Source organism: Rhabdothermincola salaria (genome assembly GCF_021246445.1).
Lineage (GTDB): Bacteria > Actinomycetota > Acidimicrobiia > Acidimicrobiales > Acidimicrobilacustridaceae > Rhabdothermincola_A > Rhabdothermincola_A salaria.
This window is the reverse complement of the sequence record NZ_JAJQXW010000002.1, coordinates 114081-171066: the sequence shown is the minus strand read 5'-3', so window position 1 is coordinate 171066 and position 56986 is coordinate 114081. Positions and strand designations below refer to the sequence as shown.

Genomic DNA, 56986 nt, shown 5'->3' with positions numbered 1-56986 from the left:
TTCTCCACGTGGGTGCCGGTGTCGCCGTCGCTCGGGATGTCGTCGACGTCGAGCTCGCCGCCGCTCGGCGACGACGGGGAGCCGAAGTAGATCTCGAACCCGGTGGGGTCGACCACGTGCAGGTCGACGTCGGCGTCGCCGGTCCAGGTGAGCGTCACCCTCACGTCCCCGGTGCCCAGCGACTCGCCGCCGGGAGCGGTGGCCGGGGGGGTGGTGCCCGGAGGCTGGGTCCCCGGAGGCTGGGTGGCCGGAGGGGTCGTGGGCGGCGGGCTGCTCGGGGTGTCGACCCCGTCGGCGCCCGCGGTGCGCTCGATCGTGCCCTCACCGGTGATGTTCACCAGCACGAACACGTTGATCTCCACGTTGGTCTGGTTGACCACGACGATGTTGGTGGGGTCGAAGCCCGGCCACGGCGGGCCCACCCAGGTCGGGGTGGAGCGCACAGCGATGGGCTGGGTCAGCGGGTTCCCGCAGTTGCACTTGATCCTGGGGACGCCGTAGCGGTCCACCATCACCGCGGTACCTTGCTGCAACACGGCCTGGCGCGGTGTGGCTCGGCCGTCGCGGTAGCCGTAGTTGGTCACCCGGGTGTCGCTGACCAGCGTGACCGGGGTCAGCTCACGGATGTAGGAGCTGATCTGGGCGGTGCTGACCTGGGTGCCACCGCTCCATCGCAACGTCGGGTCGCGGTTGAGCGCCGACACGAACGCCTCGGCGATGGCCGGGTTGGCCGACAGGAAGGTGATCTGCTCCTCGGCGTCGCAGCGGCCGCCGTCGAGCGAGCCGCCGTAGAGGCCGCGCTCGTCGCCCGCCACCGTGCGGGTGGCGATCGTCCCGGCGGCGGTGGTCGGGGTGGTGGCCTGCGTGGTTGCCGTGGTCGAGGTGGCGGCCGTCACGACCGGGCCGCTCAGGGCACCGAAGGGATCCTGGCCGGGGCTCCCGGCGGTCTCGAGGAAGATCTCCCCCGCGGCGGCCTCGTCGTCGCGGGTGAGCACGATCGCGCCCACCACCGCGCCGGTGATGAGCACCATCACACCGAAGATGGCCACGATCAACAGCACCGGCGAGCGGCGCTTGGGTGGAGGCTGCCACCCGGGTGGGGGCTGGTTGGGCTGCCATCCGCCGGGTGGGCCGCCCGGCGGTTGGGGCGGATAGCCGCCGCCGGGAGGGGGATACCCGCCCGGAGGTTGGCCACCCGCCGGTGGGGGCGGTGCCGCGCCCGGTGGGGGAGAGCCCCCCGGGGGCGGAGGTGAACCGGCCGGTGGTGGGGGCGGTGTCGAGCCCGGGGGCACCCAGCCCTCGGGGGGTGGTGGTGGGATCTGGCTCACGATCCCTCCCTTCGTCAGACGACACGCACGTGTCTCTGACGTGATCGTCCGCCTCTTCCCGCCCCCCAGCCAGGGGCTTCGGTCCCCACCGTGACCGCCGGGCCACTCCTCGGCAGGATCGCCGACGAGGGCCGGACGAGAGCCCGGACGCGAGGCCTGGACGCGACGATGCCGCCGAGCGGACTCGACGGCATCGTGCGGGGGGTCGTGTCAGGCGGGCGGTGCCGCCGGGGGGTGGGTCAGACGCGGTAGCCGCACACGGGCCACGAGCGGGGACCGGTCATGGACCACAGGGCGCGGGTCATGGCGTCTTGCACCTTGGGCTCGGCCCGGGCGGGGTCGACGCCGACGTACTTGGGGTAGTGCTGGCGGGCGACGTTGTTCCAGGTGTTCTGGTGGAACTGGTAGGCCCCGCGATAGAGACCGGTGGAGCTCACGGCGCCGTAGTTGTCGGTGGACTCGCACCGACGCAGGTTGTAGAGCTGGCCGTCGGTGAGGACGTGGTTGAACTTGGACAGCTCCGCGTTCTCGGCGAACACGGCCGCCCAGTAGATGGTGGCCACGTAGGCGGCCTCGGCCACCTGCTGCTCGCTCATCTCGGAGTGGTCGATGCCCTGGTTGGTGTACCAGGTGCGCATCTGGTTCGGGGTGCACGAGGCCAGCACCACCAGAGCGGCGATGGCGAGGAGGGAACGGGCGGCCAGCCGCCGGGTGCGCGTGCGGCGCATCGGGGGGGCCGGGGTGGTGGGCGTCGGGGTGGTGGACGGCATGGGGGAGAGTCTGGTGGCTTCGCAACACAAATGCAACACAAGCGCAGTCGCGTCGTCATCCTCGCAATCCGGCGGCAACGAACGTCACCAGGCCGAGAACGACCGTGGGCCCCGCCGGAGCGGGGCCCACGATGTTGCGGAGAGGGTGGGATTTGAACCCACGGACAGGTTTCCCCGTCACCTCCTTAGCAGGGAGGCCCGATCGACCGGACTCCGGCACCTCTCCAGTGGTGAAAACACTACACAGCAGCGGAGGGAGGGGGATTCGAACCCCCGGAGGGTTGCCCCTCAACGGTTTTCAAGACCGTCGCAATCGTCCGCTCTGCCATCCCTCCGCCGGCGACGATACCCGGCCCCGGGTGGCCGAGCGCTCCCGGCGGCCGGCGGCTCGAGGGTCAGAAGGAGGGGAGGTAGTTGCGTTCGCTGGGGTGGTAGGCGACCTGCGTGGACGCGAACGTCTCCGGGTCGAGCGCCTCGAGCGTCTGGTCGGTGAGCAGGATCGGTCGGCCGTCGACGACCAGCACCCGGGAGACCGCCGGTTGCGGCGCCGGGTTGCAGATGACGTACTCGCCGTCCTGGGCGTCGGGCACGAAGCGGGCGACGGTGCCCGGGTCGACGCGGTGGCACTGGTGGCGTGGCCAGTCGACCCGGCCGGTACCCCCGTCGTCACAGCGCAGCACCCGGCTGTCCGGCCCGATCATGGCCCGCATCTCGGGTTCGGTGACCGCCACCTCGGGACAGGGCGGCGGCGTCTCGTTCGGCTCGTTCGCCACCGGAACGGCCACCTCGCTCACCTCGCCGTGGACCCGCAGCACCGCCGCATGGTTCGGTGGCCCGGTCTCGTCGAAGGTGATCTGCGTGTCGCGGAGGCCCCACAGCGCCAGGTCCCGTTCGGGCCAGAAGGTGAAGGCGTGGTGGTCGGCGCCGATCTGGTCGACGGACCAGGGGCGCTCCCAGGTGCTGACGATCTGCGGTGCGTCCGCATCGGACACGTCGAGCAGGTGGGCCTGGACCCAGGACCGCCACTGGATGTCGTCGCCGGCGCCGACCTCGTCGGTGCGAGACCCGACCAGCAGGGCCCGATCCTCGGGCAGCGGGTGGAAGTAGCCGATCGGTCCGGGCACGGTGATCTCGCCGGCCTTGCGTGGGGCCGACGGGTCGGACACGTCGACGACGCGCACTTCCTGGCCGAAGACCCCGGTCGACACCAGCACCCGGCCCTCCACGAAGCGCACGGCGCTGACGGCCCCCTCGCCGTCGGCGAGGTCCTCGACGTCGCCGGAGCGGTCGAGCGCCCCGTGGCCGTCGGGCGCGAGGACCACGAGGTCGACGGCGTTCCGCGAGGTGTCCTGCGCCCACGGGGTCCCGACGGTGGTGACCACCGCGAGCGACTCGCCGATCTCGCCGAACGCGAACTGGCCCACCGTCGACCCGTCGACGATCCCCGAGCCCTCGTAGCCGGGAGCCGCGCCCTCGGCGAAGGAGAACTCGTGCACGGCGGTCTGCCAGTCGTCGAAGCGGAGACGGTCCCGGTCGATCGGATCGACCCAGACACCGGAGCTGATCGCCACCTTCTCGAGCCCGGCGTAGAGCGTGTCGCCCGGCGCCAGGATCGACGTGGCGGCCGGCTCGAACGTGCCGGACCCGATGGGGAACGTGACCATCGAGGTCATGGCCACGCCGGCGAAGGTGTCGGGCACGTGGACTCGCTCGCACGGCACAAGGGGTGTCGGGTCGGCGCCGGCCCGCTGCCAATCGGGGATCCAGTCGACCGTGCTGGAGACCGCCACGGACCGGCGGTTCTGCTCCAGCGCCTTGGCCACCGACGTCGGGGTCGTGGGCATCACGAAGCCGAGGTCGGCCATGTCGGACGTGGTGACGAGACGGATCTGGCCGTCCACCAGCCGAGCGGACACGAGCCGGCCCTCCACCCGCACCCGGTCGCTCACGACCGGCTCGGCGACATCGGCGGTGTCCACGAACGTGACGGTGAGGAAGCTGGTGGTGGCCCGGGTGGCCGACGGGTCGCCCTCCACCGGCTCGGACACCTCGGTCTCGGTGCCGAACACGACGACCCGACCCTCCTCGGCGAGGAGCTGGTGCGCGGTCGCCGTGTCGTCCTCGCCACCACCGAGCGGCTCCGGGGTCACGTCGACGCGGGAGACGACCTCGAGGCTGCCGGCGTCGGTGATGCGTAGGTGGCCCTCCCCGTCGAGGTCGTAGATCAGGTTCCCGACGGCCTTGACGTGGTCGAGCTCGTCGACGCCCTCCACCTGGACGTTGGTGCCCAGCGTGGTCCCGACCCCCGCGCCGTCGCCGCCGTCGCTCGCCTGGGACGCGGGTGCCGCCGAGGCGTGGTCCGTCGCCCGCCCGACCTCGTCGAAGGCGCCGTAGGGCGTGAAACCGATACCGAACATCGCGCCGAAGCCCCGGCTGCCGACGTGCTCGGCGCCCACCCGGCGCAGGTCGCCGGTCAGGGCGTCGCAGTCGGCGAAGGTGGACACGCTGCTCACGAGCTGCACCTCGGTGGGGTCGACGGGCCGGTCGTCGAGCCCGGCCAGCAGGGCCTCCACATCGCTGCGCCCCGCGGGGATGTCGCCGGAGCCCGCTGATCCCGCCGTCTCGTCGGCGTCGCCGGCCCACCCCACGGCCACGACACCGGCCAGAACGGCCACCACGACGAGCGCGACGGCGACGACGACCGTGAGCTGTCGATTGCGCCGTCGCAGCGCTGCCGCCTCGGCCGGTGGCTCGGAGGGCGAACCGGCGCCCTGGTCGTCGTCCATCTCGTTGCCGTCGGAATCCCGCATGTCACGTCTGACGACGGATCCTCGGCTCTGGTTCCCGCGTCCGCCAGAGGTCGGCTGGCTCTTCCCCGGGGTCGACCTGACCGCGCCCGGGGTCCGCCGGTCGTGCGCGACGCCCTTGGCAAAGGTTGCCAAGCCTTCTAGCCTCAGACCATGGCCACGATGAACGTCTCGCTGCCCGAGGAGCTTCGATCGTTCGTCGACGCTCAGGTCGACGAGGGCAACTTCGGCTCGACCAGCGAGTACGTGCGCGAGCTGATCAGACGCGATCGCGACCGCCGCGAGCTTCGCTCCGCCCTCCTCGACGGGGCTCGGGCACCGGTCGTCGCCACCGCCGACGCGGCGTACTTCGCGTCACTCCGGGACCAGGCGCAGACCGCAAGCTGAGCACCACTTCGTGCACGCCCAGCTCCGCGCGGTCGCGGCGCGCGACATCGAGGAAGCGGTGGCCTACTACCGCGACGAAGCAGGCCCCGACATCGCACTCGTGTTCGTCGGCGCCATCGAGACCGCGATCGCCGACCTCTGCGACAAGCCGTCGATGGGCTCGCTCCGCTTCGCCTTCGAGCTCGACATCCCGGATCTGAGGAAATGGCCCGTCCGAGGCTTCCCGTACCTCGTCTTCTACGTGCCGTACAGCGATCGCATCGACATCTGGCGGGTGCTCCACGCCCGGCATGACATCCTGGCGTTCCTCGACACTGACGCGCCGAGGTGAGCTCTCCGTTGCTGCATCCAAGGCACGGGCCTGCCGCCCCCAAGCGAGGGAGGGCCGATGAACCGACCCAGGTGGGCGATGACCCAGCATGGATGTCGTCGACAGGCCGATACCCGCATCGAGCGATCGGAGTCGGAATGAACGACGCCCAATCCCCACCGAAGCCAGAGAGCGCAACGATGCGCGGCTCCCGGTCGATCGTCGTCGCCCTCGTGGTGATGGCTGGCGTCAGCGCGGCCTGCAGCAGCGGTCCCGACGAGCCGTCGTCCGCCCCGGTGTCCGCGGCGGCCTCGAACACCCCGACGACGGAGGCGGTCTTCCCCACCGCGACAGCACCGCCGGAGTCGGTGTCCTTCCGGCCCGTGGTCACCGGACCGGCGTCATCCGGGTCCCAGGACGACCTGCCGACGCTCGACCAGCTCGGCCCGGTCGTCGTCGACGGGCGCGGCATCGTTCGAGCCACCGCGGCCCCTGGCCAGGGCGACGAGTGGGAGGTGCAGCCGGAGCTGGCTGCGGGAGAGGCGGGCATCGACGCCTTCAACGCCATCGCGACCGCCTGCACGACCAGCAGCGACGGCTGTCCGACGGGTCAGGTGGCCCTCGTGGTCGACGGCGAGGTCGTCACGGCGCCCACGATCATGACGCCGTCGTTCGAGGCCGACGAGATCACCATCACCGGTGGCTGGGACCAGGCCCAGGCCGAGGACATCGCCCGCACGATCTCCGCCGGCGCTCACGGCTAGGCGTGTTCGATGGACTCGTGAATCGTCAGCATGTGTTGATGATTCGGGGAACGCTCTCGCGCCTTCAGGCGCCGGCGATGTCGGCTCGCAGGCCGGACAGCCAGGCCTCGGCGCGACGGGCGGCTTCGTTGGCCTCGGCGCGCACGGTGGCGCCGTGCTCGCCGGCCGCCGGGTACGAGCCGAGGAACTTCACGTCGGCCTGCTTGGTCTTGAGCGCGCGCAGGGCATCGGCCACCACTTCGTCTCGGAGGTGCCCCTCGAGATCGATCAGGAAGCAGTAGTCACCCAGGCCGCGCCGGGTGGGGCGCGATTCGAGGCGGGTCAGGTTGATGCCGCGGGCGGCGAACTCCTGGAGGATGCCGAGCAGGCTGCCGGGCTCGTCGGCACGCTGGAACACCACGATCGATGTCTTGTCGTGCCCCGTGGAGGCGGGTACGCCGGCGCGGGCCACCAGCACGAAGCGGGTGGCGTTGTCGTCGTGGTCCTCGATGGCGTGGGCCAGCACCTCGAGGCCGTAGACCTCGGCCGCCCGGGCGGGGGCGATGGCCCCGGCGTGGGTGTCGCCCTGCTCGGCCAACGTGCGGGCCGCATCGGCGGTGGAGTTTGTGGCCTCGGCCTCGACCAGCGGAAGCTCGCGGGCCAGGAACTTGCGGCACTGGGCCAGAGCGTGGGGATAGGACCAGACGTGGGTGATCTGGTCGAGCACCACACCCGGGCGGGCCATCAGGTCGAGGTGGACGGGGAGCACGACCTCGCGCTGGATCAGCAGGTCGGCGTCGAAGGCGAGCGTGTCCTGGGTGACGTTGACCGTGCCCTCGATGGCGTTCTCGATGGCCACGAACCCGAGGTCGACCTCGCCCGCCTCCACCGCGTTGAGCACCGCCGAGAACGTGGGCAGCGGCACGGCCTTGGCCCGGGCCAGGTCCTCGTCGCTCAACAGGGCCTGCTCGGAGAACGTGCCGATCGGCCCCAGGAAGGCGATGGTGCGCGCCGACCAGTCGGGGCTGGCAGGGGGCGGAGCGGCGATGTCGGTCACGGTCGGAGGATAACGACACCGGTCGATCGGACCCGGCGAGTTCCGCCGCGCCACGGTCGGTGCGGTGTCGACCCCGACGATCGGGGAGGATGGGGGGATGGACGAGATGGCCCTGCGGGGACTGGTGGACGGCATCCGCTCGGGCACGGTCAGCGCCGACGACGCCGTGGCCCAACTGCGACGCCTGCCCTTCGCCGATCTCGGCTTCGCCCGCATCGACCACCACCGCCAACTCCGCCAGGGCATGGCCGAGGCGGTCTACGCCCCGGGCAAGAGCCCCGAGCACTGCGCCGCCATCGTCGGCGAGCTGCTGGCCCAGCCCGGGTCCACACCGGTGCTGCTGTCCCGGGCCGACGGGCCTCAGCGCGAGGCCGCTCTCGGGGCCAACCCGGGCGGCCGCAGCACCGAGGCCGGGGCCGGCGACCCTGCTGGGCGCACCTTGCACACGATCGTCTGGCGGCCGGCCGCCCCGCGCCCCGAGCGGGTGGCCGTGGTCGCCGCCGGCACCGCCGACCTGCCCGTGGCCGAGGAAGCGGCGGTCACGCTCGCCGCCCACGGCCTCGACCCGCTGCGCATCACCGACATCGGCGTGGCCGGCCTGCACCGGGTCCTCGACGCCGTCGACGAGCTGGTGGCCTGTGACGCCCTCGTCGTGGTGGCCGGCATGGAAGGCGCCCTGTCGAGCGTGGTCGCCGGCCTCACCGCCGCTCCGGTCGTGGCCGTCCCCACCAGCGTGGGCTACGGATCAGGGCTGGCGGGGGTCACCGCCCTGCTCGGGATGATGGCGTCGTGCGCCTCGGGCCTCAGCGTGGTCGGCATCGACAACGGCTTCGGCGCCGCCTGCGCCGTGTTGCGCATGCTGAACACCTCGACCTCGACCTCGACCTCGACCTCACCCTCAGGCTCGGGGCGGGCGGTTCAGGATGCCGCAGGGTCGCCCGCCGCCTGGGCCCCAGCGGGCGGAGCGTCGCCTCGTGGCTGACCACCAGCACGACCACACGCATCCCCACGACCACAGCCACGACCACAGCCACGACAGCGCCCCGTCCGCCCTGGCGTGGGACGGGGTGACGGTGCCGGCGTCGGGCGGGGCGCCCGGCACCACCGTGGCCTGGTTCCACTGCTTCTCGGGCATCGCCGGCGACATGGCCCTCGGCGCTCTGCTCGACGCCGGCGCCGACCTCGACGAGGTGCGAGCCCTGCTGGCCCGCCTCCCGGTGAGCGGCTGGTCGCTCGAGACCGAGACGGTCATGCGCTCCGGGATCGGCGGCACCAAGGTCCACGTGCGCACGGAGGCCTCGCCGCCGCACCGCCGCGCCTCCGATGTGGTGGCCATCGTGGCCGAGGCGGGCCTGCCCGATCGGGTGCACCGTCGGGCGTTGGCCACCTTCCGGGCCCTGGCCGAGGCCGAGGGCCACCTGCACCGCCAGCCGCCCGAGACGGTCCACTTCCACGAGGTCGGCGCCCTCGACGCCATCGTCGACGTGGTCGGCACCTGCGCCGCCCTCGAGGTGCTCGGCGTCGACGAGGTCGCCTCCAGCCCCGTGGCCGACGGCCTCGGCACCGTTCGGGCCGCCCACGGCGAGCTGCCGGTGCCCGTCCCGGCGGTGGTGTCGCTGCTGGCCGGCGCCCCCACCTACGGGCTGCCCATCGCCCGCGAGCTCACCACCCCCACCGGCGCCGCGCTGCTGGCCGCCAACGTCGTGCAGTGGGGGCCCATGCCGGCCATGACCATCACCGCCAGCGGCTTCGGGGCCGGCACCGCCGAGCTCGACGAGCGCCCCAACCTCACCCAGGTGGTTCTCGGCACCCGCACCGCGGCCGACGGCTCGGTGGCCGAGGGCCAGCCCGTGGTGGCGCTCGAGGCCAACGTCGACGACGTCACCGGCGAGGTGCTGGCCCACACCATCGCCCGCCTGCTCGACGCTGGCGCCCACGACGCCTGGGTCACGCCCATCGTCATGAAGAAGGGGCGGCCGGCCCACACCGTGCACGTGCTGGCCGACCCCGCCCTCGCCCCGGTGTTGCGGGACCTACTCGTTGCCGAGACCGGCACCCTCGGGGTGCGGGCCTCGACGATGCAGCGCTGGCCCCAGGCGCGCGAGGTCCACACCGTCGAGGTCGACGGCCAGACCGTGCGGGTGAAGGTCAGCGGGTCACGGGCCAAGGCCGAGCACGACGACGTGGCCGCTGCCGCCCGCGCCCTGGGCCGCCCGTTGCGCGACGTCGCCCGCCGCGCCGAGCAGGTCTGGGCGGACGACCACCGCAACTGATGCGCCGAGAGGCTCCGGTTTCAGGAGGTGTGCAGGACCATGGGGGCCTCGGTGACCCCGGCGATGATGTTGGAGCGTGAGCGACCCACCGGGCCGGCCAGCTCGAGGCGGGTGACGCCCCGGTCGAGCAGGGCGTCGAGCACGGCCGCCACCTCGAGGCGGGCCAGCGCCGCGCCGAGGCAGAAGTGGGCGCCGAACCCGAACGCCACGTGGTGGTTCGGTGCGCGGTCGATGCGGAACTCGGCGGCGTCGGGCCCGAACTGCTCGGGGTCGAGGTTGGCCGAGGCGTAGAGCATCACCACCGGGTCGCCGGCGAGGACCTGCTCTCCGCCAAGGACCACGTCGCGGGTGGCGGTGCGCATGAAGTAGATGACGGCGGTGGTCCAGCGCAGGATCTCCTCGACGGCACCGGGCACGAGCGAGCGGTCCTCGACCAGCCGCTGCCACTGGTCGGGGTTCTCGGCCAGCGCCACCAGTCCCCCCGAGATGGTGTTGCGGGTGGTCTCGTTGCCGGCCACCAGCAGCTGGTTGAGGAACATCGTCATCTCGTCGTCGGTGAGGCGGTCGCCGTCGACCTCCACCCCGACGAGCTGGGAGATGACGTCGTCGGTCGGGTTGGTGCGGGCCTGGCCGACGAGGCGCAGGAGCTCCTGGAGCATCTCGTCGTGCAACGCGGCCCGGCGCTCGGGGTCGGCGTAGGTGTCGGTGCCGGGGATCGACGCCTCGGACCACTCCCACACGTCGTCCCAGCGCTCCTCGGGAAGGCCGAGGAGCTGGGCGATCACCTGCACCGGCAGGGGCACCGCCAGCGGGGCCACCACGTCAACCGGCTCGCCGACGGGCAGGTCGGCGACCAGGGCCTCGGCCGCGGCCCGCACCGACTCGTCGAGGGTGCGCACGACCCGCCGGCCGAAGGCGGGCTGCACCAGCGACCGGTAGCGGGTGTGCTCAGGCGGGTCGGTGTGCATCATCGTGGGCGGCGTGGCGTACTCGGCGCCGATCTCGAAGGTGAGGATGCCCTGGCCCGAGCGGAAGGTGGCCGGGTCGGTGCTCACGGCCATCACCTCGGCGTGGTGCGGCGCCACCCAGAAGCCCTGGGAGGCGTTCCACAACAGCCGGCCCTTCGCCCGCAGCTCGGCGTAGTACGCCGGGGCGTCGGCGACCGACAGCTCGACGCCGAGGAACTGGTCGGTGAGCGGCTCGTGCGTGCGCTCGGCGCGAGCAGCGACGTCGGTCATGGCGGTCCCCCTGGTGGCCGGTGCGAACAGGCGAAGTCTACTTCCGATGTCCCGACGGCGATGTCGGAGCGTCGACGCCCGCCGGTCGGACGTGGCGTGGCTCAGCCCGTCGACGCAGTCTTCCAGAGCTGGGTGTAGCTGCGGTAGGTGATCTGGGGCGTGACCCAGCCCGAGTCGACCAGCTCTCGGTGCACGGCCGGCAGGTGTTGGAAGGGCACGCCCATGTCGGCGTGGTGGGCCAGGTGCCAGCCGGTGTTGAACGGCACGATCCAGAACCGGGAGGCCCAGTGCTGGTCGACCACGTGGGTGGTGCGGCGCCGATCGGCCGATCGCTCCATGCCGCCGTGCTCGGCCACCGCCCGCAACCGGTTGAGCACCCGCCACACCGTCATCCACGGCGCCAACCAGAGGAGCGGCCACAGCCACCAGCGACCGAACGCCACCCCGAGCGCCACCGCCAGCACCGCCTGGGTGGCCACGATGCGCAGCGCCACGGGCCGGCTGGTGGCCGAGCGCAGGGCGCCGAGGAGGCCCTTCAGGTTCTTCCCGCCCGAGGAGCCGAAGGCGTCGCGACGCAGCTTGCGGTGCCACGAGGCCTTGGTGATCGGGTAGCCCCGGTACAGGTTGAGATCGGGCTCGTGGGGGCCCAGCTCGTCCTTGTGGTGGGCGAAGTGGCTGCGCCGATACGCGTCGAAGGGCACGAACGCCGGGTAGGCCAGCAACCACTTGCCGACCAGGTCGTTCCACCGCTTCTCGGGGAACAGCAGGCGGTGGGCGGCCTCGTGGGCCAGGATCGAGAACAGGGCGAAGGCCCGGCCCATGAGCACGAAGGCGACGATCCACACGCCCACCGCCACCGCCGTCGGCGCCTGTGCCGAGACCCACGCGGCCAGGGCCAGCATCCCCACCGATTGGATCCACACCGACGCCACGTTGGCCACGTTGCGCACCGTGGGGATGCGCCGCAGCTCATCGCGGAGGGCGGGCACCGGCATGCCCGTGGCCGTGAGCCGCTCGGTGGGCAACACATCGGGCAGCAGATCGGGAGGCGGCACCATCGAGGTGCGGGTCCTCCGGGATCCGGAACTGACGCTCACGTCAGTGGATTGTGCCAGAGCCGCGCCAGAATGGCCTCATGTCCGACGCCGCTGCCGCTCCCAGCCGCCTCTACTTCCGCCAGCTGCTGGCGGGACGAGACATCGCCACCCAGGACCCGGTGGCCCGCCAGATGGTCAACTTCGTCTACCTCGTGGGCGACCGCGAGACGGGCGAGGCGGTGGCCATCGACCCGGCCTACGACATCGGCGGCATCCTCGACGTCGTGGAGGCCGACGGCATGCGCCTCACCGGCGCGCTGGCCACCCACTACCACCCCGACCACGTGGGCGGCGACATGATGGGCTACGGCATCGAGGGCGTCCACGAGCTCCTGGCCCGCACCCAGGTGCCGGTGCACGTGCAGGCCGACGAGGCCCCCTACGTCCAGAAGGTCACCGACCTCGAGACCACCGACCTCGTCACCCACCACAGCGGCGACACCGTCATGGTCGGCGAGATCCCCATCGAGCTCATCCACACGCCCGGGCACACGCCGGGCAGCCAGTGCTTCTTCGTCGACGGCATGCTCGTCTCGGGCGACACGCTCTTCCTCGAGGGCTGCGGCCGCACCGACCTCCCCGGAGGCGACGCCGCCGCCCTGTACGAGAGCGTCACCCAGAAGCTGGCCAAGGTGCCCGACGACGCCATCCTCTTCCCGGGCCACCTCTACTCACCCCAGCCGTCGGCGCCCATGGGCGAGACCCGCCGCACCAACTTCGTGTTCCGCCCCCGCAACGTGCAGGAGTGGCTGTCGATGCTCGGCGCCGGTTGAGGCGCACCGGAGGCCACTGAGGGGAGACAGGCGTGACCGACCTGCTCGAGCTGTCCGCCCGCTTCGTCGACGGCGCCGTGGCCGGGGGAGCCATCCCCGGCGCCCGACGCCGAGGTGGCCGGCGAGGTGGCCGCTCTCGCCGGCGGCGCGGCGGTGCTGGTCGCCCGGGCCGAGGCGCTGAGCGCGGCGGCCAGCGACGCCGACGGGCACCGACTGGCCTGCCAGCTGGCCGAGTGGGCGGTGCAGGCCGACCCCGACGACCGCACCGCGCGGGCGGTGGCCGCCGAGGTCTACCGGGCCCGCCGCCGGGCCGAGCGCTCGCTCATGGCCAAGGGCATCTACGGCGCCGCCGCCGAGCGCTACGAGAGCGACGGGCCGACCGGAGCCGGTTGACCACGGGGTCGGGTGGTCCCGGTGCCCGGGTGGCTCCGGCGCCTCGGATGGCCCTGGTGACCCGGATGGTTCCGGCGACTCGAACCCTGCCCCCGTAACATCGACCACGGACGCCCACGAGAGGGGATCGGCATGGCTGACCAGACGCACGAGCACGGCCCGCCCAAGAGCTCACTGCCCGTCGGGGCCGGCGGCATCACCTTGATCGTGGCGATCGTGCTGCTGCTGGTGTTCATGTTGCAGAACACCAAATCGGTCACCATCGACTTCTTGTTGTGGAGCTTCACGTCCCCGTTGTGGGGGGTGATCCTCGGCTCGGCCATCGTCGGTGCCGCGGCCTGGCTGGGGTTCGGGGCCATCCGCCAGCATCGCAAGACGTCCAAGGCCACCTGACCCACCTGGTCGGGGCCGGCCGGCCGACATCCGCCCGGCGAGCCACACCGGCGGGTCCAAGGGTCCGTGCACCCGCTCGACCCGACAGCACCGTCATCCGGTGGGCAAGACTGGCCGGATCACTGGCGGACGACCCGTCGACCTGGGGGGACACGTGCACCACATCACCGACGACGCCGAGACGCGCCCGGCCATCCGACGACCGCGCACGGCCGTGGTGGCCGCCCTGGGCTTCTCCATGGTGCTGCTCGCCGCCTGCAGCAGCTCGTCCGACGACGGTGGCGGTGATGGCACCACGACCACCACGGTTCCCGCTGTCGAGCCCGTCGACTTCAGTGGCCCGGGCCCCTACGAGGTGGGCACCACCACCATCGACATGGGCGACCGGGTGGCCTACGTCTTCTACCCGGCCGATGCTGCCGCCACGGCCGAGGCCGAGGTGGTCGACGGCTACAGCTCGGCGGTGGCCTTCCCCGAGGCCGTGCGCGCCGTCATGCCCGAGCAGTTCGTGCAGGACATCCCCCTCGACGCCTACCGCGACGTCGCCCCCTCCCCCGATGGCCCCTTCCCGGTGATCATCCACTCCCACGGCTTCGGGGGTTACGCCGCCTACGCCTCGCAGCACTTCGAGCACATGGCCTCGTGGGGGTTCGTGACCGCGTCGCCGGAGCACGTCGAACGTGACCTGGCCGCCTCCGCGCTGGGCACGGTCGAGCGGGGTGCCGACGTGGAGGTGTTGCGCGCCACCTACGCCGAGCTCGAGGAGGCCGACGCCGGCGGTCTCCTCGCCGGCTCGATGGACCTCGACCAGCTCGCCGTCGAGGGCCACAGCGCCGGGGGCTCGGCGGTGATGAGCTTCGCCGCCGACCCCGAGGTGAAGACCGTGATCGGCCAGGCCCCCGGGCCGGGCGTCGACGTCGACCCCGAGGCACCCGATCGGGAGGCGGCGCTCACTGCGGCCTACGCGGATGCCACCCCGCCGGACAAGCCGTCGATGATCCTCGCCGGTGAGGTGGACGCCACCATCCCGCTCACCTCGGTGGACCTGCTCTTCGACTGGTTGGCCCCACCCAAGCGCTACGCCGTGCTGGCTGCCGCCGGCCACAATGCCTTCACCGACCTGTGCGCCCCCATCCGGGCCCAGGGCGGCCTCACCCAGTTCGCCGGGACGTTGCCGGTGCCCGACCAGCTGCTGGAGCTGGGCGAGGACGGCTGCACCGAGGGCGACCTCGAGCCCGAGCTGGGGTACCGGATCATCGACCACCTGACCGTGGCCCAGCTGCGAGACGTGTTCGGGATCGACGCCGAGGTGGCCGCCGCCTCGCTCGAGCAGGCCTGGTTGGAGGAGCTGTTCCCGGGCGCTCTGGCTCGCTACGAGTACGTGCCCTAGCGCGACGCCGTCGATCTCGCGGGACGGCGCGAACAGCGGCTGACCAGCGGGAACGTCCTCCGGACTGGGTCGTTCGGCCCAGTGTTAGCCGGCGCGGTGTTCGCGGTGCGTTCGCGGTCGATCTCTAGGTTCCACCACGTTCGACGGAACTCCTGGAGACGAGCATGCCCTCGATTCGACGTGTCCTGACCATCTTCGTGCTGATGGCTGTGTTGGCGAGCCTGTTGGCGGTGGTCCCCGAGACGATCGATCCGGCGCCGGCCGACGCCAAGGCCGCGCCCGCGGTCCCCCTTCCGGACTGTGAGCGCGATGGGTCGGGGAACCCGATCGGTGGTGCATGTCCCGTCGAGCACGAGGACGTGACCATGACCGGCGGTGGTCGGTTCAGCGAGGGGACGCGGCTGGACTTCGAGCTCGTCCCGACGATGGGCCCGTGCCACGCGTGGCCCAATCGCGGCGTCTGGAGCCCCTCGCCCTGCTACCTGGACGTCACCTGGGGCATCGGTGGCTGTGCGTACCTCGACATGGCGAGCGGCGTCGTGAACTCGTCGGTGAGCTGCGCCGGCAGCTACCTCGAGCCGCCCGGCACCTCGGTCCCGTCGGTGACATACCACAACGACATGTGGATGCCAGGGGGCCCCCGCAACGTGTGTGGCGGGTCGCCTTCCTTCAATGTCTACGTCTACGGCGGACCGGCCAACGTCGACGGGGCCATCTGGTCGCAGCGAGGCCCCGACGCGGCGAAGTGTGGCATCACATGGAACACCCCCAGGCCCGACGGCCTGTACGGACCGACCTGGGTCAAGGTGCGCGGCACCATGCGGGTGGTCACCGAGTCGGGGAGCTCCGACACCTACTCGTCCATGACGGCCGAGGCCTGGGTCCCCTGGGACGGCGACCTGCGCAACCCCGGGCCCGATGCTGCCTTCGAGGTCGAGGAGCGCGGTGGCGGGGAGTTCCGGTTCGTGAACACCAGCACCCACGAGCAGGACCTGGCCATGACCTACGAGTGGGACTTCGCCGGTGAGGACAGCTCCACCGCCACCAGCCCTCTCCACGTCTTCGACACGCCGGGCACCAAGTCGATCAGCCTCACCGCCGAGGACAGCGACGGCTTCACCGATTCCGCCAGCCAGTCCGTGGAGGTGCCGGCGCCGCCGCTCGACGTGTGGCTCACCGTCCCCCAGCTCCCCGACGGCACCGGGGTGCTACCGGCCGACGAGCCCTTCGACATCGAGGTGCACCTCTCCGCCCCTTCGGCGGTTGGTCCCGAGCAGACCGTGGGCGACCTGAGCGCGGTGGTGCCGGTCGGCGCCGCCGGTGCCGCGCTCACCATCCCGCCCTGGCTGGAGATCGTGGAGGCGCCGACGATCCCGGCCGAGGGGTTCACCCTTCAGCGGGGCGCGTCACCCACCACGTTGGTGTGGACGGTGGAACCGACCACCACGGGCCGGTTCACCGCCCGGAGCAACTGGCAGGGTGAGGACGCCTCGGGTGCGGTGGCCGGGCCCACCGAGGCCGAGCTGAACAGCCGGGTCGGTCGCGAGCTCGACGTGACCGTCGAGCTCGATCCGAACCCCATCGACATCGAGGCCGAGGACGGCGAGATCACTCCGGGGGAGGTCGTCGCCACCGTGACGGCCGAGAACACGGCGCCGGTCGCCATCGAGGGCATCACCTGGCCCGAGGAGCTCGAACTGGTCCGTACGGACGGCTCGACCGTGGCCGAGGTGCGGATCGAGCAGACCTTCGGTCCCCGTCTCCCGGATGGTGCCGAGGGACCGGTCGACCCGGGTCCGTTCACCCTGCAGCCCCAGGAGGAACGCGCCGTCGAGTACGTGCTCGAGGTCGGCGCCGACGGGACCTGGGACGTCGAGGCCCTGCTCACCTACGCCGACCCCGGCGGGGCCACGTCGGCCTCGCAGGGGGTAGGGGAGCTGAAGGCCACGGTCGGGTCGCCCCTGGCGATCGAGATGGAGACCAGCACCGGTGAGCTCACCGGATGGCTGACCGGGGGTGACGAGGTGAAGGTCTACGTCGACCTCGTGAACCTCTCCACGGTGAACGAGCTCGAGATCGACATGTCGCAGATGGAAGTGGTCGCCGCCCGCAACGCCGGGTTCCGACCCCTCCGGCCCCTCGATGCCACCCTCTCCGCCGAAGCGTGCGCGCTACCACCGGGCAAGGTCACCATCGCCCCCGGCGAGACCCTCTCCTACCACGGCCTGCTGCTCACCTCTGCTGGTGGGGCCACGCGCTCCGAGCTCGGCTTCGAGCTCCCGGGTGGCATCCAGATCGAACCCGATGGCACCGAGACCGAGCTCGATCCGACCACCTACTCTCTCTCGCCCGACCCGTTGGAGCTGCTCTACAACGTCAACACGTCGGTGGACATGCACCCCGACTGGGACGCCGGTGACTACGCCACGTTCGCCTGGTACGCCACCGACGCCTTCTTCGTCGGGGTCGGCGAGTGGATGTACAACGCCGTCCACGGCGTCGTCACGCTCATGGAGCTGGCCTCCGACTGGGAGAACCTCACGGAGGCGGGTGGCTGGTTGGCCGCCACCTCGTTGAAGGCGGCCAAGCTCTACGTGGACTTCTGGGTCTTCATGGGTCCGGCCGAGAAGGCGGCGTTCATCGCCGAGGCCGGCCAGAAGGCCTACGACCTCGGCATCGAGGCCGGCATGGCCGTGGCCGACGCCGAGAACCAGCGGGCCGCGGCCGAGGCGCTGCTGCCCGGGTGGTTCGCCGACATCGAGCAGGCCTACGCCACCAACGACCCTGCCCTGCTCGGCGAGGTCTGGGGCCGGGCCGGGGGCAACGTGGCCGCCGAGGTGGCCTCGTGCCTGATCCCGACCGCCAAGTGGAAGGGCTCCTACAGCCAACTCGCGGAAGCTGCCGGTGAGGAGGCGGCGCAGCAGACCGCGGCTGCGGCTCGTCTGGCCAGGGCCGGGTCGGGTGAGGCCCAGCGCCAGGTGGCCCGCCAGGCCGCGGTGAACGGTGGCCGGGTCACCGAGTCGGTGGCCACGCGCCTGTGGGGCGTGGGCTACGCCGCCTTCGAGGCGATGGACGAGTTCGCCCGATCGAACAACCTGCTCATCACGCTGCGGGATCGCACCCCCGGTTCCATCGAGCGGTTGGCGCAGGGCTTCATCGAGAAGATGGAGCACATGAAGCTCAAGAACGTGCGGGCCGAGCTCGACGGGCCCCTCGGGTACCTCGACGACCACGCCGACATCGTGGCGTTCAAGAAGCCCATCCCCGACGACGAGCTCCAGCAGGTGCTGAACGGGATCGCCGATCCGGATCTGCGGGCCGAGGTGGCCACGCGCCATGCCAAGCGGTCCGGCGAGTGGGACGACTACTACGACCTCTACCGCTCGTGGGAGAAGGATGGCTTCCCGTCGGCCTTCGAGCACGGCACCAACATCTCCGGTGGCCGCACCGGCGACAACCGCCTGCCGTTCCGGCTGAACGAGGTGAAGGGTCCCGACGGTGAGGTGATCCCGGACTACTTCGTGCCCGAGGTGTTCGTCGACGGGGACTGGCGGGGCTTCACCGGCGACATCGACATCGTCGACATCCGCCACGCCTCGGGCCGCTCGCTCAACAGCAGCGAGGCCCGCAAGGTCTACGAGTGGTTCGCCGACTCGCCGATCAACCTGCGTCACGGCGACACCCTGCACTGGTTCGAGCACGACGAGCTCAACCCCTTGAAGATCTTCAAGATCAAGGTGAGCCAGCTCAAGGACTTCTTCGTCAACGGCCCGGACAAGCTGCTGCAGTTCTCGCCCGACGGCGCCCGAGCCGTGCAGCTCGATCCGGAGAAGACCCTGCTGGTCGACCGCACCGTGGGTTCGGCCGAGCGGGCCACCTATGCCACCTACGACGGCGGCTACCAGCACGCCCTCACCCAGGTGAGCACGGTGTCGATCAACGGCAAGCTGCTCGAGTTCAACCTCGACCAGCTCAACCCGGCACTGCTGTGGACGGCGCCGGCCGGGTGGATCCTCGGCGACGCAGACCCCGACGCCCCGCTCGGCATCTGCCAGCCGGTGGCCGACGCCGCCGACGGGCTCATCGTGCGCCAGCACGCCACCGACCCGGTCCTCGAGGTCTACGACGAGGCCACCTCCACGTGGTCCACCTACGACACCGCCGCCTGCCAGGCGACGACGGGATCGAGCCCGCTGGCCGCCGGTGCGGCGTCGCCGGCGGCCGACGAGGGCGACGGGTCCGTCCCGTTGGCTTACAAGCCCCAGACCATCCTGACCGAGCCGGCCGGTGCCGGGGAGACCACCCTCGAGATCGCCGAGCTCCCGGAGATGGCTCCCGAGGCGTACCCGGGCGACTGGTTCGAGGTGGGCGACGAGATCGTGATCGCCCCCGGCACCGACAACGAGGAGCGCCACACGATCGCCGGCTTCGGGTCGCTGATCACCGCCGAGCCCCTGGCCCACGAGCACCCGCGGGGCACCATGGTGTCGGTCCTGAACCGGCCCGCGGCGACGGACCCCGTCGACCCGACGGACCCCGTCGACCCGACGGATCCCACGGACCCGACCGACCCGACCGATCCCACGGACCCGATCGACCTGACGAACCCGACTGATCCGGCCGGTCCCGGTGGAGCAGGCCCGGGCACCGACGGGTCGGGCGGGGTCGACGGGCCGACGCTCGCCGGCTCGGAGTCGGCCGCGCCGGTGACCCCCACGGGCACGCTGCCCTACACGGGTGGCTCCACCACCGGGTGGGTGCCCATGGCCCTGGTGCTGCTGGCCGCCGGTGCGGCCCTCACCGTGCTGGGTGCCTTGCGCCGCCGAGGCCGCTGACCGCCCGAGGACCCGATCCCTTCACAGCTCGCGGGAACCGAGCCGGGCCCGACAGGTCGATCCGCACCTGTCGGGCCACTGGCTCGGGTCCCGACCTCGAATCCCGACCTGTTGGGTAGGCTTTCGGCATGGCGACACCCCGCCGTGCCGAGGAGCCGAACATGACCCAGTCCGAACGACCCCGCTTTCGGCCGGCCGACCTCTTCGGCTTCCCCGACCCGGTCAACGAGGTCTCGGCCCGGCTGGTGGCCGCCGGCGTGGTGGCGATGGTGGTGACCACGGTGCTCACCGGCTGGCGCTGGCTCCCCTTCGTCATCGCCTACGGCTTCGTGGCCCGGGTGCTCACCGGTCCCACTGCCAGCCCCCTCGGCCAGTTGGTGACCCGGGTGATCACGCCTCGGCTGCCGATCGCGCCGAGGCTGGTGCCGGGCCCGCCCAAGCGCTTCGCCCAGGGCATCGGGGTGGCCTTCTCGCTGACGGCGGTCGCCCTCACCCTGGCCGGGGCGTGGACGGCGGCCCAGGTGGTGCTCGGCCTGCTGGCCGCCGCCGCGTTCTTGGAGGCCGCCTTGGGCCTGTGCCTGGGGTGCAAGGCCTTCGCCGTGCTCATGCGTCTCGGCATCGTTCCCGACAGCGTGTGCGAGCGCTGCAACGACCTGTGGGGCACCGATGACCCCGCCACGTCACCCGCCTGACGCATCGGTTGCTCGGTCCGACGGGCGAGGCCGCCGAGCCGGGCCTCAGCCCTCGCCGTCGGGCCAGCGATAGGCCGAGGGCCGGCGGTTGGCCAGGCTGGGCAGGCGCTCGCGCAGCTCGGCCTGGGCCCGGAGGTCGATGTCGGCGGTGACGACCGTGTCGCCCTCCTCGGGCGCCTCGGCCAGCACCGTGCCCCAGGCGTCGACGACCATCGAGCGGCCGTGGTTCACGATGCCGTTGGGGGCCTCGCCCCACTGGTCGGCCGCCACCAGGGCCATGGTGCTCTCCACCGCCCGAGCCCGCACGAGGAGCTCCCAGTGGGCCCGGCCCGTGGCCGCGGTGAAGGCGGCGGGCACGGCGACGACGGAGGCTCCCAGCAGGGCCTCGATGCGGTACAGCTCGGGGAAGCGCAGGTCGTAGCAGACGGTGAGACCCACGGTCGGTGCCGCCGGGAGGGTGTCGAGCGTGTGGACCACGGGCCCGTCGCCGGCGGCGAAGGTGTCCGACTCCCGGTTGGCGGCCCCGTCCACGGTCACGTCGAAGAGGTGGACCTTGCGGTAGTGGGCGACGAGGCGGCCGTCGGGTGCGAACAGCGGTGAGGTGTTGAACAGCCGACCGCCGTCGGCCCGCTCCACGAAGCTGCCCGCCACCAGCCAGACGCCGGTCTCCCGGGCCAGCCTCGAGGCCCACTCGACGGTCGGGCCGTGGAGGGGTTCGGCCGCCTCCACCATGGCGGCACGTCGTCCGAGCGAGGCGAACAGCTCGGGCAGCACCACCAGGTCGGCTCCGTCGCTCGCCCCGCGGGCCACCAGCTCGGCGGCTCGACCCCGCGCGGCGTCGCCGTCCGGGGTGCACTGGAGCTGGACGGCGGCGACTCGCACACCTCGACCGTACCGGGCCGACACCTCCTCGACCGGGTCGGGTCTCGGCGCATCGGTGGGGTCGGAGTCGGCCCCGGCATCTGGCGTGAGTCCTGCGGGCCGTCGGGCTGAGCCGTGCGGTCGCCGGGCTCGGCGCGCCCCTCAGGACTGGTTCTCAGGGTCGGGCGCGCCACTCGTGGCGCCCGTCGCGCACCGCGGTGGCCGACACCGGGTGGTGGGCGGGGTCGGTGTCGAGCACGACCACGGCGAGGTCGCACGGTGGGTCCGCCCCCGGGTCCTGGCCGGGCAGGGTCCAAGGCGGTCGGGGCGCCAGGGCGAGGAGGGGGAGGCGTCGCAGGGCCTCGTCGCGCCGTTCGGCCGAGCCGTACCAGGAGGGGTCGAGCAGCTGGTGCCACTTGTCGGCGCCGAGGACCACCACGTCGTAGCCCACGGCGATGTCGGCCAGCAGGCTCTGCGGCGTGGTGCGCACCCCCAGCCACGGACGGCGGTCGGCCAGCTCGTGCAGGGCGGCCAGGCGGTCCTCGGTGGGGCTGAGGCGCCCGTCGTCCTTGCCCAGGGTGGTCACCGAGATGGTGAGGTCCAGGCGATCGAGTCCGCAGCGGGCGACGGCCGCCTCGGCCACGTGGAGGTGGGCGACGGTGACCGGATCGAACGAGCCCGGGTACACCCCGGTCCGTGGCGGCGTCCGTGCAGGGGTCATCGGGATCGAGCGTACCGAGGACCCCGCCCGGGAGCCGTACGCCGCCCGGTGCCGGTGGGTCAGGCGCCGAGGGCGTCGTGCACGTCGACGGGCTCTCGGCCGAGCGCCTCGGCGACCGCCGGGTTGACCACCGCACCACCGGCGGTGTTCACCCCGAGGGCCAGACCCCGGTCGCGTCGGCAGGCCTCGGCGGGACCGAGCTCGGCCACGTCGGCGACGTAGGGCAGCGTCGAGTTGGTGAGAGCGTGGGTGGAGGTGTTCGGCACCGCTCCGGGCATGTTGCCCACGGCGTAGTGCAGCACCCCGTGGCGCTCGAACACCGGGTCGGTGTGGGTGGTCTCGTGCGAGGTCTCCACGCATCCCCCCTGGTCGATGGCCACGTCGACGATGACGGTGCCCGGCTTCATGGCCCGCACCATGTCCTCGGTGACCACCGTGGGCGCCCGCCCTCCGGGGACCAGCACCGCGCCGATGACCAGGTCGGCCTCGGCGATGACCCGTTCCATCATCCCCCGGTTGGACGTCAGGGTGATGATGCGGCCCATCTGGATCTGGTCGGCGTAGCGCAGCCGGTCGGCGTTCTTGTCGAGCAGGTGGACCTCGGCCTGCAGCCCGGCCGCCATCCACGCCGCGTTCCAGCCCACGTTGCCGGCGCCGATGACCGCCACCCGGGCGGGGTGGACACCGGGCACGCCCCCGAGGAGGACGCCCCGCCCGCCGTTGTGGCGCTCGAGGAAGTGGGCGCCGACCTGCACGCTCATGCGTCCGGCGACCTCGCTCATGGGAGCGAGGAGGGGGAGGCGTCGGTGGGCGTCCTCCACGGTCTCGTAGGCCAAGGCGGTCACACCGCCGGCCAGGAGGGCGTCGGCCACCGCCGGGTAGGCGGCCAGGTGGAGGTAGGTGAACAGCACCAGGCCGTCGCGGAAGTGGGCGAACTCTTCTTCGAGGGGCTCCTTGACCTTGCAGACCATGCCGGCGCGAGCCCACAGCTCGGCGGCGTCGTCGACGAGGGTGGCCCCGGCCCGGGCGAAGTCGTCGTCGGGGATCGACGAGTCGACCCCGGCCCCCCGCTCGACGAGCACCTCGACGCCGCGGTGCAGCAACTCGCGGACGCCGTCGGGGGTGAGGGCGACGCGGTGCTCCTCGGCCTTGAGCTCTCGGGGGACGCCGACGGTGAGCGGTTCCACCCCATCGACCCTACGGCGGCTTGGGCGACGCGGCCGCGCGCGGGACATGATGGGAGGGAGACGCATCCAGGGGGAGCCGTAGTGAACTTCGACGAGACACCGGAAGAGGCCGCGTTCCGCGAGGAGTGCCGGGCGTTCCTGGCCCAGCACGGGGAGCAGAAGGAGCCGGGCCGGCTGCGGGTCACCATGAGCACGATGGCCGAGGACGAAGAGGCCCACGTGAAGGCCTGCCGTGACTGGCAGCGCACCAAGGCCGAGAACGGCTGGGCCGGCCTCACCTGGCCCGAGGCGTACGGCGGTCGGGGCCTCACCGGCTTGATGCAGGGGATCTTCCTGGAGGAGGAGGCCCGCTACGACCTGCCCGTCGGCATGTTCGCCCAGGCCATCGGCATGGTCGGGCCCACCATCATCACGCACGGCACCGAGGAGCAGAAGCAGGAGTTCCTGGCGCCGATCCTGCGCGGCGAGCAGGTGTGGTGCCAGCTCTTCAGCGAGCCCAACGCCGGCTCCGACCTGGCGTCGTTGGCGTGCCGGGCGGTGCGCGACGGCGACGAGTACGTCGTCAACGGCCAGAAGGTCTGGACCTCCTCGGCGCACGTCTCGGACTGGGGCATGTTGCTGGTCCGCACCGATCTCGACGCCCCCAAGCACAAGGGCATCACCTACCTGCTCGTCGACATGCGCACGCCGGGCATCGAGGTGCGCCCCCTTCGCCAGGCCACCGGTGGGGCCGAGTTCAACGAGGTCTTCCTCACCGACGTCCGCGTCCCGGTGGCCAACACCCTCGGCCCCGAGAACGGGGGTTGGGGGGTGGCCATGACCACCCTCACCAGCGAGCGCGCCGACATCGGCTCCGGCCACGGCATGGGGTGGGACACGGTGCTCGACCTGGCCCGCCGCTGCGGGGTCACCGACGATCCGGTGATGCGCCAGAAGCTCGTGGAGCTCTTCACCAGCTACGAGATCAGCCGGTTCATGGGCTATCGGATCCGTACCGCGGCCAGCCAGGGCGTGGCGCCGGGTCCCGAGGTCTCGGTCATGAAGATCGCGGTGTCGGACCGCTTGGCCTTCCAGGGCGACCTGGTCGAGTCGATCCAGGGGGCGTCGGGCATGCTCTGGGGCGAGGACGCCAACGACGACGGCTACTGGCAGTCGATGGTCTTCACCGGGCAGTGGATGGCCCGCATCGGCGGGGGCACCGAGGACGTGCAGCGCAACATCGTCGGCGAGCGTGTGCTGGGCCTGCCCCGGGAGCCCAGCAACGACCGCACCACTCCGTTCCGAGACCTGCTCAAGTAGCCGAGATCGGGCCCGCACCGTCGGGTCGATCGCCGGTTCACCTCCCGGTCACCTGCCGGCCACGGGTCCTCGGGGAGGCGAGAGGTGGCAGTGGCGCCGGCCGTTCGTAGCGTGGGGCCATGGCGATCCAGGTCCACGTCCACGACGATGCCGTCGACATCGAGCTCACCGGCCCCGATCGGATGTTGGCGCTCAAGTCCCACCTCCGGGTCCCCATGTCGGTGGTCACCGATGCGCGGGTGGCGTCCCAGCAGGATCTGAAGGCCGAGCTCGGCTGGCGGGTGGGTGGCACCTACGTGCCCGGGTGCGTCGCCGCCGGGCACTACTCCACCCGCGGCCGCAAGGGCGTACGTCAGCTCTGGTCCGCCTACCGGGACCCAGAGGTGCTCGTCATCGAGACCTCGCTGGCCAACCCGTGGCGCATCGTGCTGCAGCATCCCGACCGGGACCGCTTGGCCTGGCTCATCGCCGAGCGAGCCCACCGTTGAGGTGGGGTCCGGCCGCGATGGTCGGGCCCACGGCCGTCGGGCCGACCGGTAGCCTGGCGCCGACCGTCGGACAGCCAAGGGGTTGCGGGTGAGCCAGATCCAGCGCTTCGCGGTGGTGGGTGAGGGTGATCCGGAGACCCTCCTGGCGGCCGTGGCCGAGCGCACCGGGCTGGTGCCGACGGGAGAGGTGGCGGCCCGCCGCATCTTCCTCGACACCGCGGACGGGCGCGTGCGCAAGGCCGGAGGGTGTCTGGAGATGCGCAGCCCCGTCCGGGGTCGCCAGGCGCCCACGCTGGTGTGGAGCTCCGTCGAGACCGGCGAGACCCTGGGCACCGTCGACCTGGCCCGCGACGCCGACCCTCCCCGGTGGGTCGAGGACCTCCCGGACTCACCGGTGCGCGACCGCCTGGCCCCGCTGCTCGAGATGCGGGTGCTGCTCCCGCAGGCCGAGGTCATGAGTCGTCTCACGATGCTCGCCGAGCGTGACGACGAGGGCAAGACCACGGCGAGGCTGGTGCTCGACGACAGCACCCTGCTCGGGTCGGCGACCCTCCCGCCGGTGGTCGAGGTGCTGCCCGTCCGGGGCTACGAGAAGGACGCCACCCGTCTCGCCGGTTTCCTCGCCGCCCAGGTCATCCTCGAGCCGGTGGACGGCCCGTTGGTCGATCTGGCCCGCGAGGCGCTCGACGCCCCGGCCTACCTCAGCTCCAAGTTGAAGCTCGTCCTCGACCCGGACGTCACCGCAGAGGAGGCGTGGCGGGAGGTCCTCTCGGTCCTGGCCTCCACCATGGCGGCCAACCTCGAGGGCACCAGGGACGACACCGACTCCGAGTTCCTGCACGACTACCGGGTGGCGGTGCGCCGCACCCGCTCGGTGCTCCAGGAGGGCCGGGGTGTGCTGCCCGACGAGGCCCGGGCGCGGTGGCGTCAGGAGTTCAAGTGGCTCGGCGACATCACCACGCCCACCCGTGACGCCGACGTGCACCTCCTCGACCTCCCGGCCCTGGTCGCCACCCTCCCGGCCGAGCGCGCCGCCGACCTCGAGCCCCTCCACGATCTGCTCGTCGCCCACCAGCAGCGCTGCCACGACGAGCTGGTCGAGGCGCTCGACTCCGAGCGGGCCGCGGCCCTGGTCGCCTCCTGGGACCGGTTCCTGACCGAGCCCTGGACCGACGCCGGCACCGACGCCTCCCGCCCGGCGCCGGAGGTGGCGGCCGAGCGACTGGCCAAGGCCTGGAAGCGCGTGGTCCGCGACGGCCGGCGCATCGGCGACGACAGCCCCGCCGAGCTGCTCCACGACCTGCGCAAGGACGCCAAGCGCCTCCGCTACCTGCTCGAGTGCTTCGGGTCGTTGCTCGACCGCGAGGTCGCCCCCTTGGCCGTCAAGGCCCTCAAGGGCTTGCAGGACTGCCTCGGCGAGTTCCAGGACACCGAGGTCCAAGCCGACGCCCTCGGTCACTTCGGCGACGCGCTCGTCGCCCGGGGCGACACGCCGGCGGCCACCCTGTTGGCCATGGGCGGCGTGGTGGAGCACCTGGGGGAGCGGGGCCGACGCGCTCGCCAGCAGTTCGCCGGACGCTTCGCCGCGTTCGACCATCCCGACACCCGGCGGGTCTTCCGCCGGCTCATCGACGTCTCGGAAGGCACCGACGGGTGAAGATCCTCGCGACCTACAACATCAAGGGTGGGGTGGGGAAGACCGCCGCTGCCGTGAACCTGGCCCACCAGGCCTCCCTCGAGGGCCACCGGGTGCTGGTCTGGGACCTCGACCCGCAGGGCGCCGCCACCTTCTACTTCCGGGTGAAGCCCAAGGTGAAGGGCGGGGGCGAGGCCCTCGTCCGCGGCAGGCGCGAGCTCGACCGGGCGGTGAAGGGCACCGACTTCGACAACCTCGACCTGGTGCCGGCCGACTTCTCGTACCGCAACCTCGACCTCCTCCTCGACGAGGCGAAGAAGCCCCTCGGCCGACTGGGGAAGCTCCTCGCTCCCATGAAGTCCGACTACGACATCGTGGTGCTCGACTGCCCGCCGAGCATCTCGCTGGCGTCCGAGGCCGTGTTCCGGGCAGCCAACGCCCTCATCGTGCCGATCATCCCCACCACGTTGTCGGCCCGCACCTTCGATCAGCTCGACGGCTTCGTGAACGAGCACCCCGAGGTGGTCAAGAAGCTGAAGATCATGGGCTTCTTCTCCATGGTCGATGCCCGCAAGAGCCTGCATCGCGAGATGGTCGAGGAGCTGCGCGCCCAACGCCCCGGGCTGCTGGAGACCCCGATCCCCTCGGCCACCGACGTCGAGCGCATGGGCGTGCACCGCGCCCCGGTGGCGGCCTACGCCCCGACCAGCCGGGCGGCCAAGGCCTACGCCGCCCTCTGGTCCGAGATCACCGACCGTCTCTGATCCTCGACGGCGGGCCTGGTTCCTACTCGCCGACCGTGTCGACCGCGCCGCTCCGGATTGTCACAGCGGCCTGGGACCATCGAGGCATGCCAACGTCGTCGATCACCTACTGGAACGTCGGGTCCCTCGAATTTCGCTACTTGCTGACGTGGTACATCCACCGAGTGGGGCAGGTTCGTGTGCCGGAGCTCGTCCAGTTCTTGCAGGGTCGAGGCGTGCAAATCCCAGGGCGTCCCTCGAAGGTGGTCTCCGATGCCCTGCGCGCCGAGGTGCGGCGTGGCCGGGTGGTGCGGCTCGGGCGGGGTGTCTACGGGCCTGGCCACATGCCCCGCTCGACGGCCCATCGGATCTCGGTGAGAGTGCGCGCGATCGAAGCTGAGTCACCCGAAGCGGCATGAGGTCGAAAATGCCCACGTCGTAGCGACAACGTGACGTCGACGCCGAGGTTGTCGCTACGACGTGGGCAAATCGGCGAGCGGCGCGGTCGGACCCGCCCGGCGCCGCCTCTGGGTCCTTGGCACTCCGAGCGCAGCGACGAAGACAACGGCAACGGTCGTCGCGGCAAGACCTCCCGCAACGAGACCAACAAAGAGTGCGTCACCGCCAGCCGAATGCCAGGGCTGGAGCACTTCCTGCGGTTGCCCGTCGACGACCACGGTGTAGCGCGTTCCGGGGGGAAACCAGCTGTGCTCGGAGTCGATGTAGGCCGTCGCTTCTCGGACCCCACCGACACTCTCGAGAGCGAGACTCGCACCGAAGAGGCCGACAGCGAGCGACGCCGCCACGAAGGCAACGGAGGCCACGACGACCCACGAGAGGAGCCTCCACCCGAACCTGAGGTGTCGCCATCGACGACGACCTCGGGTCCACCAACCCGCGACAGCGTCCTCGCCAGGTGCTGCTGTCCGCCAGGCCCACACAACCCGCAGGGTAGAGGAGCTGCATGCGAGACGGTGGGCAGCGGCAACTCGAATCGCATCCGTCCGCCGGCCACTCCAGGAGCATCGCAGGTCCGGCCTGCGATCCGAGGTGCCGGTCTACCGGGGCCTCAGAGCCCAGGAGGTGGGTCACCCGGATAACCGGCGTTCCGGGGCGGTGGCGCCGACTGTGAAAATGCCCACGTCGTAGCGACAACGTGAAGTCACCGCCGAGGTTGTCGCTACGACGTGGGCAAATCGGGCGAGCGACACGGCCAGACCCGACCCCCGGCTCGGGCCCTCTGGTCTCGAGTCCGAGCAGGAAGTGCCGATTCATCCCGACCCGATCCCGGCGATCGGGGGCAGGTGCCTGGCGAGCTCAATCTCTCCTCCGACCCAGCCGTCATCGTCGCGATGAGTTTGCGATGCTGGCTCCGTCCATAGGAGTGACGAACGTGCTCGCTACCAGGAGGTCCCGATGTCGTTGTACCCGTACCTGTTCTTCTCCGGCATGGCGCGAGAGGCCATGACGCGCTATCAGGCCGTCCTCGGCGGAGAACTCGAGATCATGGCGGCGTCGGAGATCCCCGAGGGTGAGGATCCGGGCATGGAGATGGCCCCGGACGCAGTGATGCACGCAGCGCTCACCCTGCCCGACGGATCGCTGATCATGGGTTCGGACGACCCCACCGGCGACGGCGGCGGTGTGAAGGGTGTGGCGCTCCACCTGAGCTACGAGGACCTCGACGAAGTCCGCCGGGCCTTCGATGCGCTGGCCGACGGTGGCGAGGTGCAGATGCCGCTCGAGCCGGTGTTCTGGTCGCCGCTGTTCGGGGCGTGCGTGGACCGCTTCGGTGTGTCGTGGATGCTCAGCGGTGAGACCGAGGAGCAGGGCTGATGCCGGCGATCATCACCAACCTGTGGTTCGACAGCGAGGCGCTCGAGGTCGCCGAGTTCTACTGCTCGGTCTTCCCGAACTCGGGGATCGACCTCGTCACCAACTACACCGACGTCGGCCCGGGCCCGGCGGGCACGCCCGTGACGGTGGACTTCCGCCTCGACCGGACCCGGTTCACCGCCATCAACGGAGGGCCGCACGGGGCATGGCCGCGATGATGTCCATGGAGAAGATCGAACTCGCTGCGCTGCTGGCGGCGGTCGATGGCGACGGGGTAGGGCGTTAGCGTGCGCTCGTGAGCGATTCATCCGTGCCCGGCGGGGTGGTCCACGAGCTACCTGGCGACCTGCGCGACGCGTTGGTCGCCAGCTCCACCGCGCTCGATGCGTGGCGCGACATCACCCCCCTCGCCCGAAACGAGTTCATCTGCTGGGTCGAGGACGCGAAGCAGCAGGTCACTCGGGAACGGCGGATCCGGCGGACCGGGGAGGAGCTCGAGGAAGGCCAGCGCCGGCCTTGCTGCTGGCCGGGTTGCAAGCACCGCGAGCGCACCGGCCGAGCGTGATGGAGTTCTTCACCAGAATGTGGCGCTGAACCTCGCGGCTTTGCTGGCCCTAATGGTTCAGCGCTTGCAACACGTCATCCCGCCGGCCATCGAAGTCCCCTCACCGTTTCCGACCGGCGCATGGCGAAACGGCAGCGGCAGCACCAGTCCAGCCCCGAGCCGGCGCTCTGATCCGGCGTTTCGGGGCGGTCTGCGCTCTGCGACGACTTGGGGCCCATCAACGGTGAGGGCATGGGGGATCGACCGCTGCCCATCTACGTCTGGTGACGCCAAACCTTCACCGCGCTCACCAGGAGGATCATGCTGAGGGCTGGGATCAGAAGCGCCCCCGGTACGACCCCCACCAGCACCCCTCCCAACACGGATCCAGCGAGCGACCCAGCGGCCATCATCACGACGAAGCGGCGGTGCTCTCCAAGGATCGCGAAGCTTGTGTCCTGGCTGTATCGACTGAAGGCGACGACCATGGTGGGCAGTGACACGGCGAGCGACATGCTGCCGGCGAGCTTGATGTCGAGGCCGTAGAGCAGAACGATCGTGGGAATCAACAGCTCGCCCCCCGCAACCCCCATCACCGAGGCGACGACCCCGATCCCGACACCGGCGGCAACGCCCACGACAACGAGCAGGAGCCCATCGAGGCCCAGTGAGCCCATGTCGCCTTGGTGCGATGCGAACAGCACGACGGCGATCCCCACCAGCAGTACTGCGAGCACTCGGTAGAGGACATCGCTGCGCAGTCGCGTCGCCCAACCCGCTCCCAGCCAGGCGCCGATGAGACTCCCGGCGAGCAGGTTCACGGCGACATCCCAGTGAGCGGCCATGTCGGCCAAGGGCACGGCGAAGAGTCGTACCGGGAGAGCCGCGGCCACGACCACGAGGCTCATGGCCTTGTTGAGGATCACGGCGTGCAGCGCAGCGAAACCGAACGCTCCGATCAGCAAAGGCAGTCGGAACTCGGCGCCACCCAGACCGATGAGTCCACCCAAAACACCCACCGCTGCGCCTGCCAGCAGCACGAGAGCGACGGACTGGCGGCGCCGTTCAGGTGTGCGCCCGAGGAGCCGCGATCTCACCATCGCAGGATCTCACAGCCAGACGATCCGCCCAGTGCTGCAGCGTCCCCGATGTGTGGGCATCTTTGTCCCTGATGGTCGGACGTCGACCTGGACCGCGCCGGTTCTCGGGCTTCAGGGCGCAGGAGTCCTGCCCGGACGAGGTCGCCGATCAGGGGGTGGTCGCGGCACGATGGAAGGGTGCCCGACGGCCGCTTCGCTCCCAGCCCCACCGGGCCCCTCCACCTCGGCAACCTGCGCACCGCGCTGTTGGCCTGGCTCTTCGCCCGCCACGACGGGAGCCGCTTCCTGCTGCGCATCGAGGACCTCGACGCCGTGGCCTCGCGCCCCGAACACGAAGCCTCCGCCCTCGCCGACATGGCGGCGCTCGGCCTCGACCACGACGGGCCGATCGTGCGCCAGAGCGAACGGCACGAGCACTACGAGGCGGCCATCGCCCGGCTGGTGGCCGAGGACCGCACCTACCCCTGCTACTGCACCCGGCGGGAGGTGCGCGCCGAGCTCGAGGCGTCGGTGAGCGCCCCTCACGGCCCGCTGCCGGCCGATGCCTACCCGGGCACCTGCGCCCGGCTCGACCGGGCCGGGCGGGCCGAGCGGGAAGCGGGAGGGCGGCGCCCGTCGCTGCGGGTCCGGGCCGAGGCGGCCGAAGCCAGCTTCCACGATCGGATCCACGGCCCCGGTCGGGGCGTGGTCGACGACTTCGTGGTCCGCCGGGCCGACGGCGCGCCGGCGTACAACCTGGCGGTCGTGGTCGACGACGCCGACCAGGGCATCGGCGAGGTGGTGCGCGGCGACGACCTCCTCGACAGCACCCCGCGCCAGATCCTGTTGGGCCGCTGGCTCGGCCTGCCCGAGCCGACCTACGCGCACGTCCCGCTCGTGTTGGGGCCCGATGGCGAGCGCCTGGCCAAGCGCCACGGCTCGGTGACGCTCACCGACCAGCGAGCGGCGGGTCGCACGCCCGGCCGGGTGCTGGCCGCCATGGGTGCCTCGCTGGGCCTGGCCGAGCCCCACGAGGCCGTCGACGCACCGACCCTGCTGGCGCGCTTCGACCCCGACCGCCTGCCCCGGGACCCGTGGGCGCTCCCCGACGAGATGGTGCACCCGATCTCCGGGTCCACGAAGAACGGGACTCCGCCGACCTCCGGCGGGCGCACCGCCCCGGTCGCCGACGCCGGGGACACCGCCGTCGGGACCATTCCTGAGGGGCACCGCCCGTGATCCTCGTCGACCCTCCTGTGTGGACCTTCCGCGGCCGCCGCTGGTCGCACATGGTCAGCGACTCCGACCACGACGAGCTCCACGCCTTCGCCGCCCACCTCGGTCTGCCCCCGAGGGCCTTTCACGCCGACCACTACGACATCCCCGAGGAGATGCGGGCCGAGGCCGTGCTGCTGGGGGCCGTCGAGGTCGACGGCCGTGAGCTGGTGCGGCGTCTCCGCGCCGCCGGCCTGCGCCGACCCCGTGCCCCACGCGGGCTCCTCCACCCCGGGAAGAACCGCCCATCCAGCCCCTCTACGATCACCGTCATGGCCGCCCTGACCCTCTTCCACAACCCCCGCTGCTCGAACTCGCGCCAGGCCCTTGCCGCTCTCGAGGAGCGCGGCGTCGAGTTCGAGACCGTGCTCTACCTGAAGGAGCCTCCGGCGAGGGCGGACCTCGAGCGCCTGGTCGGCCACCTCGACGGCCACGTGGCCGACCTGGTCCGCAAGGACGACCGCTTCAAGGAGCTGGGCCTCGACAAGGCCGCCTACGGCGAGGCGACCGCCGTGGTCGACCTCCTCGTCGAACACCCGGAGCTCATGCAGCGGCCGGTGCTCGAGTCGGGCGATCGAGCCGTGATCGCCCGGCCCCCCGAGCCCTCCGTCGCCGCCTTCCTCGGCGACGCCTGAACCTCCGTCCCCCCGTGACCGACCTGCACCATCCCACGATCGGAGCCGACGCCCTCGCCAAGTTGCTGCGCAACTCAGCCGAGACGGTGACCCTGCTCGGGCCTGATGGCCGCGTGCGCTACGAGGGCGGCAACACCGAGCCCACCCTCGGCTACGAGAGCCTGGCGTCGCTCAGCGTCGAGGACCTGCTCCACCCCGACGACATCGCCCTCTACCGGGCGGCCCGGCTCGAGGTGCTCAGCGCCCCGGGGGCAGAGGTCCACGGTGAGGTGCGGGTCGGTCATCGCGACGGCGGCTGGGCGTGGGTGGAGTTCACCGCCCGCAACCGCCTCGACGACCCCGACCTGAACGGGATCGTGCTGACCACGCGCAACGCCACCGATCGGCGCCGCAGCGACCGTCTGCTGGCCGGCACCGCCCAGGTCCTCGAAGCCATCGCCGCGTCGCGGTCGCTCGACGAGATCGTCGACCTCGTGCGCCATCTGGTCGCCGACCAGGGCGACGTCGAGCTCGCCGCGCTGCCCGCCGACGTGTCCGCGCTGGCCGAGGTCCTGGCCACCTCCTCGTTCTCGGCCGCCGAGGAGGCCTCGCGCCTGCTGGGGTTGGCCCGCTCGAGCCACCGAGTGGCATCGGAGCTGCGTCGCCGGGCCCTGGTCGACGACCTCACCGGGCTGGCCAACCGGACCGGGTTCACCGAGGCGCTGCGTCGGCACCTCGAAGGGCCGCGCCGGCCCTCGGCCGTGCTGCTGTTCGACCTCGACCGCTTCAAGCAGGTCAACGACGCCTACGGCCACTCCACCGGTGACGCCCTGCTCGAGCGGGTGGCCGACGCCCTGCGCCGCGTCGTGCGGGTCGGCGACGTGGCCGCTCGCTTCGGCGGCGACGAGTTCGCCGTGCTGTGCGACGCCCTGGATCCGGGCGATCCGGAGCAGGCAGCCGCCGCGGTCGGGCGCCGCCTGGCCCTCGCCCTCAACAACGCCACCGAGCCCGAGTCCCACCTCCGCATCGCCGCCAGCATCGGCATCTCCGTCGACGACGGCACCGGCGCCCGGTGGCGTGATCCCGAAGCGTGGATCGCCGACGCCGACCACGCCATGTACGAGGCCAAGCGCCGAGGTCGCGGTCGGGTCGTGCTGGCCGACGACACCACTCGCCGTGCGGTCGGCGAGCGCCAGCGCACCGAAGTCGGTCTCCGGGCCGCCCTCGACGACGGTTCCCTCGAGGTCTGGTGCCAGCCCATCGTGCGGTTGTCCGACCGTCAGGTCGTGGCCGCCGAGGCGTTGCTGCGTTGGCGCCACGACGACGGCCGCCTCCGGTCGCCAGCGGAGTTCCTCCAGGTGGCCGAGGACTCCGGGCTCATGGGCGCCATCTCCGTGCACACCATCACCAAGGCGATCGAGGTGGCCGCCGGATGGCCCGACCGCTCGGACCTGGCCCCGGTGCTGGTGGCGGTGAACCTCTCGGCCACCCAGCTCCTCGCCGACGACCTCGTCGCCGTGGTCCAGGACGCGCTGCGACGGTGCCAGGTGCAACCCGGTCGGCTGGTCGTCGAGCTCACCGAGCATGTGCTGGCGGCCGACGTGGATCTCGTCGTGGAGCGCCTCTCCGAGCTCCGCGACCTGGGTGTGTCGCTGGTGCTCGACGACTTCGGCACCGGGTGGTCGTCGCTGCAGATGGTGCGCACCATGCCCTTCGACGCCGTCAAGGTCGACCGCAGCTTCATCGCGGAGATGGGCTCGGACCCGGTGGCCGACGACTTCGTGGTGCGCATCGTCGAGCTGTTGCGCACCCTCGGCCGCGAGGTCGTGGCCGAAGGGGTGGAGCACGAGGAGCAGATGGTCCCCCTGCGCCGGGCGGGGTGCGAGTTCGGGCAGGGCTGGCTCTTCGGCCACCCCGTGGCGGTCGGGGCGTTCGCCGAGACCTATCTCGGGGTCGGTGCCCTCGGCGAGGTGGGGTGAGAAGGCGCTGCCGGCGTCAGTCGGCGTCCGCCATCTCGCGGGCGACCGCCAGGGCCTCGGCCGGGGCCATGCCGGCCACACCCACCAGGTAGCAGGTGAGCGGGGCGGCCAGCCGTTCGGAGGCGTGGGCGGCGACGCCGGCGAGGTCGAGGAGCGCCTCCACGGCGTCGTCGTCGAGGGCGGGGAGGCCGAGGCGCTCGGCGAAGGCGGTGATCCACTCGGAGCCGGTCATGGGCCGAGCGTAGGCTCCGGTGCATGAGCGCCGACGACGAGCTGGTGGTGTCGGCAGGGGTCCGGATCCCCGCCCACGAGCTGCAGTGGCGCTTCGGACCCTCCGGCGGTCCCGGGGGCCAGCACGCCAACCGGGCCCACACCCGGGCCGAGGTGCGCTTCGACGTGGCCACGTCGCCGTCGCTGCGCGACGGCGACCGTCGCCGGCTCCTCGACCGTCTCGGACCGGTGGTGACGGCCGCGGCCGACGACGAGCGGTCCCAGCTGCGCAACCGCCGGCTGGCCGCCGACCGGCTGCGCCGGACCCTGGCCACCGCCCTGGTGGTCCGGCCTCCCCGGCGCCCGACCCGGCCCCGCAAGGGGGCGGTGGAGAAGCGTCTGGCGGCCAAGCGCCAGCGCGCCGCCCGCAAGCGGGATCGGCGCCCGGTGCGCCCCGACGACTGATCGACCCGGCAGCGGAGCAGTTAGCGTCGCGGGGCAGGCGGGGGGCCGGCCCTCGTCGCGCGAGAGGAGCCTCACCGTGCGCATCGGCGTGTTCACCCAACCCTCCACCGTCACCGCCGCCGTCGGGGATGTCCGCCGGGTCGCCGACGCGGGGTTCGCGTCGGTCTGGATGCCGCAGATCTTCGGCATCGACGCCATCACCGCCCTCACCGTGGCCGCCCACGAGGTGCCCGACATCGAGCTGGGCACCGCGGTCGTGCCCACCTTCCCCCGCCATCCGATGATGCTGGCCGCCCAGGCGCTCACCCTCCAACAGACCTCGGGCGGGCGCTTCACCCTCGGCATCGGCCTGTCGCACCAGCTCGTGATCGAAGGGATGCTCGGGTTGTCCTGGGACAAGCCGGTGCGCCACCTGCGCGAGTACCTGTCGATCCTGCTGCCGTTGGTGCGGGGCGAGGCAGCCGACTTCGAAGGGGAGACCCTCACCGCCAAGCTGGCCCTCGACGTCCCCGAGGCGGCACCCGTCCCCGTGCTGGTCGCCGCGCTCGGCTCCCAGATGCTGGGCGTCGCCGGGCGGCGGGCCGAGGGCACGGTGACCTGGATGACCGGTCCGGCCACCATCGCCGATCACGTGGCCCCCACCATCGGTGCCGCCGCCGCGGACGCGGGTCGACCGGCGCCCCGCATCGTCTGCGCGCTCCCGGTGTGCGTCACCGACGACGAGGGCGCCGCCCGCGAACGAGCCGCCGAGCAGTTCCAGATGTACGGCTTCCTGCCGTCCTACCGGGCCATGCTCGACCGCGAAGGTGTCGCCGGACCGGCCGACGTGGCGATCGTCGGCGACGCCGCCGCCGTGAAGGCCGGCATCGAGCGGGTGCGGGAGGCGGGGGCGACGGAGTTCGTGGCCGTGCCCTACGCCAACCGCGACGCCACGCTCGAGGTGCTCGCCGAGCTGACCTGAGCCCCGCCGGTGCGATCCGGCCGACTCAGACCGGGGCCTCCACCCGCCGGTGCGGACCCGGTCCGACCTGGTGGTCGGCCAGATCCGCCAACAGGTCGTCGCGCAGGGCGCGCACGGCAGGGTCGGTCCAGCGGTTGACCCGTTGGAGCGGATCGTGGGTGAGGTCGAAGAGCTCGCCCTCGGTGCCGTCGTGGACGGTGCCGGCGCCGTAGGTGGTGCACACCCAGCCGTCGCGGGTGATCGTGCGCAGGTGGACCTCGGTGCCGTCGGGTTGCCGGCTGTCCCACTCGGTCAGGACCCGCTCGAAGCCGCGGGCGTCGGCGTCGGCGTCGTCGACCGGCAAGGGGCGACCCTCCATCCACTCCGGAACCGACACCCCGGCGATGGTGCACAGGGTGGGGGCGAGGTCGATGAGGCCAACGGGCCGGTCGACCCGGGCCGGGGTGGCCCCGGCGTTGGGTGCGGGCCGCCACACGAGAGGGAGCCGCATCAGCGAGTCGACGTGGTAGGGCCCCTTGAACAAGAGCCCGTAGTCACCCTGGAACTCGCCGTGGTCGGTGGTGAAGACGACGTCGAGGTCCTCGCCCCAGCCCCGTGCGCCCACCCGGTCCAGGACCCGTCCGATGGCCTCGTCGATCAGCTCGTTCTCGACGTGGGCGAGGGCGTTGACCTCGCGGACCTGGTCGGCGGTGAGGGTGGCCGGCACCCAACGGGCCGGCGCCTCGTAGTTGGAGACCAGGTCGCCGTCGTACCAGAGGCGCCACTGGCGGCCGCGGGCATCGAGCACCGCTTCGCGTTCGGCCGGATCGGCGATGTAGCCGGCCGGGAGGGGCACCTCGCGCCAGTCGATCCGCCCTCGTTCGGACGCGGGCGGGTCCCACGGGTGGTGGGGGTCGGGGAAGCTCATCCAGCAGAACCAGTCGGCATCGTCGTCGAGGCCGTCGAGCCAGGCGATGGTGCGGTCGGCGACCCAGTCGGTGTGGTACCAGCCGCGCTCGATGGGGTTGTGCTTCACCTGGGGCGCGCCCGAGTCGCCGCCGCCGCCGCCGTTGACCTCGAAGTCGCGGTCGAGCACCTGGTAGAAGCCGCCCATGGCCTCGGGGTGGTTGGCCCGCATCCAGTTGGCGTAGTGCGTGAAGCCCACCGCGCCGTGGGTGGCCAGCTCCATGTGCTCGAACCCGCGGCTCGGGCCCGTGCGCCCCTCGACGGCGAGGCGGTTCTCCTCGAAGCGCAGGAACGGATCGAGGAGCGGCTCGAAGTGGCTCTTGCCGATGAGCGCCGTGCGATAGCCGTTGGCCGCGAGGACCTGGGCCACGTCGGGGTGGTCGGCGGCCAGGGGCACGCCGTTCATCCAGACCCCGTGGGTGGCGACGTTCTGGCCGGTCACGATGGTGGCCCGCGACGGCATGCACACCACGTTCTGGGGGCTGGCCCGGTCGTACACGACGCCCTGCGCGGCCAGCCCGTCGATCGTGGGGGTGCGGGCGATGGTGCCCCCGTTGGCGCCGATGGCGTCGTAGCGCATCTGGTCGGTGGTGATCAGCAGGATCTTGCGGCCCATCAGCTGGCCCCCTCGGTGCGGGTCGGCTCTGCGGTTCGGGAGGTGACGGCGGTGGGGCCGCCCTCGGACAGGGTCTTCAGTCCGCCGACGGCGGCGGCGATGGCGCCGTCGATGACGAAGGCCAGGGGATCGGGGGTGATCTCGGTGGAGTACACGACACGGGTGGCGCCGTCGTCGTCGAGCACGTCGACGGTGCCGAGGTGGTGCTCCACCGGGAGGGGGCCGACGATGCGGTACTGGAAGCGCCGCAGGCGCGGGTCGACGTTGACGACCTCCTCGATGAGCGGGAGGCCCGAGCGCAGGGTGATGGTGCGGGTGGACCCCTCGACCACGACCGTCTCCATGCCGGGGAACCACTCGACGATCCGGCCGGGATCCGAGACGAGCGCCCACACCTCGTCCGGAGGTCGAGCGATCCGGGTGTCGCAGCGCAGCGAGGCCATGGCGGGTCCTTTCACCTTGCCTGCAATGATCGCGTCAGGCTAGTGCCCCGACGAGTGACGCAGGTCTCACCGGTCGGTGTCGGCGTGCGACGATGGGCTCGTCGTGGTCGATCGCGGGAAGGGACCGAGCATGGACGACGTCAGCGACGACTTCGCCGACCTGATGGCCCGGGGTGACCAGGCCATGATCATCCTCACCACCGCGTCCGGTGGCGAGCGCTCGGGCTGCCTGGTCGGGTTCCACTCCCAGAGCGGCATCGATCCGCCGCGCTACGCGGTCTGGCTGTCCAAGGCCAACCACACCTTCCAGGTGGGGGCCCTGGCCGACACCTTCGCGGTGCACTTCCCCGCAGCCGACCAGATGGAGCTGGCCGCGCTCTTCGGGGGCGAGACCGGTGACGAGGTCGACAAGTTCGACCGGTGCGCCTGGACCCCGGGACCCGACGGCGTCCCCCTCCTCGACGACTGCCCCAACCGGTTCGTGGCCCGGCGAGAGGGCCTCGTCGACGTGGGCGCCGACCACGTCTGCCTCGACCTGGCGCCGCTGGGCGTCGACCGCGGACCGTCCCCGGAAGCGCTCCTGCGCCTGCACCACGTGGAGGGCATCGACCCGGGCCACGGGGCCGAGGAGCGCCAGCGCCCGACGGTCCCGACCGCAGGGGAGTGAAAACTGCCGACGCCCCCGGGCGGGGGGGCCGGGGGGCGTCGCAGAAACCGGATCGGTTGGGGGGAACCTGACCGGTACGTGGCTTCTCGGGAGGGGGGATCCCGGTGCCAACAGGGGTCACGATACGGGTGAGGGCGCCCGACGTCCATGCCGCGAGCACGGTCAGTCGTCACATGCGGCGGGCGTCACAGCTTCCCGGTCCGGAGGGGTCCATCGGCCCTCCTCTCGGGGAAGGAGTCCTGTCACGATGACGACGACCGCAGCCGCTGGGGCAACGAGGCCCCGCCGGTCGTCCGTGACGAAAGGAGGTCCGTCATGACGACCCTCCCCTCGACCACGGGTGCCCCATGGGGTCCCCGGGTCGGATCCGGTCCCGTACTCTCCGTCTCCCCCGATGTCGACCGACGGGTGGACGAGCGCCAGAGCCAGGTCGACGAACGCCCCGAACGCAGCGGCGAGGCGTGGGTGACCTGCGCCGCGTGCGGCATGGACGTGCGAGCCGACCGGCTACCCCAGCACCGGGCCACGCAGCACTGACGACGAGCACAGCCGACCAGCACAGCGAGCCAGCGTGTCGAGCGCCGGGTGGGCGACGTCGGCGGGGAGCGTCGCCTCAGCGTGACGCGTCGAGCCCCACCAGCTCGAGCAGCTGGCCGATCTGGTGGTCGCGCTCGATGGGATGGCGCAGCGGGCGGTCGGCGATGACCTCGTAGTGGTTGCGGCGGCCCACCCGCCGTCGCGTCAGATACCCCCCGTCCACCAGATCTGCCACGATCGACTGCGTCGAGCGCTCGGTGATACCCACGCGCTCGGCGATGTCACGCAACCGGGACTCGGGGTCCTGGGCGATACAGATCAGGACGTGGGCATGGTTGGTGAGGAAGGTCCAGCTGGCAGCAGGCGTGTCGCTCATGAGGCGTCACCTGACGGCGGTGGGCACGTGAGCACGTCCGGAGCGTACCGGGGCGACCGGCCCTCGGTGGTGGTGGTGGGTGCCGGGCAGCTGGCGCGCATGACCGCCGCCCCCGCTGCCGCCCTCGACATCGAGCTGCGAGTGCTGGCCGCCACGCCGTCGGACTGCGCCACCGCGGTCATCCCCCGGTCGGTCGTGGGCGACTGGGACGACGACGCGGTCGTGGCCGCGGCGGCCGACGGCGCCGACGTCATCACCTTCGACCACGAGCTGGTCGACTCGGCCATCGTCGCCCGATGGGAGGCGGCGGGCCACACCGTCCACCCGGGATCGGCGACGCTGGCCATCGCCGCCGACAAGGCCGCTCAGCGCGCCGCCATGGTCGCCGCCGCCATCCCCGTGCCCGACCACGGTCTGGCCCGCACGGTCGAGGAGGTGGCGGGGTTCGGCGAGCGCTTCGGCTGGCCGCTCGTCGTCAAGGCCGCCCGAGGCGGCTACGACGGCCGCGGGGTGTGGTGGCTCGCCGGGGCCGAAGAGGCGGCACCCGTGCTCGCCGGCCTCCCCGACGGCGTCCCTCTCGTCGTGGAGCCGGTGCTCGACCTCGCCGCCGAGCTGGCGGTGCAGGTGGCCCGTACCCCCGACGGCCGCACCGTCACCTACCCGGCGGTGCGCACCTACCAGCGCGACGGCATCTGCCATGCCGTGGTCGCTCCCTCGGGGCTCCCCGACGAGGTGGAGCAGCGGGCCCGGCAGTTGGCCGAGCAGGTGGCCGAGGCGGTGGACGCGGTCGGGATGCTGGCCGTGGAGTTCTTCTGGGTCGGTGGCGAGGTGCTGGTCAACGAGCTCGCCCCTCGGGCCCACAACTCGGGGCACTACAGCATCGAGGCGTGCGACACGTCCCAGTTCGAGAACCACCTACGGTCGGTGCTCGGCCTCCCCCTCGGCTCGCCCGCCCTCCGCGTACCGGCGGCCGCCATGGTCAACGTGCTCGGCGGTCCCGAGGCCCCCGACCCGGCGCAGGCGCTACGGGCCGCCCTGGCCCATCCCGAGGCCAAGATCCACCTCTACGGCAAGGACCACCGGCCGGGGCGCAAGCTCGGCCACGTCACCGTGTGCGGCGACGACCCCGAGACGGTGCTGGCCCGGGCGCGGGCCGCGGCCGCGGCGCTGGTCGACGGTGCCTGAGCTCGGCGTGCCAGGCTGGGGTCGCGGCCGGTCGAAGGGTCCGTCCGACAGCCGAGCGCGAGGAGACGACCGCCGATGAGCGTCGCAGTGGTGATGGGCAGCGACTCCGACCTGGCGGTCATGGAAGGCGCCGTCGAGGTGCTCGAGCGCTTCGGCGTCGATCACGTCGTGAAGGTCGTGTCCGCCCACCGGGACAGCGCCGGGATGTTGGCCTTCGCCCAGGGAGCCGCCGAGGCCGGCATCGAGGTGATCATCGCCGGCGCCGGCGGCGCCGCCCACCTGCCGGGCATGATCGCCTCGGCCACGCACCTGCCGGTGATCGGGGTGCCGGTGGCGCTCAAGCGCCTCGACGGGCTCGACTCGCTGCTCTCCATCGTGCAGATGCCCAAGGGGGTGCCGGTGGCCACCATGGCCGTCGACGGCGCCGCCAACGCCGGGCTCCTGGCCGTGCGCATCCTCGCGCTCGGCGATCCCCGCCTGTCCGACGCCATGCGCACCCAGCTCGACGAGCTCGCCGGGGAGGTCGCCGAGCGCGACGCCCGGGCCCAGGCCCGTCTGGCCGAGCGGCGCACGACCGGCTGAGCGGACGCCACGACGGGCCGACGGGACGTCCTGCCGCTACTCGCAGGCCACGCCGTCGCCGTCGCCGTCGAGGCGATCGCGGTAGCCCGGCTGGCCCCGAAGGATCGGGGCCACCCCGGCGGCGCGGGCGGCGTCGCAGTTGGCGTAGTACGGCTCGGCCCCCGGCGGTGCGGTGGTGGGGGCGACGGGGACGGTGGGTGCCGGACTGCCCGGGCGGACACCGGGGCGGGCATCGGGTCCGATGCCCGGCGGGCAACCTTCCAGCATCTGGCCCAGCGCGTCGCGTTCGGCGGTGGTGGCGGTGAGGTCGTAGGTGACCTTCATGTGCAGCCAGGCCAACGCGTAAGGGCACCAGGCGGCGCGATCCGGCGGCCGCCACTCGTCGGGGGCCTGCGCCCCCTTGGACTGGTTCGACGCGGCCGACACCGCCACCAGCCCGGCCGGGTCGTTGGCGAAGAGGCGTCGTCGGGGGGCGTCCCAACGCCAGCCGCCCGAGACGAAGGCGTCCTGGAGCGGCACCAGGTGGTCGATCTGCACCGCCCCCGGGTCCGTCGTGGTCGCACCGTCGTAGGGCGAGACCCACTCGCCGGCGACGACCCGGCAGCCGGCGGCCACCGCGGCCGGCACCACTGAGGCGGAGATGAGCGCCTCGGCCCGGGCGTGGCAGCCGTCGCCGTCCAGGTCCTCCCAGTGCCGCCACTCCTCACGCCGGTAGGGGCGGTCCGGCCGGGGTCGGTCGTCGATCACCAGCGGCTCGAGTGCGGTGCGCACGTCGAACGCCGGAGCCTCCGTGGCGGGCACGGACGAGGGCGGTGTCGTCCGCGGTGCGGCGTCGTCTGTCGTGGTCGACGTCGTGGTGTCGGTCGGGGCGGAGTCCGACACCCCGCCCGGCGGCGGATCGGAGGCCGACGAGGGCCCCGTCCCACAGGCGCTGAGCAGAGCGAGCGCGGCGAGCAGGACGAGCACGGCGACCCGCGTCGCCCCTGCACGGTGGAACGACCCCGTCCCGACCGGAGCAGGGGCGGCCACGACGGCGTGGCCGAGACTCGTGCGCCGCCTGGTGGTCACCGAGCCATGGTGGCATCCGGGAGGCCGACCGCCCGACCGACCGCCTCGCAGCACCCTCGTCGGGGCAGTGCCCGAGACCGGGGATCAGGCGTCGGCGGTCTCGGTGGTGGGCGAGTCGTCGGGGTCGCCGTCGAGCTCGGCCGCGGCGGCCAGGGTGCCGGCGAGGCCGGCCGCCTTGTCGTAGACGAGGCGGAAGGTGTACTCGGCGGCGACCTCGTGGCCCTTCAGCGGTGGCGGTCCGAGCGAACGGATCATGGCCGATGGGTCGGGCGAGACCCGGATGGGACCGGGTTCGGCATCGGGCTCGCGTCCCCAGAACGCCTCGCCCAGAGGGGCCTTCGCCGTCCCCTTGCGGGATCGGTTGCCGCGTCGTGAGCGACTCATGCGGCGTCCTCCTCGGTGGTGGTGCCCTCGTGATCGCCTGGTCGGGGATCGTCGTCGGTGAGGACCTCGTCGCCGCGCAGGCCCAGGGCCACCTTCAGCTGGCTGGGATCGAGGTCGCCGAGGGTGCTCGACTTGGGCAGGACGAGGTCGGCGATGTGGCGCTTGCCGGCCACCACCTCTTCGACGCGTTCGTCGACGGTGCCGGGGCACACGAGGCGGTGGGCGATCACGGTCTTGGTCTGGCCGATGCGCCAGGCCCGGTCGCGGGCCTGGTCCTCGACCGCCGGGTTCCACCAGCGGTCGTAGAGCACCACGTGGTTGGCGTTGGTGAGGTTCAGCCCGGTGCCACCGGCCTTGAGCGACAGCACCAGGGCGCCGGGGCCCTCGAGCGCCTGGAAGTCGGCGATGAGCTGGTCGCGGGCGCCGCGGGAGAGACCTCCGTGGTAGCAGCCCACCGGGATGCCGAAGCGCTTCGTGAGGTGCTCGGCCAGCTTCACGCCCCACTCGGCGAAGTGGGTGAACACCAGGACCCGTTCCTCGGCGGCGTAGACCACCTCGACGATCTCCTCGAGGCGGGCCAGCTTGCCGGACCGCCCGTCGAGGGCCTCGTCGTCGTGGCGGTAGGCGACCGGGTGGTTGCAGATCTGCTTGAGGGCGGTGATGGCGGCCAGCACCTGGCCCTTGCGCTTGTCGGCCCCCTCTTCGACGGTCGACTGGGTGACCAGGGCGTCGAGGACCGCCTGGTAGAGGCCGATCTGCTCGGGCGTCATCGAGCAGTGGTCGAGCTCGTCGATCCGGTCGGGCAGCTCGGCGGCGATCGCCGGTTCGGCCTTGGTGCGACGGAACACCAGGATGCCGTTGAGGGCACGCAGGGCCCGCTCGGCGGCGTCGCGGGTGCCGCCGCCGTTGGCCGACAGCGAGGCCACGAACGGGGCGCGGGGTCCCACCAGGCCGGGGTTGGTGAAGTCGAGGATGGCCCACAGGTCGCCCAGGCCGTTCTCGATGGGGGTGCCGGTCAGGGCCACCCGGGTGCGGGCCTGGAGGCGACGCAGCTGCTGGGAGGTGTCGTTGGCCGGGTTCTTGATGGCCTGGGCCTCGTCGAGGACGACCTTGCCGAACTCCACCTTCTCGAGCTGTTCGATGTCGCGCACCGCCGTGGCGTAGGTGGTGATGACCACGTCGGCGCCGTCGATCTCGCGCTCGAGGGACTCGCCCCCGGAGCGAGAGGCGCCGTGGTGCACCACGACCTTGAGGCCCGGGGTGAACTTGCGGGCCTCGGAGGCCCAGTTGCCGACCACGGCAGGAGGGGCGACGACGAGGGCCGGGGCCTCCCCGGCGGTGGCCACCAGGTGGGCCAGCATCGTCGGGGTCTTGCCCAGGCCCATGTCGAGGGCCAGGCAGCCACCCAGCCCGGCGGAGTCGAGGAACCGCAGCCAGGCCAGGGCCTCGCCCTGGTAGCTGCGCAGCTCGCCCTCGAAGCCCTCGGGGTCGGTGGCCGGCTCGAGGGTGGCCGTGGAGGCTTTGGCCAGCAGGTCGGCGGCCCATCCCTCCCCGGCGATGGAGACCCCGCCGGCGAGCGGAGAGCCGTCGAGGCCGAGCGCCTGGCGCAGCATCTCGGCGCCCGACATGCGGGTCTTGGTGGAGCGCTCGGCCAGGGCCTCGGCGGCGGCGGCCAGGTCGGCGTGGTCGATGGCCACCCACTGGCCGCCGACCCGTACGAGCGGGCGGGCCTCGGCGGCCAGCCGGCGGATGTCGGCGGCGGTGAGCTCGACGTCGTCGAACACCGCCGTCCAACGCACGTCGGCGAGCTGGTTGGCGCCGACCGCGGTCTCGCCGCCCTCGGCGAACAACCGCAGCGACGGTGTGGGCTTGCGGCGCGAGAGGGCCGGCACGCGCACGTCGAAGCCGGCGTCGCGCAGGATCGGACCGGTCACGGTCATGAGGTCCCAGGCCTCTTCCTGGCTGAGCACGACCTCGCCCCGCCGCAGGCCGCCGGGGCGGGTGAGCGGGTCGAAGAGGCGCTCGAGGCGCACCAGGTTGGCCTCCATCTCGCGCCGTTGGTTGCCGGCGTTGACCAGGGCCACCTCGACGGGGGTGAGGCGCTGGTTCGAGCCCTGGGCGAACACCGCCAGGTCCCAGGCGTTGCCGGAGTCGGGGGCCTCGAGCTTGAGCACGAGGGGGCGGTAGGCCTTGGAGGTGACCGGTGACGACCACCGGTCGAGGGCGTTGGTCAGGTCGCCGACCAGGCCGGCGGGGGCTTCGAAGGAAGAGCCGTCGAGGTGGCCGATGACGGTCTCGGCCAGCTCGCCGGGATTGCGGATGTCGGGCGGGACGGCGGGCACCTCGACCCGCTTGGCGGCGTCGTGGCACACGACGTCGACGACCTCGGCCAGCACGGCCCGGGTGACGGTGGCGGCGTCGACCCCGGGGCTGAGCACGCTGACGGCACCGGGCATGGCCTCGGCGGTGCGCCGCAGGCGCTCGGCGTCGACGAGCGACGGGGTCCAGGTGACGACGTAGGAGGGCTTCTGGCGGCTCTTGCGGTGCAGGCGGCGCACGTGGGGGACCATGGCGCCGTGGGCCACGAGCTCGACGGCCCAGGCGGCGACGTGGCCGAGCCAGCGGGCGCTGGGGCCGAGGCCGGGGACGTCGGTGTCGGTGCAGTCGGCCAGCAGCCACCCCAGCACGGCGCCGACCTGCGACTCGACCGATGCCGAGCGGCCGGAGCCGTCGGGGAGCTGCAGCGGGGCCCGGTCGCCCCACACCGGTGGCGCGGCCGTGGCCGCCAGGGCGTCGTCGAGACCGGCGCGATCGACCGGGTCCTGGCCGGGTCCGCCGGCCCAGGCGACGAGCTTGCGATCGGCCCACGTGAGCTGGAGCACGACCGGGCCCACGAGAGACTCGGGCGCGGCGGACACGGACTCGGGTTCGGCGATGCCGAGGAGCCGGTGCAGGACACGTTCGAGGCGCTGTTGCTCGCCCTCGAGGTCGGCGACGGCCTGGGCGACCTCGGGGCCACGGCCCCGACGCAGGCCCACGAGGGAGTCGTCGGTCTCGTGGAGCAGGTCGAGGAGGGTGCGCTGCCAGGCCTGGGGGCGGGCCTCGAGCTCGGCGGTGCCGGCCTCGTCGGCCTCACCCCATGCGTGGGCCTCGACGAGGGCGACGAACGCGGGGTCACGCGCCAGGTCCCCGTCGGCCAACACCTCGCGGAGGGGCCGGGGGGCCGGCGGTCCGGCCGGCGGTGCGTCCGGGTCTTCGGGGTGGGTGAGGTCGGATCGGTGCTCGTCGGCGGTCGTCGACGAGGTCGTGTCCTCGTCGCCCATGACGGCCGTGCTCGCAGCGTGGTCCACTCGTGTCGTTCCGTTCTGTTCGGGTCGGTGACCCGTCGTCGCGCCCCGGCAGCGCGTGGACCGGCCGGTGCCGGGAGGGTCTCCCCGGCCGGGGGCCGCTCGTCGACGTGAACGGCCGTGCATCGGATGTGGTCGCCCGGCCTCCCGTCTCGCCCGAATCGGGGCGGGGGAGTTCGACCGGCCCGGAGGGGCTGGTCGAGCCACCGTGGAGCACAGGGCTCGGCGGCGCTCGGCGGGTCCGGTGCACCCCTGGCGCGCAACGGTGAGCCGGACCGACGCTGTGCAGTGTAACGGCGCCTGGGGTTCTCGGGCGCCATCGGGCGCGCCATGGCCCCCCGGCGAGGCCGGGGGGCCGTGGCGGGACCGCGTGGACGACGGCGTCGGCCGGACCGGTGACGCCGGTGTCAGCGTGAGGCGGAGCGGCTGTACTTGCGCGACGCCAGGGTGGCGAAGACCACCGTGATCCCGATGGCCCACGCGATCGAGATCCACAGCGCCGAGCCGGGATCGTTGCCGTTGTACAGGGCGCGGGCGGCGTTGGTGAGCTGGGTGAAGGGGTTCCAGTCGGCGATGGTGCCCAACCAGTCCGGCATCGTCTCGGTGCTCACGAACGCCGACGAGATGAACGTGAGGGGGAACATCCAGATGAACCCGGCGGAGTTGGCCGCCTCGACCGACTTCACCGACAGGCCGATGAGGGCCTGGACCCACGAGAAGGCGTAGCTGAAGCCGAGGAGCAGGACCGTGGCCCCCAGGGCGTTGACCAGCCCGCCCTCGAAGCGGAACCCGATGAGCAACCCGACGACGAGCATGACCACGAAGGTGAACAGGTTGCGCACGATGTCGGAGACCGTGCGCCCGATCAGGACCGCCGGTTGGAACATGGGCAGCGACCGGAGGCGGTCGATGATGCCCTTGGTCATGTCCTCGGCCACGCCGATGCCGGTGAAGGCCGAACCGAACAGCACCGTCTGGGCGAACACGCCGGGCAGCAGGTACTGCGTGTAGTCGTCGTAGCCGGGGATGGCCCCGATGGCGCCGCCGAACACGTAGTTGAACAGCAGCACGAACATGATCGGCTGGATGGTGGCGAAGATCAGCAGGTCCGGGTTGCGAGGCACGATGCGCAGGTGGCGCATGGCCTCGGTCCAGCTGTCGCGCCAGGCCCAGACGAGGCCGGTGGGGACCTCGTGGGTGAGATCGCCGGACTCCGCCGTCGGCGACGCCGTGCCGGAGTCGAGGGTGAGGTCGGTGGTCATCGGGTGGCTCCCGCAGGGGTGGGGTCGTCGGCGGGCTCGTCGGCCGGGCGGCCGGTGAGCTGGAGGAAGACGTCGTCGAGGGTCGGGTGGCGCAGCACCACGTCGAGGACCTCGATGCCCTGGTCGTCGAGGAGGCGGACGACCTGGGGGACGATGCCGTGGGTGTCGGTGACGCCGATGGCCACGGTGCGCGACTCCGGGTCGATGGTCTCGGCGCCGACCGAGCGGTGCTGGAGGAGCTCGGCGGTGCGGGCCACGTCGCCCGAGTCGGCCAGCGTGACCTCGAGCCGTTCGCCGCCGAACTGCGACTTGAGCTCGGTGGAGGTGCCCTGGGCGATCACGGTGCCGTGGTCGATGACCACGATGTCCTTGGCCAGGCGCTCGGCCTCGTCGAGGTACTGGGTGGTGAGCAACGTGGTGGTGCCCTCGGCCACCAGCTCGTCGATGACCTCCCACATGCCGAGGCGGCTGCGGGGGTCGAGGCCCGTGGTGGGCTCGTCGAGGAAGAGCACGGCCGGTCGCGAGATGAGGCTCATGGCGATGTCGAGGCGTCGGCGCATGCCGCCCGAGTAGCCCTTGACCTGGCGGCCGGCCGCGTCGGCGAGGTCGAAGCGCTCGAGCAGGTCGGTGCCGCGGCGGCGGGCTTCGGGCACCGACAGGTGGTAGAGGCGGCCGACGTGCTCGAGGTTCTCGGCGCCGGTGAGGCGTTCGTCGACCGCGGCGTACTGGCCGGTGAGGCCGATGCGGGCGCGCACCCGCCGTGGTTCGGCCACCACGTCGATGCCGTCGATGACGGCGCGCCCGGAATCCGGACGGAGCAGCGTGGTGAGGATGCGCACGGTGGTGGTCTTGCCGGCGCCGTTGGGCCCGAGCAGCCCCAGCACGGTGCCGGGTTCGACCGCGAGGTCGACGCCTCGCAGGGCCTCGGTGTCACCGAAGCGCTTGGTGAGGCCGACGGCCTCCACGGCGTAGGGGGATTGGTTCATGTTCGACTCCGACTGGTCCAGAGGTCCGAACTCATCGGTCCGGGCGGGGGGTGCCAGCTCGGCGCGGTCTCGTGCCCACGCGACATCGGGCCATGGGAGCGACGTCGGCGAGGGATCCGGCTGGGCGTCGCAACCTACCGTGCCCGTGGGACAGAACCCGTCCTGTTTTGTGGCCGGCCGTGACGAGGCGGCGCGCCCGGCGGGGCCGGCCTCGGACCGCTCGACCTCGGAGCGGTGACCTCAGGTCGAGCGACGGGACCGGTTGAAGCGACGGATGGAGGCCGCCGACCAGTTGTCGTGGTCCTCGCCGTGGGCGGTGAGCCCGTCGAAGGTCCACTCCGTGAGGCAGTTCACCGTGAACAGGTTGGGGTTGATGGGGAACGCCAGTTGGTTGAGGCAGCGACCTTCGGCGTGCAGCTCCCGGCCGAGCTCGTCGGTGATGTCGAGGTGGACGCGACGCGGGAAGCCCGTGTCGGTGTCGCGCTCGACCACCTCGCGCCGCGCCCCCGTGAGCCTGGCCCACTCGCCGTCGCGGATGACGTAGCCGTGGATGCCGATGCACCCATCGGCCGACGAGGGATCGCCGCTGTAGTTCATGGTGATGGCGTGGAAGCCGTCGGTCGGGGAGGCGGTGGCGTAGGAGTACCCGCCGTTGGTGGCGCCGTGCAGGCTGTCGCCGAACTGCGAGCGCGGCCCCCACGAGCGGTCCCGGAACCCGTAGCTGTCGACGGCGAAGGTGTCCCCGTCGAGGGTCATGGTGCCGGTGTAGCGCCCGGGCTGGTCGAGGTGGGAGCTGCCCAGGAGGTTGGGCCGGGCCACCGCGTCGAAGGTCAGGGCGATGTGCAGGTCGTCGGCGTCGGGATCGTCGAAGTTCAGCTCGTAGCGCTGCAGCGGCTCGACGGTGCGGTAGTGCATGCCGTTGGGCATCTCGATGTCGGTGAGCGGGGCGTCGGGGATGGGCAGGTGCCAGAAGTTCTTGGCGTAGCGGCAGTTCCACAGCTCGTGGCCGGTCTCGTCCCAGACGTACACACCGGCGGACATCACGCCCTGGTTGCGTCGGAAGAACGGGTAGAGCTGACCCGACAGCCGGCGTTCGGGGACCGTGAAGGTGAACCAGCAGGTCTCGGTCCAGAACGGGTCGTCGGTGGTCGGCGGGTGGAAGTCGTCGTCGGCGGCGGTCACCTCGCCGGTGGCGGCCGGGATGTGGTCGGGGATGGTGCCGGGGGCGGGGTCGGTGCTCATGCGTCGATCTCCTCGAGGAGGTGGGCCAGGCAGGCGGCCGCCGGGTTCTCCAGCCAGATGGTCTGGTCGGCCGGCAGGTGCCCGCGGTCGACCATGCGGTTCATGACCCGCACGACGATCGCCGTGTAGCGCATCGCGGCGAAGACCTCCCACCAGGTGGTGCCGCCGACCGAACGGCCGGCGGCGGCCTCGTAGGCGGCGGTCTGCTGGGCGCGGGTGGGCTCGCCGTCGAGGCGCTCGACCCCGGAGATCTCGTGGGCCCAGCGATCCGACATCAGCCACCAGCCGAGGTCGACCTCGGGTGGCGCGAGGCAGGCCGCCTCGAAGTCGGTGAGGCAGATGGGCTGCTCGTCGCGCCAGATCACGTTGCCGGGGCGGGGGTCGCCCCAGCACAGCGCCGGGGTCGAACCGGCGGGCACGTCGGCCTTCAGCCAGGCCAGGCCCCGTTCCCACACCGGGTGGTGGCGCCCGGCCAGCTCGCGCTCGCCGTAGGCCTCCCACAGGTCGAGTTGGTGGGTGGTGTCGGGGGAGGCGCCGGGGGCGAGCAACCAGTCGAGGCCGGCGCCGCGCCAGTCGATCGCGTGCACGGCCGCCATGGCGGCCATCCCGGCGTCGAGCATGACCCGGCGACGATCAGGGGCGAGCTCGGTGAAGAACCCCTCGAGGGTGTACATGGGCGACTCGATGGGCACCACCCCGTCGACGAAGCCCATCACGAAGAAGGGCGCCCCGAGGACCGCGGGGTCGGCTTCGTAGCCGTGGAGGGGAGCGATGGGCACGGTGCCGGCCCGGGACAGCGCCTCCATCACGCGGTACTGGATGTCGACCTCGGTGGTGAGGCCGGGAACCTGTGTGGGGTAGACCGGCGGGTCCGGCGTCTCCCGGCGCAGCACGAGGCGCTCCGACCGCGCGCCGTCCGGACCGGTCCAGGTGGCGGAGAGGATCGTCGTCTCGGCGGAGAAGCCGCTGCTCGGCTTGCCGGCGGCCTCGAGGCGCAGATCACGGGCGTCGCCCAGCCGCGGCTCCAACCACGTGGCCAGGGTCGTCAGGTCGTCGTCGGGGGAGGTCACCGGACCGTTCTACCGCACGTCGCCTCGGCGCCGGGTCGAGGTGCCGACGCGAGGGTGGCGCTCGCGGGGGTTGGGCGGCGCTAGCGTCGGTCGCTGACCCGCGACGGCCGTGGAGGCAGTGTGATCGACGCCGAAGTGTTCCAGGTGGAGCCGTGGTCGATCACCGAGCGACAGCTCACCTTCGACCACCTCGCCCAGACGGAGTCGATCTTCGCCCTGTCCAACGGTCACGTGGGCATACGGGGCAACCTCGACGAGGGCGAGCCGCACGGCACGCCGGGCACGTACCTGAACGCCTTCTTCGAGACGCTCCCGCTGCCCTACGCCGAGGGTGGCTACGGCTATCCCGAAGAGGGCCAGACGCTCATCAACGTGACCAACGGCAAGCTCCTGCGGCTGCTGGTCGACGACGAGCCCTTCGACGTGCGCCACGGCGAGCTCGAGCGCCACGAGCGCAGCCTCGACATGCGCGACGGCGTCCTGCGCCGACTCGTCGAGTGGCGGTCCCCTGCCGGCAAGCGGGTGCGGGTCCACTCCACCCGCCTCGTCTCGTTCTCGCACCGGGCCGTCGTGGCCATCCAGTACGAGGTGCAGGCCCTCGATCAGCCGCTGCGCATCGTCGTGCAGTCCACCCTGGTGGCCAACGAGCCGGTGCCCGATCAGGTGGCCGACCCGCGTGCCGCGGCCGCTCTGCGGGCGCCGCTCGTCGGGGAGTACCACACCCACCACGACCTCGAGGCAGCCCTCGGGCACCGCACGCGGGCCAGTGGGCTGCTCATGGCGGCCGGCATGGACCACGTGATCGACGGGCCGTCGGGCACGGTCACCGCCTCCGAGAGCGACCCCGATCTGGCTCGCGTCACGGTGAGCACCGAGCTCGAACCGGGCCAGACCCTCTCGGTGGTCAAGTTCGTCGCCTACGGCTGGTCGAGCCAGCGCTCCATGCCGGCGCTGCGCGACCAGGTCGATGCCGCTGTCGAGGCCGCCAAGCGCAGTGGGTGGGAGGGGCTGCGCCTGGCCCAGCGAGACTTCCTCGACGACGTGTGGGATCGCGCCGACATCGAGGTCGAGGGCGACCCCGAGCTGCAGCAGGCCCTGCGCTTCGGGATCTTCCAGGTGGTCCAGTCGGCCGCCAGGGCGGAGCGCCGGGCCATACCCGCCAAGGGCCTCACCGGTCGGGGCTACGACGGCCACTCCTTCTGGGACATGGATACCTATCTCTTGCGGGTCCTGAGCTACGCCACTCCGGACGTCGCTCGCGACGCCCTCCTGTGGCGCCACTCGATCCTGCCCCAGGGACGGGCTCGGGCCGAGGAGCTGGGCCTCGACGGGGCGGCGTTCCCGTGGCGGACGATCCGGGGCGAGGAGTGCTCGGGCTACTGGCCGGCGGGCACCGCCGCCTTCCACCTCAACGCCGGGGTCGCCGATGCGGTGCGGCGCTACGTCGGCGCCACGGGCGACAACGACTTCGAGCGAGGTCCCGGCCTCGACCTCTTGGTGGAGACGGCCCGGCTGTGGCGATCCCTCGGCCACCACGACGCGTCCGGCTGCTTCCGCATCGACGGGGTCACCGGCCCCGACGAGTACACCGCGCTCGTCGACAACAACACCTTCACCAACCTCATGGCCGCCCGGAACCTGCGCGCCGCCGCCGAGGTGGCCAGCCGCCACCCCTACCGCGCCGCGGAGCTCGGGGTCGACGAGGACGAGGTGCAGGCCTGGTGCGAGGCGGCCGATGCGATCGTCGTGCCCTACGACGAGGAGCTGGGGGTGACGGCGCAGTCGGAGGGGTTCACCCGCTACCGGCGCTGGGACTTCGCGGGCACCGACCCGGAGTACTTCCCGCTGCTGTTGCACTACCCCTACTACCTGCTGTACTCCAGCCAGGTCGTGAAGCAGGCCGACCTGGTCTTCGCCCTGTACACGTGCGGCGACCACTTCGACGACGAGCAGAAGGCCCGGGACTTCGCCTTCTACGAGACCATCACCGTGCGCGACTCGTCGCTCTCGGCGTGCATCCAGGCGATCGTGGCCGCCGAGGTGGGCCACGTCGACCTGGCCTACGACTACCTCCGCGAGAGCGCCCTGGTCGACCTGCGCGACGTGGCCGGCAACACCGACGACGGTCTCCACCTGGCGGCTCTGGCCGGAGGATGGTTGGCGGTGGTGGCCGGCTTCGGGGGGATGCGTGACCACGGGCCCATCCTGCGCTTCGATCCGTGCCTCCCGGCTCCGCTCGAACGCATGACGTTCCGCCTGGTGTACCGGGGGCGACGTCTGGAGGTGGTCATCGAGCCGGATCTCGTCCGCTACCGCCTGCTCGACGGGCTGCCGCTCGAGTTCCTCCACGCCGGTGAGCTGGTGACCGTGACCCACGGGCTGCCGCTGGAGCGCCCGCTGCGGCCCCGTGCGGCCGATCGGGTCGTGACGCCGCCGGTGGGGCGAGAGCCGCTCCGCCGCGGCGTCGGCGCCGACAGCGACCCGCCGATGCGCATCCCCAACTGATCACCTCCCGCTCGTCTCGGCCCCGACCCGCCGAGCGGTGGGGGCTACCGTCGTCGCCGAGATGGTCGTCCCACGCCCACGAGGCGCTACCGCCTCGGACCCAGACGGGTTCGTCGGGCGCGCCCACGAGCTGGCGGCCCTCACCCTCTCGTTCACCGAGCCCACGGCGAGGGGAGCCCGACTCCACCTGATCGTCGGCGACGCCGGCATCGGCAAGACCCGCCTCGCCGTCGAGACCACGGGGGTGGCCCGGCGCACGGGTCGCAGCGTGGCCTGGGCCACCTGCTGGGACGAGTCGGGGACGCCGCCGTACTGGCCGTGGACCCAGATCGTGCGCCAGCTCCGGGGGCGGACGGGAGGGGTGGAGCTGGCGCCGCTCGTGCTCGAGGGGGAGACGGCTCGAGACCGCTTCGAGTTGTTCGACGCCGTCGCTGCTGCGCTGCACAGCGCCGCGTCCCGTGCCCCGCTCCTGCTGGTCCTCGACGACCTCCACCGGGCCGACCCGCCGACCCTGTCGTTGTTGCGGTTCGTGCTGGCGCACCTCCGCACGGCCGACGTCGCGGTGGTGGCGACCGTGCGCACGGGGGAGGAGGTCACCGATCGGGTGGCCGACGCCCTCGGTGCGCTACGCCACGTCGCCGAGGTCGTCCCCCTCCACGGGCTCGACGTGGAGGCGGTGGCCGAGCTCACCGGCGACGTCCACCGAGCTGCCGACCTCTACGCCCTCACGGGCGGCAACCCCCTCTACGTCGAGCAGGTCCTGCAGGCGACGGCCGACCCCACGGGTTCGGTCCCCGAGATCGGCATGGCGGCGCTGGCCACCGCGGTACGCACCCGCCTGGCCGCGCTCGGACCGGAGGTGACCGAGGTGCTGGCGGCCCGGGCCGTGCTCGGCCCGGGCGGGACGGCACCCGACGTGGCTGCCTTGGTCGGCGTTCCGCTCGACCGGACCGAGGAGCTCCTCGGTCGGGCGGTCGCGGCCCGCGTGCTCGGCGAGCGACGGTCGCTGCGCTTCACCCATCCGCTGCTGGCCGAGGTGGCGGCCGACTCGGTGCCGCCCGGCCGGCGCGAGCAGCTGCACCGCCTCGCCGCCGCCCGCGCCGCCGAGCACGGTGCCTCGGCCGCGATCTGCGCCCACCACCTCTGTGCGGCCGGCCCCGACGTCTGGCGTGAGGCGGTGGCGGCCTGCACGCTCGCCGCCGAGGTGGCCACCGCGTCGTTCGCCCACGAGGACGCCGTCACCCACCTCCAGAGGGCGCTCGAGGCGCTCGACGACCATCCCGACGAGGTCCGGATGATCGCGGCGACGAGCTTCGAGCTCGCCGGGGCCTCGGCCCGGGCCTTCGGTCGACCGGCCGCCGAGCCGGCCTACGCCCGAGCCTGGGCGGCGGCCCGCCAGGTCCCCGACCCGACCTTCCGGGCCCGCATCGCGGCGCGCCACGGCATCGAGTACTTCTTCACCGGCGACGTCTCACGGGAGCGGGCGGCCCAGTGCACGGAGGCCCTCGCGGCCCTCCCCGGGACTGACGGAACCGAGCGGGTCCGGCTGCTGGCCAACCTGGCGTCGTCCACCGTCACCTCCCGGGTCGCCGGGGCGCGACGGGCCGCCGCCGACGCCGTGACCATGGCCCGGCGGGTGGGCGACCCGGTGGCGTTGGGCATCGCGCTCGTGGCCGCCAGCGTCGTCGATCTGGGCCCGGCCACCCTCGGTCGACGCCTCGAGGCGGCGCGCGAGATCGTGGCGCTGGCCGAGGACACCGGCGAGCACGACCTCGCCGTGCACGGCCGCTTCCTGCTGATGGGGGCCCTGCTGGAGCGCGGCGACGTGCGTGAGCTCGACGCGGAGCTGGCGGCCCAGGACGACGTCCTCGGGACCATCGCCGAACCCCGCTTCGCACGCCACGCCCTGTGGTTCCGCTGCATGCGAGCGATGCTCGACGGGCGTCACGACCAGGTGGAGCGGTTGGCGCTCGAGTGCCTGGCCATCGCCGAGGAGCTCGAGGACCCCGACGGGCCCGGGGTCTACGGCGGTCAGCTCGGGGTGGCTCTCTGGATGCGGGGACGGATCGCGGAGATGGAACCCGTCTACCTGGAGATGGGGCGCCTCGAGCCCGAGGAGCCGTTGTGGGATGCGGTTCTGGCCTGGCTGTGGTGGGGAGACGGTCGGGCCGATGCCGCCCGCGGGGCCCTGGCCCGCGTCCCCTCGCCCGCCGCCATGGTGTCCGGGCAGCACACGTTGCTGACCCTGGTGACGGCCGCCGACGCCGCCGCCGACCTGGCCGACGACGCCGTGGTCGCCGAGCTCTGGGATGCGCTGCTGCCCTACGCCGACCACGTGGTCCCCATCGGTATGGGCGCGGCGGTGTGGGGTTCGGTGGCCCGCCCCCTCGGGCGGCTGGCGTTGAGGCTCGGCCACGTGGACGAAGGCGTCGCCCACCTGGATCGCGCCGTCGCCGTCTGCGCCCGCCTCGGGGCCCGGCCCTGGTTGGCGCAAGCCCAGCTGGCCCTGGCCGGCACGCTGCTCGACCTGGACCGGGGGGACGCCGGCCGCGTCGAGGCGCTGGTCGCCGAAGCCGAGGTGGCGGTGCGCGAGCTGCAGCTGACCGTGCTCGTGCCCCGCCTCGAGGAGCTCGTCGCCCGCCTCGCCCGGCGCCGCCCCCCGGCGCCGGGCGCCGTGGTGGCGCGGGCCGACGCGCCCCGGCCGCTCGACCCTCCCGGACGGCCGTCGCTCGCCGTGCTGGGCACGTTCGAGGTGACCGCCCTCGACGGCTCGGTGGCCACCTGGACCTCCCGCAAGGCCCGTGAGCTGTTGAAGATCCTCGTGGCCCGCCGAGGCGCCCCTGTGCCCCGCGAGACGATGATGGACCTGCTGTGGCCCGGAGAGGACCCCGAGGTGCTGTCCAACCGCCTGTCCGTGGCGTTGTCGACCGTGCGGCGCTCGCTCGATCCCGAGCGCCGTGGTCCGACCAACACCCACGTCGTCACCGAGGCGGGTGCCATCCGGCTCGACACCAGGACCGTCGCCGTCGATGCCGAGCGCTTCCTCGCCCTGGCCGACGACGCGGTCGCGGCCCACGCGGCGCGCGCCCCCGACGCGGTCGATCACCTGCGGGCCGCCCGCGACGCCTACCGGGGCGAGGCGCTGCCCGACGAGCCCTACGCGCCGTGGGCCGAGGCCTTCCGGTCCGAGACCACCGCCGCCTACGTGCGGGTGCTGCGGCTCTCGGCCACCGAGGCGGTCGCGGTCGGCGACCACCTGGGCGCCTCCGAGGGCTTCCGGACGCTCCTCGCCGACGACCCCTACGACGAATCGGCCCACCGTGGCCTCGTCGACGCCCTGCGGGCCCTGGGTGCCCACGGGCAGGCGTCGGCGGCGTGGGAGCGCTA

At 72.4% G+C, this 56986-nt stretch carries 50 protein-coding genes, 2 tRNA genes and 1 pseudogene (2 of these 53 only partly in view); 30 read left to right on the top strand and 23 right to left on the bottom strand.

Annotated elements, in window-relative coordinates:
- From LUW87_RS10070 to LUW87_RS10050, 5 genes are all read right to left on the bottom strand, one after another.
- A protein-coding gene (locus LUW87_RS10070) for a DUF6777 domain-containing protein (RefSeq protein ID WP_232671044.1) crosses the window boundary here: on the bottom strand, nucleotides 1-1061 show its 5' portion. 184 nt of this gene lie to the left of the window's left edge; the window shows 1061 of its 1245 coding nt (coding positions 1-1061); it begins with the start codon at nucleotides 1059-1061; its stop codon lies beyond the left edge, outside the window.
- Between the two features lie 506 nt (nucleotides 1062-1567).
- Nucleotides 1568-2098 (bottom strand): transglycosylase family protein, encoded by a 531-nt coding sequence (locus tag LUW87_RS10065; RefSeq protein WP_283251050.1) that lies wholly within the window; start codon nucleotides 2096-2098, stop codon nucleotides 1568-1570.
- Between the two features lie 137 nt (nucleotides 2099-2235).
- Nucleotides 2236-2324 (bottom strand) — tRNA-Ser (locus tag LUW87_RS10060).
- A 24-nt stretch (nucleotides 2325-2348) separates the two neighbouring features.
- Nucleotides 2349-2433, bottom strand: a tRNA-Ser gene (locus LUW87_RS10055).
- Nucleotides 2434-2493: 60 nt separating this feature from the next.
- Nucleotides 2494-4908 carry a beta-propeller domain-containing protein gene (locus tag LUW87_RS10050; RefSeq protein ID WP_232671043.1) on the bottom strand — a complete coding sequence of 805 codons (2415 nt, stop codon included), beginning with the start codon at nucleotides 4906-4908 and terminating at the stop codon, nucleotides 2494-2496.
- 150 nt (nucleotides 4909-5058) lie between these two features.
- On the opposite strand from LUW87_RS10050, the gene LUW87_RS10045 reads away from it, so the two are divergent.
- From LUW87_RS10045 to LUW87_RS10035, 3 genes are all read left to right on the top strand, one after another.
- On the top strand, nucleotides 5059-5292 hold the full coding sequence (locus LUW87_RS10045) for a type II toxin-antitoxin system ParD family antitoxin (RefSeq protein WP_232671042.1): 234 nt from the start codon (nucleotides 5059-5061) through the stop codon (nucleotides 5290-5292).
- 10 nt (nucleotides 5293-5302) lie between these two features.
- Nucleotides 5303-5623: a type II toxin-antitoxin system RelE/ParE family toxin gene (locus LUW87_RS10040; RefSeq protein ID WP_232671041.1), complete on the top strand. Its 321-nt coding sequence runs from the start codon at nucleotides 5303-5305 to the stop codon at nucleotides 5621-5623.
- 179 nt (nucleotides 5624-5802) lie between these two features.
- Nucleotides 5803-6366, top strand: coding sequence for a SecDF P1 head subdomain-containing protein (locus LUW87_RS10035; protein ID WP_232671040.1), 564 nt, complete (start codon nucleotides 5803-5805; stop codon nucleotides 6364-6366).
- A gap of 64 nt (nucleotides 6367-6430) precedes the next feature.
- On the opposite strand, the gene pheA is transcribed toward LUW87_RS10035, so the two are convergent.
- A complete protein-coding gene (gene pheA, locus LUW87_RS10030; RefSeq protein WP_232671039.1) occupies nucleotides 6431-7402 on the bottom strand; it encodes a prephenate dehydratase in 972 nt (323 codons plus the stop codon).
- Between the two features lie 97 nt (nucleotides 7403-7499).
- Here pheA and larB point away from each other — a divergent pair, with 97 nt between their 5' ends.
- Complete coding sequence (larB, locus tag LUW87_RS10025; RefSeq protein ID WP_232671038.1) at nucleotides 7500-8384, top strand: nickel pincer cofactor biosynthesis protein LarB; 885 nt, start codon at nucleotides 7500-7502, stop codon at nucleotides 8382-8384.
- Nucleotides 8377-9675: a nickel pincer cofactor biosynthesis protein LarC gene (gene larC, locus LUW87_RS10020; protein WP_232671037.1), complete on the top strand. Its 1299-nt coding sequence runs from the start codon at nucleotides 8377-8379 to the stop codon at nucleotides 9673-9675. Before larB ends, larC begins: the two co-directional genes overlap by 8 nt.
- A gap of 20 nt (nucleotides 9676-9695) precedes the next feature.
- Here larC and LUW87_RS10015 read toward each other — a convergent pair whose 3' ends face one another.
- The gene (locus tag LUW87_RS10015) at nucleotides 9696-10913 is read right to left on the bottom strand and encodes a cytochrome P450 (protein ID WP_232671036.1); all 1218 of its coding nucleotides are present in this window, start codon (nucleotides 10911-10913) and stop codon (nucleotides 9696-9698) included.
- Between the two features lie 101 nt (nucleotides 10914-11014).
- Nucleotides 11015-12010 (bottom strand): fatty acid desaturase, encoded by a 996-nt coding sequence (locus LUW87_RS10010; protein ID WP_232671035.1) that lies wholly within the window; start codon nucleotides 12008-12010, stop codon nucleotides 11015-11017.
- A 38-nt stretch (nucleotides 12011-12048) separates the two neighbouring features.
- Between LUW87_RS10010 and LUW87_RS10005 the strand changes: the two genes are divergently transcribed.
- The 6 genes and pseudogenes from LUW87_RS10005 (at nucleotide 12049) to LUW87_RS09980 (ending at nucleotide 20486) form a co-directional block, all read left to right on the top strand.
- Nucleotides 12049-12783 carry an MBL fold metallo-hydrolase gene (locus LUW87_RS10005; protein WP_232671034.1) on the top strand — a complete coding sequence of 245 codons (735 nt, stop codon included), beginning with the start codon at nucleotides 12049-12051 and terminating at the stop codon, nucleotides 12781-12783.
- Nucleotides 12784-12888: 105 nt separating this feature from the next.
- Nucleotides 12889-13176, top strand: a pseudogene (locus LUW87_RS10000) (alkyl sulfatase dimerization domain-containing protein); the annotation flags it as partial.
- 132 nt (nucleotides 13177-13308) lie between these two features.
- On the top strand, nucleotides 13309-13569 hold the full coding sequence (locus LUW87_RS09995; RefSeq protein ID WP_232671032.1) for a LapA family protein: 261 nt from the start codon (nucleotides 13309-13311) through the stop codon (nucleotides 13567-13569).
- A gap of 100 nt (nucleotides 13570-13669) precedes the next feature.
- On the top strand, nucleotides 13670-14959 hold the full coding sequence (locus tag LUW87_RS09990) for an alpha/beta hydrolase family protein (RefSeq protein ID WP_232671031.1): 1290 nt from the start codon (nucleotides 13670-13672) through the stop codon (nucleotides 14957-14959).
- Between the two features lie 203 nt (nucleotides 14960-15162).
- On the top strand, nucleotides 15163-19794 hold the full coding sequence (locus LUW87_RS09985; RefSeq protein WP_232671030.1) for a PKD domain-containing protein: 4632 nt from the start codon (nucleotides 15163-15165) through the stop codon (nucleotides 19792-19794).
- A gap of 161 nt (nucleotides 19795-19955) precedes the next feature.
- On the top strand, nucleotides 19956-20486 hold the full coding sequence (locus tag LUW87_RS09980) for a DUF4395 domain-containing protein (RefSeq protein WP_232671029.1): 531 nt from the start codon (nucleotides 19956-19958) through the stop codon (nucleotides 20484-20486).
- 45 nt (nucleotides 20487-20531) lie between these two features.
- On the opposite strand, the gene LUW87_RS09975 is transcribed toward LUW87_RS09980, so the two are convergent.
- The 3 genes from LUW87_RS09975 to ald all read right to left on the bottom strand — a co-directional run bounded on the left by LUW87_RS09975 (nucleotide 20532) and on the right by ald (nucleotide 23255).
- The gene (locus LUW87_RS09975) at nucleotides 20532-21368 is read right to left on the bottom strand and encodes a carbon-nitrogen hydrolase family protein (protein WP_232671028.1); all 837 of its coding nucleotides are present in this window, start codon (nucleotides 21366-21368) and stop codon (nucleotides 20532-20534) included.
- A 154-nt stretch (nucleotides 21369-21522) separates the two neighbouring features.
- Entirely contained in the window at nucleotides 21523-22068 is a 546-nt protein-coding gene (locus LUW87_RS09970) for a hypothetical protein (protein WP_232671027.1), read from the bottom strand.
- 59 nt (nucleotides 22069-22127) lie between these two features.
- Entirely contained in the window at nucleotides 22128-23255 is a 1128-nt protein-coding gene (ald, locus tag LUW87_RS09965; protein WP_232671026.1) for an alanine dehydrogenase, read from the bottom strand.
- A gap of 81 nt (nucleotides 23256-23336) precedes the next feature.
- Between ald and LUW87_RS09960 the strand changes: the two genes are divergently transcribed.
- The 8 genes from LUW87_RS09960 (at nucleotide 23337) to LUW87_RS09930 (ending at nucleotide 29822) form a co-directional block, all read left to right on the top strand.
- Nucleotides 23337-24554 carry an acyl-CoA dehydrogenase family protein gene (locus LUW87_RS09960; RefSeq protein ID WP_232671025.1) on the top strand — a complete coding sequence of 406 codons (1218 nt, stop codon included), beginning with the start codon at nucleotides 23337-23339 and terminating at the stop codon, nucleotides 24552-24554.
- Nucleotides 24555-24673: 119 nt separating this feature from the next.
- Complete coding sequence (locus tag LUW87_RS09955) at nucleotides 24674-25042, top strand: hypothetical protein (RefSeq protein WP_232671024.1); 369 nt, start codon at nucleotides 24674-24676, stop codon at nucleotides 25040-25042.
- An 88-nt stretch (nucleotides 25043-25130) separates the two neighbouring features.
- The gene (locus LUW87_RS19235) at nucleotides 25131-26699 is read left to right on the top strand and encodes a CYTH and CHAD domain-containing protein (RefSeq protein ID WP_232671023.1); all 1569 of its coding nucleotides are present in this window, start codon (nucleotides 25131-25133) and stop codon (nucleotides 26697-26699) included.
- Nucleotides 26696-27442 (top strand): ParA family protein, encoded by a 747-nt coding sequence (locus tag LUW87_RS09945; RefSeq protein WP_232671022.1) that lies wholly within the window; start codon nucleotides 26696-26698, stop codon nucleotides 27440-27442. Before LUW87_RS19235 ends, LUW87_RS09945 begins: the two co-directional genes overlap by 4 nt.
- An 86-nt stretch (nucleotides 27443-27528) precedes the next feature.
- Nucleotides 27529-27840 (top strand): hypothetical protein, encoded by a 312-nt coding sequence (locus tag LUW87_RS19230; protein ID WP_346742442.1) that lies wholly within the window; start codon nucleotides 27529-27531, stop codon nucleotides 27838-27840.
- A 997-nt stretch (nucleotides 27841-28837) separates the two neighbouring features.
- A complete protein-coding gene (locus LUW87_RS09940; protein WP_232671021.1) occupies nucleotides 28838-29257 on the top strand; it encodes a VOC family protein in 420 nt (139 codons plus the stop codon).
- Nucleotides 29257-29475 (top strand): VOC family protein, encoded by a 219-nt coding sequence (locus tag LUW87_RS09935; RefSeq protein ID WP_232671020.1) that lies wholly within the window; start codon nucleotides 29257-29259, stop codon nucleotides 29473-29475. The genes LUW87_RS09940 and LUW87_RS09935 overlap by 1 nt, the downstream gene beginning before the upstream one ends.
- Before the next feature lie 77 nt (nucleotides 29476-29552).
- On the top strand, nucleotides 29553-29822 hold the full coding sequence (locus LUW87_RS09930; RefSeq protein ID WP_232671019.1) for a YdeI/OmpD-associated family protein: 270 nt from the start codon (nucleotides 29553-29555) through the stop codon (nucleotides 29820-29822).
- 254 nt (nucleotides 29823-30076) lie between these two features.
- Here LUW87_RS09930 and LUW87_RS09925 read toward each other — a convergent pair whose 3' ends face one another.
- Nucleotides 30077-30901: a TSUP family transporter gene (locus LUW87_RS09925; RefSeq protein ID WP_430300535.1), complete on the bottom strand. Its 825-nt coding sequence runs from the start codon at nucleotides 30899-30901 to the stop codon at nucleotides 30077-30079.
- A gap of 177 nt (nucleotides 30902-31078) precedes the next feature.
- On the opposite strand from LUW87_RS09925, the gene gluQRS reads away from it, so the two are divergent.
- From gluQRS to LUW87_RS09910, 3 genes are read left to right on the top strand one after another with little or no spacing between them, the layout of a single operon-like run.
- Nucleotides 31079-32119: a tRNA glutamyl-Q(34) synthetase GluQRS gene (gene gluQRS, locus LUW87_RS09920; protein ID WP_232671017.1), complete on the top strand. Its 1041-nt coding sequence runs from the start codon at nucleotides 31079-31081 to the stop codon at nucleotides 32117-32119.
- Nucleotides 32116-32790, top strand: coding sequence for a DUF4031 domain-containing protein (locus LUW87_RS19225; RefSeq protein ID WP_232671016.1), 675 nt, complete (start codon nucleotides 32116-32118; stop codon nucleotides 32788-32790). Before gluQRS ends, LUW87_RS19225 begins: the two co-directional genes overlap by 4 nt.
- A 14-nt stretch (nucleotides 32791-32804) precedes the next feature.
- Nucleotides 32805-34748: a putative bifunctional diguanylate cyclase/phosphodiesterase gene (locus tag LUW87_RS09910; RefSeq protein WP_232671015.1), complete on the top strand. Its 1944-nt coding sequence runs from the start codon at nucleotides 32805-32807 to the stop codon at nucleotides 34746-34748.
- Nucleotides 34749-34764: 16 nt separating this feature from the next.
- Here LUW87_RS09910 and LUW87_RS09905 read toward each other — a convergent pair whose 3' ends face one another.
- Nucleotides 34765-34980, bottom strand: a complete 216-nt coding sequence (locus LUW87_RS09905) for a DUF6457 domain-containing protein (protein ID WP_232671014.1) — start codon at nucleotides 34978-34980, stop codon at nucleotides 34765-34767.
- A 23-nt stretch (nucleotides 34981-35003) separates the two neighbouring features.
- Between LUW87_RS09905 and arfB the strand changes: the two genes are divergently transcribed.
- Nucleotides 35004-35423, top strand: a complete 420-nt coding sequence (gene arfB / locus LUW87_RS09900) for an alternative ribosome rescue aminoacyl-tRNA hydrolase ArfB (protein WP_232671013.1) — start codon at nucleotides 35004-35006, stop codon at nucleotides 35421-35423.
- A 76-nt stretch (nucleotides 35424-35499) separates the two neighbouring features.
- A complete protein-coding gene (locus LUW87_RS09895; protein WP_232671012.1) occupies nucleotides 35500-36384 on the top strand; it encodes a TIGR03564 family F420-dependent LLM class oxidoreductase in 885 nt (294 codons plus the stop codon).
- A 25-nt stretch (nucleotides 36385-36409) separates the two neighbouring features.
- On the opposite strand, the gene LUW87_RS09890 is transcribed toward LUW87_RS09895, so the two are convergent.
- Both LUW87_RS09890 and LUW87_RS09885 read right to left on the bottom strand, forming a co-directional pair.
- The gene (locus LUW87_RS09890; RefSeq protein WP_232671011.1) at nucleotides 36410-37945 is read right to left on the bottom strand and encodes a sulfatase family protein; all 1536 of its coding nucleotides are present in this window, start codon (nucleotides 37943-37945) and stop codon (nucleotides 36410-36412) included.
- A complete protein-coding gene (locus LUW87_RS09885) occupies nucleotides 37945-38388 on the bottom strand; it encodes an SRPBCC family protein (RefSeq protein ID WP_232671010.1) in 444 nt (147 codons plus the stop codon). Before LUW87_RS09885 ends, LUW87_RS09890 begins: the two co-directional genes overlap by 1 nt.
- A gap of 130 nt (nucleotides 38389-38518) precedes the next feature.
- Between LUW87_RS09885 and LUW87_RS09880 the strand changes: the two genes are divergently transcribed.
- Nucleotides 38519-39055, top strand: coding sequence for a flavin reductase family protein (locus tag LUW87_RS09880; RefSeq protein WP_232671009.1), 537 nt, complete (start codon nucleotides 38519-38521; stop codon nucleotides 39053-39055).
- Nucleotides 39056-39370: 315 nt separating this feature from the next.
- A complete protein-coding gene (locus LUW87_RS09875; RefSeq protein ID WP_232671008.1) occupies nucleotides 39371-39592 on the top strand; it encodes a hypothetical protein in 222 nt (73 codons plus the stop codon).
- Between the two features lie 76 nt (nucleotides 39593-39668).
- On the opposite strand, the gene LUW87_RS09870 is transcribed toward LUW87_RS09875, so the two are convergent.
- Nucleotides 39669-39968 (bottom strand): helix-turn-helix transcriptional regulator, encoded by a 300-nt coding sequence (locus LUW87_RS09870; RefSeq protein ID WP_232671007.1) that lies wholly within the window; start codon nucleotides 39966-39968, stop codon nucleotides 39669-39671.
- Nucleotides 39969-39995: 27 nt separating this feature from the next.
- Between LUW87_RS09870 and LUW87_RS09865 the strand changes: the two genes are divergently transcribed.
- Both LUW87_RS09865 and purE read left to right on the top strand, forming a co-directional pair.
- Entirely contained in the window at nucleotides 39996-41153 is a 1158-nt protein-coding gene (locus tag LUW87_RS09865) for a 5-(carboxyamino)imidazole ribonucleotide synthase (protein WP_232671006.1), read from the top strand.
- Nucleotides 41154-41228: 75 nt separating this feature from the next.
- A complete protein-coding gene (gene purE, locus LUW87_RS09860) occupies nucleotides 41229-41735 on the top strand; it encodes a 5-(carboxyamino)imidazole ribonucleotide mutase (RefSeq protein WP_346742437.1) in 507 nt (168 codons plus the stop codon).
- Nucleotides 41736-41771: 36 nt separating this feature from the next.
- Here purE and LUW87_RS19220 read toward each other — a convergent pair whose 3' ends face one another.
- The 7 genes from LUW87_RS19220 to LUW87_RS09825 form a co-directional block, all read right to left on the bottom strand.
- Nucleotides 41772-42536 carry an excalibur calcium-binding domain-containing protein gene (locus LUW87_RS19220; RefSeq protein ID WP_232671005.1) on the bottom strand — a complete coding sequence of 255 codons (765 nt, stop codon included), beginning with the start codon at nucleotides 42534-42536 and terminating at the stop codon, nucleotides 41772-41774.
- 351 nt (nucleotides 42537-42887) lie between these two features.
- Nucleotides 42888-43187: a hypothetical protein gene (locus LUW87_RS09850; protein WP_232671004.1), complete on the bottom strand. Its 300-nt coding sequence runs from the start codon at nucleotides 43185-43187 to the stop codon at nucleotides 42888-42890.
- Nucleotides 43184-46510, bottom strand: coding sequence for a DEAD/DEAH box helicase (locus LUW87_RS09845; RefSeq protein ID WP_232671003.1), 3327 nt, complete (start codon nucleotides 46508-46510; stop codon nucleotides 43184-43186). The genes LUW87_RS09850 and LUW87_RS09845 overlap by 4 nt, the downstream gene beginning before the upstream one ends.
- A gap of 431 nt (nucleotides 46511-46941) precedes the next feature.
- Complete coding sequence (locus LUW87_RS09840) at nucleotides 46942-47796, bottom strand: ABC transporter permease (RefSeq protein ID WP_232671002.1); 855 nt, start codon at nucleotides 47794-47796, stop codon at nucleotides 46942-46944.
- Nucleotides 47793-48782 (bottom strand): ATP-binding cassette domain-containing protein, encoded by a 990-nt coding sequence (locus LUW87_RS09835; protein ID WP_232671001.1) that lies wholly within the window; start codon nucleotides 48780-48782, stop codon nucleotides 47793-47795. The genes LUW87_RS09840 and LUW87_RS09835 overlap by 4 nt, the downstream gene beginning before the upstream one ends.
- A 240-nt stretch (nucleotides 48783-49022) precedes the next feature.
- Complete coding sequence (locus tag LUW87_RS09830) at nucleotides 49023-50024, bottom strand: DUF7064 domain-containing protein (RefSeq protein WP_232671676.1); 1002 nt, start codon at nucleotides 50022-50024, stop codon at nucleotides 49023-49025.
- A complete protein-coding gene (locus tag LUW87_RS09825; protein WP_232671000.1) occupies nucleotides 50021-51094 on the bottom strand; it encodes a phosphotransferase family protein in 1074 nt (357 codons plus the stop codon). The genes LUW87_RS09830 and LUW87_RS09825 overlap by 4 nt, the downstream gene beginning before the upstream one ends.
- Nucleotides 51095-51214: 120 nt before the next feature.
- Between LUW87_RS09825 and LUW87_RS09820 the strand changes: the two genes are divergently transcribed.
- Both LUW87_RS09820 and LUW87_RS09815 read left to right on the top strand, forming a co-directional pair.
- Entirely contained in the window at nucleotides 51215-53599 is a 2385-nt protein-coding gene (locus LUW87_RS09820) for a glycoside hydrolase family 65 protein (protein ID WP_232670999.1), read from the top strand.
- Nucleotides 53600-53660: 61 nt separating this feature from the next.
- A protein-coding gene (locus LUW87_RS09815) for an ATP-binding protein (RefSeq protein ID WP_232670998.1) crosses the window boundary here: on the top strand, nucleotides 53661-56986 show its 5' portion. It continues 55 nt past the right edge of the window; 3326 of the gene's 3381 nt are visible here — the first part of the coding sequence; the start codon lies at nucleotides 53661-53663; its stop codon lies beyond the right edge, outside the window.

Coding starts and splice junctions, on each gene's coding strand:
- LUW87_RS10005 (WP_232671034.1), top strand. CDS start 12,049: ATGTCCGACGCCGCTGCCGCTCCCAGCCGCCTCTACTTCCGCCAGCTG.
- LUW87_RS09835 (WP_232671001.1), bottom strand. CDS start 48,782: ATGAACCAATCCCCCTACGCCGTGGAGGCCGTCGGCCTCACCAAGCGC.
- purE (WP_346742437.1), top strand. CDS start 41,229: ATGAGCGTCGCAGTGGTGATGGGCAGCGACTCCGACCTGGCGGTCATG.
- LUW87_RS09885 (WP_232671010.1), bottom strand. CDS start 38,388: ATGGCCTCGCTGCGCTGCGACACCCGGATCGCTCGACCTCCGGACGAG.
- LUW87_RS09925 (WP_430300535.1), bottom strand. CDS start 30,901: ATGGTGAGATCGCGGCTCCTCGGGCGCACACCTGAACGGCGCCGCCAG.
- LUW87_RS09970 (WP_232671027.1), bottom strand. CDS start 22,068: ATGACCCCTGCACGGACGCCGCCACGGACCGGGGTGTACCCGGGCTCG.
- LUW87_RS09845 (WP_232671003.1), bottom strand. CDS start 46,510: ATGGGCGACGAGGACACGACCTCGTCGACGACCGCCGACGAGCACCGA.
- LUW87_RS10065 (WP_283251050.1), bottom strand. CDS start 2,098: ATGCCGTCCACCACCCCGACGCCCACCACCCCGGCCCCCCCGATGCGC.
- LUW87_RS09995 (WP_232671032.1), top strand. CDS start 13,309: ATGGCTGACCAGACGCACGAGCACGGCCCGCCCAAGAGCTCACTGCCC.
- LUW87_RS09880 (WP_232671009.1), top strand. CDS start 38,519: ATGGACGACGTCAGCGACGACTTCGCCGACCTGATGGCCCGGGGTGAC.
- LUW87_RS10035 (WP_232671040.1), top strand. CDS start 5,803: ATGCGCGGCTCCCGGTCGATCGTCGTCGCCCTCGTGGTGATGGCTGGC.
- larB (WP_232671038.1), top strand. CDS start 7,500: ATGGACGAGATGGCCCTGCGGGGACTGGTGGACGGCATCCGCTCGGGC.
- LUW87_RS09985 (WP_232671030.1), top strand. CDS start 15,163: ATGGCTGTGTTGGCGAGCCTGTTGGCGGTGGTCCCCGAGACGATCGAT.
- LUW87_RS09850 (WP_232671004.1), bottom strand. CDS start 43,187: ATGAGTCGCTCACGACGCGGCAACCGATCCCGCAAGGGGACGGCGAAG.
- LUW87_RS09905 (WP_232671014.1), bottom strand. CDS start 34,980: ATGACCGGCTCCGAGTGGATCACCGCCTTCGCCGAGCGCCTCGGCCTC.
- LUW87_RS09875 (WP_232671008.1), top strand. CDS start 39,371: ATGACGACCCTCCCCTCGACCACGGGTGCCCCATGGGGTCCCCGGGTC.
- LUW87_RS09890 (WP_232671011.1), bottom strand. CDS start 37,945: ATGGGCCGCAAGATCCTGCTGATCACCACCGACCAGATGCGCTACGAC.
- LUW87_RS10045 (WP_232671042.1), top strand. CDS start 5,059: ATGGCCACGATGAACGTCTCGCTGCCCGAGGAGCTTCGATCGTTCGTC.
- arfB (WP_232671013.1), top strand. CDS start 35,004: ATGAGCGCCGACGACGAGCTGGTGGTGTCGGCAGGGGTCCGGATCCCC.
- LUW87_RS09935 (WP_232671020.1), top strand. CDS start 29,257: ATGCCGGCGATCATCACCAACCTGTGGTTCGACAGCGAGGCGCTCGAG.
- LUW87_RS19230 (WP_346742442.1), top strand. CDS start 27,529: ATGCCAACGTCGTCGATCACCTACTGGAACGTCGGGTCCCTCGAATTT.
- LUW87_RS10050 (WP_232671043.1), bottom strand. CDS start 4,908: ATGCGGGATTCCGACGGCAACGAGATGGACGACGACCAGGGCGCCGGT.
- LUW87_RS09870 (WP_232671007.1), bottom strand. CDS start 39,968: ATGAGCGACACGCCTGCTGCCAGCTGGACCTTCCTCACCAACCATGCC.
- LUW87_RS09980 (WP_232671029.1), top strand. CDS start 19,956: ATGACCCAGTCCGAACGACCCCGCTTTCGGCCGGCCGACCTCTTCGGC.
- LUW87_RS10015 (WP_232671036.1), bottom strand. CDS start 10,913: ATGACCGACGTCGCTGCTCGCGCCGAGCGCACGCACGAGCCGCTCACC.
- LUW87_RS09840 (WP_232671002.1), bottom strand. CDS start 47,796: ATGACCACCGACCTCACCCTCGACTCCGGCACGGCGTCGCCGACGGCG.
- LUW87_RS09830 (WP_232671676.1), bottom strand. CDS start 50,024: ATGAGCACCGACCCCGCCCCCGGCACCATCCCCGACCACATCCCGGCC.
- LUW87_RS09940 (WP_232671021.1), top strand. CDS start 28,838: ATGTCGTTGTACCCGTACCTGTTCTTCTCCGGCATGGCGCGAGAGGCC.
- LUW87_RS09955 (WP_232671024.1), top strand. CDS start 24,674: ATGGCGATCCAGGTCCACGTCCACGACGATGCCGTCGACATCGAGCTC.